Raw genomic sequence first — 57671 nt, 5'->3', positions numbered from 1 at the left:
AAGGCTTCCGCTTCAATGACGCCGTCCTGCGCCACCTCGTGGTCCGCCGCGAAGAGGCCGAGACCGAGCAGTCCCTGATCATGAAGAACAAGGACGAGAAGCCGGAGAAGACCGACCGTCCGGAGCGCGGCGAACGCCGTCGTCGTGACGACGAGGGCGAGAGCGAGGGCGAGGGCGAGGGCGAGAAGGAAAAGCCCGCCGCCGAGACTGCCGACAACTCCGAAGCCGACTGAGGATCACGCACATGTCCAAATTCTTCCGCCGCCGCAAGTTCTGCAAGTTCACCGCCGAGGGCGTCAAGGAGATCGATTACAAGGATCTCAACACCCTGCGCCAGAACGTGACCGAGAACGGCAAGATCGTCCCGAGCCGGATCACCGGCACCAAGGCGAAGTACCAGCGCCAGCTCGCCACCGCCGTCAAGCGCGCGCGCTTCCTGGCCCTGATCCCGTACACCGACAACCACAACATCTGATCCCAGGCCGCCCTCCATGGGCGGCCCGGCCACCGTCCGTTCGGACAGCACCAGTTGCGGCGCGCCTGCGCGCCGCTAACGAATACGGAGATACCCCATGGATCTGATCCTTCTCGAGAAGGTCATCAACCTCGGCAATCTTGGCGACAAGGTCAGCGTCAAGCCGGGCTACGGCCGCAACTTCCTGATGCCGCAGGGCAAGGCCGTGCCGGCCACCGCGGCCAACATGGCCGGGTTCGAGGCGCGCCGCGCCGAGTACGAGGCCAAGGCCGAGGGCCAGCTGGCCGATGCCAACAAGCGCCTGGCCGCGCTCGAGGACGCCAGCGTCACGATCTACGCCAATGCGTCCACCGAGGGCAAGCTGTACGGTTCGGTCGGCCCGCGCGACATCGCCGAGGCGTTGACCAGGGCCGGTACGCCGGTCAACAAGTCCGAGGTGGTGATGGGCGAGGGCGCGTTCCGCACCATCGGCGAGTTCGAGGTCATCGTGCACCTGCACGCGGACGTCGAGACCACCGTCAAGGTGGTGGTCGAGCCCGAAGCCAACTGATACGGCCTCACCGCCGGAGTCACGCGACGGGCGCCCAAGGGCGCCCGTCGTCGTTTCAGGGATGCCTGCGGTCTCGCCTGCTGCGATGCCCACCGGTTATCCACAGGGTTGTCTGCAACGCTTCGGGCGTGGAGGCGACTACGATGTCAGTCCGATACAGAACAGGGGGCCGTGCCTACGGGCCCCGCAGCGGAGTCCCGATACCGATGAGCGCACGAACCGGCTTCCAGCCGAAGGACCGGGACTTCCAGGGTCGCGGCGAAGCCCGGATCGAGCAGTTGCGCGTGCCGCCGCAGTCGGTCGAGGCCGAGCAGGCGGTGCTCGGTGGCCTGATGCTGTCGCCCGAGGCCTACGACCGCGTCGGCGACCAGCTCGTCGAGGACGACTTCTACCGTCGCGACCACCAGCTGATCTTCCGCGCCATCAAGGAGCTCGCCGATCGCAGCCGGCCCTTCGATGCGGTCACGCTGGGCGAGTGGTTCGAATCCCAGGGCCATGCCGAGCTCGTTGCCGGCGGCGCCTACCTGGTCGAGCTCGCCACCACCACGCCGTCCGCCGCCAATATCGTCGCCTATGCCGAAATCGTGCGCGACAAGGCGGTTCTGCGGCAGCTGATCGAGGTCGGCACCGGAATCGTCAACGACGGTTTCCAGCCCGAAGGTCGCGAGAGCGCGGAGCTGCTGGCCAAGGCCGAGCAGGAAGTGTTCGCCATCGCCGAAGCCGGCAGTCGCGGCCGCAGCGACTTCACCGCGGTCAACGCGGCCATGGCCGAGGCCTTCGACGTCCTGCAGACGCGCTATGCCAACGGCGGCGGCATCACCGGCCTGCCGACCGGCTACGTCGAGTTCGACGAGATGACCGCCGGCCTGCAGCCGACCGACCTGCTGATCCTCGCCGCGCGCCCGGCCATGGGCAAGACCACGCTGGCGCTCAACATCGCCGAGTACGCGGCGATGAAGACCAAGAAGCCGGTCGCGGTGTTCTCGATGGAAATGTCGGCCAGCCAGCTTGCGCTGCGCCTGATCTCCTCGGTGGGTCGGGTCAACGCCACCCGCCTGCGCACCGGCCAGCTCGAGGACGAGGACTGGAGCCGCATTTCCAGCGCGATCCGGCTGCTGAAGGAAACCAGGATCTTCATCGACGACACCCCGGCGCTGTCGCCCGACGTGCTGCGCGCCAAGGCGCGACGCTTGAAGCGCGAGCACGGCCTGGGCCTGATCGTGATCGACTACCTGCAGCTGATGGCGGTGCCCGGCAACAAGGAAAACCGCGCCACCGAGATCTCGGAAATCTCGCGCTCGCTCAAGGGGCTGGCCAAGGAGCTCAACGTTCCGGTGCTGGCGCTGTCGCAGCTCAACCGCTCGCTGGAAACACGTACCGACAAGCGCCCGGTGATGGCCGACCTGCGCGAGTCCGGCGCCATCGAGCAGGACGCCGACGTGATCGTGTTCATCTATCGCGACGACTACTACAACAAGGAAAACTCGCCGGACAAGGGCCTGGCCGAAGTGATCATCGGCAAGCAGCGAAACGGCCCGACGGGCTCGGTGAAGCTGAAGTTCTTCGGTGAGTACACGCGCTTCGACAACCTCGCCCACGACTCGGTCGGCAGCTTCGAGTAGCCGCGCGTGAGCGTGCACGCCGTCCAGCGCCCGACACGCATCCTGGTCGACCTCGACCGCATCGCCGGCAACCTGGGCGCCATCCGCGCCCACGTGGGCGTGCCGGTGATGGCCATCGTCAAGGCCAACGCCTACGGCCACGGCCTGGTTCCGGTGGCGCGCCGCCTGCAGGACCAGGGGGTGGAGCAGCTCGGCGTGGCGTTCCCGGAAGAGGGCATCGCGCTGCGACGCGCAGGCATCACCGTGCCGATCCTGGTGCTGGGCGGGATCTTCGGCCCCCAGGTCGCGCAGTACATCGCCAACGACCTGGCGATCACGGTGTCCTCGCTCGACAAGCTGCGCCAGGTCGAGGCCGCAGCCGAGGCGCTTGGGCGTCGCGCCACCGTGCACCTCAAAGTCGATACCGGCATGGAGCGCATCGGGGTGCACGCCTGGAGCGCCGGGCCCTTCATCGAGGCCGCGGTGGCCTCGCGGTGGATCGGACTGGCCGGGATCTATTCGCATCTCGCGAGCTCGGATGAACCCGATTCGCCGATGACCGCGCTGCAGCTCGAGCGCTTCGACGAGGCCTGCGCGCACTTTGCGCGAATCGGCGCGCCGATGCCGCCGCGGCATATCGCCAACTCCGGCGGCATCCTCCATTTTCCGACCGCGCGGCTCGACATGGTGCGCCCCGGCATCCTGCTGTACGGCGTGCTGCCGAGCGCCGGCGCGCGACCGCTCGTTCCGGTCCGGCCGGCGATGTCGCTGGTATCGCGGGTGGTGTACTTCAAGGTGGTCCGCGCCGGACACACGGTGAGCTACGGCGCCACTTGGTCGCCCCCGGGCGACACGCGCGTGGTGACGGTGCCCATCGGCTACGGCGATGGCTTCCCGCGGGCGCTTTCGTCGCGCGGGCGGGCGCTGATCGGCGGCCGGTCCTGTCCGATCGTGGGCCGGGTGTGCATGGACCAGTTCATGGTCGACATCGGCCGGCACAGCGCCTGGAACGAGGACGAAGTGGTTCTGCTCGGGCGCCAGGGCGATGCGGAACTGCGCGTTGAGGGCATGGCCGAAGCTGCCGGAATGATTCCCTACGAAATCCTGGTGGGACTCAACGACCGCATTCCGCGCGTGTATCGCGGCGCCGGCTATACGCAAACTGAATAGGCTTCTGGCCATCACTCTGCCGGGACGCGAACGCGGTTAGCTTGGCCGCGTTCACTTATCCGGGCGCCGAGCGCCCCTTACAGGAGCCTCCCATGCGCACTTCGCCCCGAATCCTGCTTGTCAGCCTTGCCACCAGCGCAGTCATGCTCACCAGCTGCGCGACCTACACCGGCCAGACCAGCGATCCGAACGATCCGAACCGGACCCGCACGGGTGCCCTCGTCGGCGCCGGCATCGGTGCGGTGGCCGGCCTGCTCAGCGGTTCCGACGCAACCGAACGCCGCCAGCGCGCCCTGGTCGGGGCCGGCGTCGGTGGACTGGCCGGCGGCGCCGTCGGCGTCTACCAGGACCGCCAGGAAGCCGAGCTGCGTCGCCAGACGGCGGGCACCGGCATCGTCGTCGACCGCGAGGGCGACGTGATCAAGCTCAACCTTCCCGATGGCGTGACCTTCGACTTCAACAAGACCGAGCTCAAGCCGCAGTTCTACCCGGCGCTCAACAACGTCGCCGCGACGCTTGCCGACTACAACCAGACCATCGTCGAGGTCGCCGGGCATACCGACAACGTCGGCGGTGACGCGGTCAACCAGCGCATCTCCGAGCAGCGTGCGAACTCGGTGGGCAACTACCTGATCGGGCAGGGCCTGCAGCGCGAGCGCTTCGAGATCGTGGGCTTCGGCAAGACCATGCCGATCGCCGACAACTCGACCGAGCAGGGTCGCGCGCAGAACCGCCGCGTCGAGATCCGCGTGGTGCCGCTGCGGGGCTGATCCCCGGATCCAGCACGCAGGAACGCAGGGGCCGCAGCGATGCGGCCCTTTTTTCGGGTTTTTCTCCCGATGCGGGGATTTTGCGGGTGATTGCCTCGGGAGGGCGCGCTGCCCGCCGTGGAGGCAGGGGGGATGCCCCGCCGGACGCGAGCGCGCCCGCTCTTGATCTTCGACCCGAAGCAGAAAAAACCCCACGGCCCGTCCCGTGCACAGGGGGTGTGCGTACAGCCGGCCATGGATGGCCGGCGGCCGGCCTTGGGAGCAGGACGCGGACAGGCCGGGGGAGCACACCCCCTGTGCACGGGACGGGCAGCGCGGACCACAGCGGAGCTCACGCCGCAACAAAGTGCTCCAACTGTCACGTCAGCACCCCGGAGCCGCGAGAAGAACCAGCCACTCCGCCGGGTCGGCCGTGCCTCTCTCCCTCACTCGGGAGAAGAACCTTTTTTTGCGGTCTCCTCCCACGCGGAGTCGCACGCCGCGGCTAGCTGCGGCGAGCGGCACGCTCCAGCCACCACAGCGCGGCTGCGGCCAGCAGCCAGGCCAGGAACCAGGGCCAGCGCGGGCCGGCGGCGGTGGTGGAACTGGCTTCGGCCACCGGGGCTGGCGAGACAGGCGTAGCGGTGCCGGCCAGGCGCAGCGTGGCGTCCCGTCGCGCTCTCGCCGCGAGGCCCGGCAAGGCATCGGACGCGTGCACGTAAAGCATGGGCGCGGCTTCACCCTCGCCCGCGCGATACCAGCCGCTGTCGCGCGGCCAGACCGCGGCGCAGCCGTCGGCAAGGGGATCGGCGCGGGGGTGCAGGCGGCTGCCGTCCCTGGCAACCAGGGCGGAGCCGGGCGCGAAGTCGCAGAGCGTGGCGCGCCGGCCGGCGCGCGCGATGCCTTCGAAGCGCGGCTGCCCGGCGGCGCCGGCGCGGGCAAGCGTGGCCGCTGCCTCGCTCCACAGGCGGGCGTGTCGCAGGCCGTGGCCGGTGAGCACGAGGCGGAAGCTCTGGTCGAGGTTCCAGACCGCGATCCGGCCGCGTCCCGATGGCCGCCAGCGCGCCAGCGACGCGCCGGACGCGTCGTCGAGCAGGGACACCGAGCCGTCGGCGAGGATCGGATACGGCTGGCGAGCGAGCGCAGGGGCTGCGTTGCCGCTGGCGTCGCCCGAGGGCGGAGGCATGGTAACGGCGGCAGTGGCGGTGGGCGCGGTGACCGCATCCAGGAACACGTCGGCATCGAGCGCGGGATCGGCCGGTCCGAGCGTGAAACCGAGCTGGCGCAGGACCTCGCGTGTGGCAGCGTCGGGCGCGACGGTGATGCGCAGCATCAGGCCCAGGCCCTGGTCGACCGCGGCCAGCACGGCGCGGCGCGCGGGTGCTCCCAGGCCGTTCCAGCCGCGCTCGTCGACGATGACGAGGTCGAAGCCCGACAGGCTGTCGGGGTCGAAGGCGAATGGCATGTCGCCCACGGCCACGCCGCCGCCCAGCGCCATGCGGCTGTGCAGGGCCAGGCCGGCATCGCTGGCCCAGCGTCTCAGGTACTTCAGTTCCGGATTGGGTGCGCCGGAGAGCAGCAGCAGGCGTGCACTGTGGCCGGCCCGTGCATCGACCGGAATTTCGGCTTCCACCTCGAGCTCGCCCGCGAGCCGCAGCCTGTAGATGGCCGGGCCGGATGCCCTCACGGGGGCCTGCAAGCGGAAGCGTCCCTCGTCGTCCGCTGTCGCGCGGTCCTGGACGGTGCCGGCGGGGTCGAGCAGTTCCACGCCGCCTGTCGCCACATCCTGCAGGCGGCCGGTGACGCGCAGCACGCCTCCGCTGGCCACGCGCGCCGGCGCATGCAGCGCGACGAGGCCCGAGGGCAGCGGTGGCGGATCGAATGCGAGCGGCAGGCCACGGGTGGACTCGCGATCGCGTGCCTCCAGTCCGCTGCCGAGGACGTGCAACCGGCCCGCCTGGGGATGCCGGCGCAGCGCCGTGGCAAGGTCGGGCATGCGCTGCGCAGCCGCGGCGTTGATCGCCTCGCTGCCTGCCTCGGGCAGGGCGACGAGCAGGGCGCCATCGCGCGCCGCCTGGCGCGCCTGGGCCGGGTCGGTCCCGGCGGTCATGAGCACCAGGCTGGCCTGTTGCATCGAACGCCCGGGCGGCAGCAGCGCCGCATACAGCAGCGCCGCGCAGGCGCACTGCAGCAGCAGGATGGCGGCAAGATGCCCGGCGCCGGGTCGCCCCTGCGGCGGCAGGCGGCGCCAGCGCAGGCTGCGGCGCAGCGAGCCGGCCACGGCCGCCAGCGCCAGCACGAGGGCGATGGTGATGGCGAAGCTCATTCGCCGCCGTCCCCGGGCAGCGCATCCAGATAGGCCTTGCCGGCGGCATCGGGGCCGGTGCGCTGGAGCGGCGCCGCCGTGGGTGGCCGGGTCAGTGGCCAGAGCAGGGCGCGGAGGCGTGCGCGGCAGTCGTCGCAGGCAGGATCGCGCTGCACGGCATCGACTGCGGCCATCACCGCCAGCGGGTCGCTGCTGCGCTCGCCGTTGGCCGCCAGCCAGGCCTGCAGGGCACCCGGGTCGATGCTGCCGTCACCCGGCGGCGCGGCGAGGGCGCGCCAGAGCGCGGCGGGGACGTCTTCCTCCAGCAGGGCAGGCGCCAATGGGGCGCGCCGACTGGCGATGCCCTCGCGATCACCCGAGAGCCGCCGTCCGAAGTCCACGGGTGGCAGCCCGGTGCCGGTGCGCGCGAGATGGATGCGGTCGGCCTGCTGGATCTCCTTGACCAGGACCAGGGCGCGGTTCGCAGCCGGCAGCGCGTCGCGCGGGCGTGCCTGGCGCAGGGCGAGTTCGGACTGCCACATCTCGCCCAGTGCGCGGCGCAGCAGGGCGCGCGTCTTCGGGGCGAGCAGGGTCGCCGCTTCGGGGATGTCGTGCACATGGCCGAATTCCTCGAGCACGTCGCCGGCCTCGCCGAATCCGGTGCGGCCCGGCTCGCCGGGTGGAGGCGCAGCGCCGGGCGCATGCCCGTGGCCATGTCCCTCGCCGTCCCCGGTCGCCTTGCCGGCGGGTCCGCTGTCGTCGTCGCCGTCGTGTCCGCGGGCCCGGTCTTGCGCGGCGGACACCATCTCGCGCCATGCGTCGGCTTCGTCCTCGGCATCGCTGGTCGGCAGCAGGATGGGCGGAGGCGGCAGGTCGTCGGCATCGATCCTGGCGGCGGAAGGCAGCGTCGGCGCGCCCTCGCTCTCCTCGCCGAGGAACTGTCCGTAGCGCAGCCGCAGCAGGCGCTGGTCCACCGCGATCGCATCCGAGCGCGCGCCGAAGGCCTCGTCCTCCAGCTGCGGCCGCGCGGCGATCAGGGCCTCGGCATCGATGATGATCCGGCGCTGGCTGGCGAAGTAGGCGGGCAGCACCTTCTGCAGCACGCCGTCCATGCCGCTGTCCTCGCCGGCCTGCGGCGGCGGCCAGCGGAGGATGTGACTGGCACTGCGCGCGGACTGCGCGCGCCCGGGGCGATTGTCATGCACAACGAAGTACACGATCAGGTCATCGCCTTCGGCGAGGCCGAGCGCGTCGAGGTCGAGCTGATGCGAGAACCGTCGGCGGTGCCGGTCTCCGCGCCCGCCGAGCTGCCGGACTTCGTCGCGGAACCGGATGTCCTCGCCGCTGCCCTCGGTCATGGTGAGGTGCATCGCGGCGCTGGCGGCGAGGCCGTGGTCATCCTCGGCTTCGAAGTCCAGCGTCCAGCGCCGCTGCCCTGGCGTGCGCAGGCTGAGGGTCCGTGCCGGCGCGGTGACCCGGATCGATGGCGGGAGGTCGCGGATGACGTCGATGCGATGCAGCGCATCGTCCCGCCAGGGCAGGCTGGCGCTGGCGACGATGCGATACAGGCCGGGCTGCCCGGCGACCGCGTCCGCCCGCCAGTGCCCGCCATCGCGTTCGAGCGCGATCCGCCGGCCGTCGATGAATTCCAGCGCCACCGCATCGGGCGGTGTGTTGAAGCGCAGCGTCCATGCGAGCGTCGCGCCCTCGGGGACCTTCGCATCCAGGACCGCTTCCTCCCGGCCTGGCAGCCGGGTATAGGCCGGCGGGGTGATGCCGAGGCGGTATTCCAGCAGTTCGATCGCGACCGGGGTGGTCGCCGCGGCGGCGCGGGTGTCGCTCCCGTCCGGCGAAGCGTCGGCGGGCGATGCGGCCGGCCAGGGCAGGATGGCTGCGATCAGCAGGGCGGCGGCCGCGGCGCTGGCCAGGATGGGGGCCAGCGGCCAGGGTGTGCGGACGCCGGCGACCGCGGCGGAAGGCAGTCGCTGCAGGATGCGATCGCGCTGCAGCCGCGCCAGCGGCGGCAGGCTGGCGCCATCGTCGGCGAGCAGGGCGCTGCTGTCCTCGAGCTGCGGCTGGCTGGCGTCGAGATGGCGCTGCAGCCAGCTGCGGTCGAGCGCCCGGCTGGACCACCAGGCCCCCGCCAGGGCGAGCAGCAGGGCGGCAACCGCGCTGGCCGCGATCAGCGCCGGGCGCCCATGGCCGAGCCGCCAGGCCAGGGCGGCCGCGACGGCCACCCAGGGCAGGGCAGGCGCCAGCGTGGCCGCGAACCGGCGACGCCGCGCGACACGCAGCAGCTGCGCGAAGGCGTCCCTGCTCATGCCCCGCGCTCCCGCCGCGGCCCTGCCGCCAGCCAGCGTTCGAGCAGGAACAGCAGGGCGATGGCCAGCGCCAGCCAGGGCGAAAGATCGCGCAGTGCCTGCGGCCAGGGACCGACATCCGCCAGCAGCGGCGCATGTTCGGCGGCGAGCACGCGCGATGGCGCGGGTGGCGGCTGGATGGCGACGCGCAGCCGCTGCGGGAAATCGGCGTCCAGCAGGGCCGGCAGTGCCCCGGGGGCGAGCGGTCGCGTCCACTGCAGGGCGCGGCCGCGGCCGAGCCTGGCCGCCCGCAGCAGTGGCTGGCCGTGTTCGTCTTCCCAGATCGATGCGGCGTCTTCCAGCCCGGGCAGCAGCGCGTCGTGGGCGAGCAGCGCGGTGCCGCCGGCTTCGATCCAGGCGATCGCCTCAGGCGGCGGATTCCCGGGCGCCAGCCAGGCGCGCAGGTCCAGGCCGGTCGAGGTGCTGCCGTCGCCATGGCCGATGTCATGGCCGCCGTCGGTGCGGCCTTCGCCGGCGGCGTCCCCGTCACCGTCGGCTTCGTCCTCGCCAGCCTGCCCGTGAGTTGCCCGCCACGCGGCTGCCACGGCATGCAGGTAGCGCGCCCCGGCGTCGCTCCCGGCGTCTTCGATGAAGAGCCGCGGCGCCGGCGATGCGGGGTCGCCTGTCTCCAGGGCGCCAGGCGACGCCGCCGCGGCCGCGGGAAGCACGCGCCACTCCACCGGACGCGACAGCCGCGGACGGTCGGCATCGACGCCCTCGAGCACGGATGGAACCAGCACGACCAGCGGAACGCCGGTCGGCATGTGCATGTCGAGTTCGCGCAGCAGGCTGATGGTCGTCCGGACGTCGCCTGGTGGTGGAGCGTCGTCCAGTGATGGGAACCCCGGCGCAAGCCATCGACGCTGGATGTCCACCGGGCCGGCCCCGTGGTCGCCGCCGTGATCGCCGCGCGCATCCGCTGCAGCGGCTTCTGCGGAGGAGTGCACGGCAGCGCGGAGCGCGTCGGCGGCCACCGCTGGCGCGGCGACGATCCACGGCGCTCCGTCGCCCGCAAGCGGCACCACCGGCCGCGCCAACAGCAGGGCCAGCAGGACGACGAGCAGCAGCCGCAGCATGAGCAGCAGCCGCTCTTCGAAGCGCAGCCGCTGGCGCGGGCGCAGTCGCGCGGTGAGCCAGCGCAGCGCCGCGAAGTCCACCGGGCGCTGCTCTTCCCGGCGTGCCAGGTGCAGCAGCAGCGGCACGGCGAGCGCGACCAGTGCGGCAAGGCCGGCCGGCAGCAGCAGGGTCGGAATCACGCTGTCCCGCCTCCGGCGCCCGCGCCGCCGTCGAACAGGCGCCGCAGCGGCAGATCGAGCGGTTCGTCGAGCACGTACTCCACCTGGCGGATGCCGGCGGCCGCCAGGCGCGCGGTCTGCTCGCGGCGTGCGGCGCCGAACCGCCGCAGGAAGTCCGCGCGCATGGCGCCGCCGTCGCCGCGGAGCTCTTCGCCCGCTTCCACGTCGCGAAAGAGGTGCCCGCGTTCGAAGGGGAAGTCGCGCTCCTCCACGGTCAGCAGGCGGATCGCCAGGACCTCGCGCTGTGCCGCCGCCAGGCGTCCGGCCAAGGCCAGCGCGTCGGCATCGAAGCCGTCGGTCAGCAGCAGCACCAGGTCCCGGGGGGCGATGCGCCCGTGCAGCGGCGCGAGCGTGCTCGTGCCCGGCCAGCCGCCGGCGGCGTGCAGGCGATCGAGTGCGAGCAGGCAGCGGTCGCGGTGTCGCGCTCCCGCCGCGGCCGCCTGCATCGCCAGGCCATCGGCATTCAAGATGGCGAGTCCGAAGCGGTCGCCCTGGCGCAGCGCGATGTCCATGGTCGCGGCGGCCAGTGCGCGGGCGGCATCGAGCCTTGACCAGTCGGGACGCGCCCGATCGGCCTGGGCCATCGACGCGCTGGCGTCGACGAGGATCCAGATCGCCAGAGGGCTGTCGCGCTCGGCCTCGCGCACGAACCAGCGGTCCGAGCGCGCATAGAGCTTCCAGTCGATCTGGCGCGGTTCGTCGCCGGGTTCATAGCCACGGTAGCGGGCGAACTCGACCCCGGCGCCGCGGCTGTTGCTGGCGTGCAGGCCGAAGCCGCGGTCGCCCCGGGCCCGTCGCGGGGTGATCGCGATCTGCCGCAGCCGTGCGCGGACATCGGCCGGCAGGAAACCGGGCGTGGACATCGCGCTTCCGCTCAGGCAGCCGGTGCGGGCACGGCCTGCAGCAGGGCCGCGACCACGTCGTCAGCGTCCTTCTGCTCGGCTTCGGCGGCGAAAGACAGCAGCAGGCGGTGGCGCATCACCGGTGCGGCCAGTGCGCGCACGTCCTCGCGCGTGGCAGCGTAGCGCCCCTGCAGGAGCGCCCGCGCCTTGGCCGCCAGCACCAGCGACTGGCCGGCGCGCGGGCCCGCGCCCCAGCGCACCCAGTCGCGCACCGCCTGAGGCGCATCCGGGCCCGGCCGGCTGGCGCGCACCAGGCGCGTGATCCAGGCCAGCAGGTCGTCGCCCAGGTGCACTTCGCGCACCAGCGCCTGCAGTGCCAGCACCTCGTCGCCGTCCATCACCTTCGGGACGGGGGCGCGGGCGCTGCCGGTGGTCTGCAGCAGGATCTCGCGCTCCTCGGCCTCGTCCGGATACTCCACGCGCACGTGCAGCAGGAACCGGTCCAACTGCGCCTCGGGCAGCGGATAGGTGCCGGCCTGTTCAAGCGGGTTCTGGGTGGCGAGCACGAAGAAGGGCGAGGGCAGGGCATGCGTCGTGCCGGCGTAGCTGACGGTGCGCTCCTGCATCGCTTCCAGCAGGGCGGCCTGGGTGCGGGGCGGAGTGCGGTTGAGCTCGTCGGCCAGCAGCAGGTGGGTGAACACCGGGCCGCGCTGGAACTTGAAGCTGCGCCGGCCGGTGCCATGCTCCTCTTCCAGGATCTCGGTGCCGAGGATGTCGCTGGGCATCAGGTCCGGGGTGAACTGGACGCGGCGGAAGCCGAGGTCGAGGGCCTCGCCAAGCGAGCGCACGAGCAGGGTCTTGCCGAGGCCGGGCACGCCTTCAAGCAGGCAGTGGCCGCCGGCGAGCAGGGCGACCAGCATCTGCTCGACTACTGCGTCCTGGCCGACCACGGCCTGGGCGATGGCGGCGCGCAGGGCGTCGAGGCGGGCCAGCTGTTCGCGGATCCCGGATTCGTCGGGCGTGGGGTTCATTGGCAAAATCACTTCCGGTTCTTCGTCTGGACTGTGGGAGCAGCGACAGCGGCGGTCGTGCGGCCACGGCAATGACATGGGGGAAACAGGATCTGGCGGACCGGCTCGCAGCTGTCGCTGCTCCTGCAGTGGGGCGTCGCGGTGGGCGTCACGCGCTCAGGGCGTAGACCACGATGTTCACCGCGAACTTCGTGTTGTCTTCGGCCAGGAAGCGCTTGTTGCGCCAGTCGTAGTCCCATTCGCAGCCGTAGTCCTTGTTGCTGTAGAGCACGCCCAGGCGGCCGTCGACCTCGATGCCCTTGAGGTAGTCGTGCACGAGGTCGTCGCCCCAGCCGTTGAGCTCGTAGCTGGTCGCGGGCGGGCCGTCGGGGAAGCGGAAGAAGCTCGAATACAGCGGATGGCTGTCCGGCAGCTTGCGCAGGGCGTCGCCGCCGAAGATGTCGGCCATCTGCCGTTCGAAGGACTTCGCGAACAGGCCGTCGATGTCGTGGTTGCAGTCGTCGACGAAGACGAAGCCGCCGTTGCGCACGTAGCGCTCGAAATTGCGCCGTTCCGCCGGATTGAACTCCACCAGCTTGTGCCCGGCGAGGTAGCAGAACGGTGCCAGCAGCATCTTCGGATCGGCCAGCGCGACCACGTGCTCCTTCGGGTCCACGCGCAGGCTGGTGTAGTCGACCAGCGCGGTGGCCAGGTTGGCCGGCATGCGCTGGTCGACGTCCCAGTTGCCGGAGTCGTACTTCAGGCGGGTGAACCAGAAGTCATGGCCGGCGTTGGCGCGCGCGGTCGCCGGCAGCACGGAGGCCGCGAGCGCGGCGGCGAGCAGGCGCAGGGCGCCGCGGCGGTCCACGTCGCCTCGGCCCCCGCCCTCAGACCGCGTCCGAGAGCGAGGTGAAGGTGAAGTCGCGCAGGCGCATCGGCGGGATCATCATGCTGAAGCGCGATTCGTCGCCGCTGACCCGCACCGGCTTGCCGAGCTCGTCGATGTTGTTGAGCATGATCACCGGCGACTCGTTGAAGCGGAAGTTCTTCAGCGGGTACTTGATCTCGCCGTCTTCGATGTAGAAGGTGCCGTCGCGGGTCAGGCCGGTGAGCAGCACGGTCTGCGGATCGACCATGCGGATGTACCAGGTGCGCGTGACCAGGATGCCGCGCTCGGTGCCGCGCACCAGGTCGGACGTGGACGCATCGCCGCCGGACATGACCAGGTTGCCCGGGCGCGCGACTTCCTGCCGGCCTTGCTGCTTCGCCCAGTAGCGCGAGTACAGCAGGTTGGCCACCTTGCCCTGGTCGATGACCGGCATGCGCGTGCGCGGCAGGCCTTCGCCGTCCCAGGGCAGGACCGGTGCGTCCTGGTCCCAGGGATCGGCGTGGATGCTGACGCGCGGGTCGAAGACCTGCTCACCCAGCTTGTTGCCGCCGCCCTTCTTCGACAGGAAGCTGCGGCCTTCATCGGCCTGGCGGGCGTCGAAGAAGTTCATCATGAACGAGATCAGGCCGGCCGCCGCGTGCGGCTCCAGGACCACGGTGTACTTGCCCGGCTCCAGTGCGCGCGCGTTGGCCGAGGCGCTGGCCTTGCGGATCGCGGTGCGCACGTCGCGGCCGGCATCGAACGGGCCGATGGCGGTGACGTTGCGGCCGACCCAACCCGAACCGGTACCGTCTTCGGTGCGCACGGTGCAGGTGTAGTCGGCGCTGGTGGAGGTCTGGTAGCCGAAGTTGCCGTTGCTGTTGGCGAACGCGGTGAAGCCGCGGCTGTCTTCGAGGAAGCCTGCGGCGATGAGCTTGTCGGCGCGGCTGGGGACGATGGAGTCTGCGGCGACCTGCGCGCGGTACTCGGGTGTGATCGCCGCGGTGGCGTCGTCCCAGGTGGCGCTGGACCGGTAGTCCTGCTTGCCGATGGCCGGCATGAACTCCGGGTTCTCCGGCGCCAGGCGGGCGAGGTCCTCGGCGCGGCGCACCACGCGCTCCAGCGCGGCGTCGTCGAACTCGTTGATGCTGGCGGTGCCGACGCGCTTGCCGAACGCGACCTGCACGGCCAGCTCGGTGTTGTCGACGATGCCGCTGGTGGAGACGTTGTTGAGCGCGAAGCGGATGTTGCCGGCGGTGGAGCCGCTGAGCGTGGCCGTGCACTCGTCGGCGGTCGACAGCGCGACGACCTTGTCGAGGATGGCCTTGGCCTGGACTTCGGTGAGCATGGGCATGTTATGGGTTCCTGTGTCCGGTCAGCCGAGGTTGCGGGCGGTATTGATGACGTTGATGCCGTTGAAGCGCGCGGTACTCGAGCCGTGCGAGACCGCCGACACCTGGGAAGGTTGCCCCTTGCCGTCGAAGAACGAGCCGCCGAGGCGGTAGTCGGACTCGTCGCAGACCGCGACGCAGGCGTTCCAGAACTCAGGGGTGCGGATCTGGTAGGCCACGTCCTCGACCATGCCGGTGATGGCGCCGTCCTTGATCGCGTAGAACAGCTGGCCGCCGAACTGGGCGTTGTAGCGCTGCTGGTCGATCGAGAACGAACCATCGCCGACGATGTAGATGCCGTCCTCGACGTCCTTGATCATGTCCGCGACCGAGAGCGTCTGCTTGCCCGGCGCCAGCGAGACGTTGGCCATGCGCTGGAACTGCACGGTCGACCAGGAGTCGGCATAGCAGCAGCCGTCGGACTCGGTCTTGCCGACGATATGGGCCTGGTCGCGGATGGTCTGGTAGTCGACCAGGATGCCGTCGCGGATCAGGTCCCAGCGCTTGCACTTCACGCCTTCGTCGTCGTAGGCCACGGCGCCGAGACTGCCGGGCTGGGTCTTGTCGGCGAAGATCGTGACCTCGTCGCTGCCGTAGCGGAAGCCGGCCTCTCGCTTGTCGATGGTGGCGAAGCTGGTGCCGGCGTAATTGGCCTCGTAGCCGAGCACGCGGTCGAGCTCCAGCGGATGGCCGACCGATTCGTGGATGGTGAGCCAGGTGTGGGAGGGATCGAGCACCAGGTCGTAGCGGCCGGGCTTCACGGTCGGCGCGGACAATTTCTCGCGCGCCTGCTTCGCCGCGGCCACGGCATCTTCGACCATGTCGTAGGAATGGCCGTAGTTGACCACGCCGTTTGGCGAGACGTACTTCTGCGAGGCGTCGCCGTCGAAGTACTCGAAGCCCAGGCCCATCGGCGAGGACAGTCCCGAGCGCGAGCGGAACTTGCCGCTGGACTTGTCGATCGCGGTGACGTTCATCGGCGCCCAGATGCGGTGCACGTCCTGGTCGATGTAGGAGCCGTCGGTGGAGGCGAAGTACTTTTGCTCGTTGACCGCGAACAGGGTGGAGTTGACGAAGTCGGCCCCGGCGTTCGTGGCCGCGGCGTTGACCGACAGCAGCAGCTCGACCTTGTCCTTGACCGGCACGTCCATGGCATTGCGGCGGATGGGCGTGCGCCAGGAGACTTCCCCGTAGCCGGGCGCGGCGGCGAACTGCACCGGCGCGGTCTGGATCTTCGCATTGGCGTGGGCGATCGCCGCGGCCTGGCGCGCGGCGGCGGCGACGCCGTCGGCGCTCAGGTCGTTGGTGGCCGCGAAGCCCCAGGCGCCGCCGGCGATCACGCGCACGCCGACGCCGGTGGATTCGGTGTTGACCACGTTCTGCACCTTGTCCTCGCGGGTGACCACGAACTGGCGCAGGTAGCGGCCGATGCGGACGTCGGCGTAGGTCGCGCCGGATTCGCGCGCCGCCGACAGCGCGGCATCGGCGAGCGCCTTCTTGCGCACGACGTCGATGGAGGTGGCGAGGTCCTCCGCGGCGATTGCCCGGGTGAACAGCGAAGGCACCATCAGGCCGCCCAGGCCGATGCTGCTGAAAGTCAGGAAATCACGTCTGTCCAAGGCTGGCTCCCCGGTGTGTGCGCATGGATTGGAATTTCCGGAAGACGCGCACGCATGCGCAGCCGCCGGACCCTCTGATTCTTGCGGTGTCCGCAGCGGGGGGTCAATGAACTAATGGCATGGTCGCCGCGCTCAACCGAGGTTGCGCGCGGTGTTGATGATGTTCACGCCATCGAAGCGCGTCGTGCTGGAGCCATGCGACACCGCCGACACCTGTGACGGCTGTCCCTTTCCGTCGAAGAACGAGCCGCCATGCCTGAAGTCGCGGGCGTCGCAGATCGCGCTGCAGGCGTTCCAGAACTCGGGCGTGCGGATCTGGTAGGCGACGTCCTCGACCATGCCGGTGATCGCCCCGTCCTTGATCGCGTAGTACAGCTGGCCGCCGAACTGGGCGTTGTAGCGCTGCTGGTCGATCGAGTACGAGCCGCGGCCGTGGATGTAGATGCCGTTCTCCACGTCCTTGACCATGTCCGCCACCGACAGCCCGTCGCGCCCGGCCTCGAGCGATACGTTGGGCATGCGCTGGAACTGCACGCTTGCCCAGGAGTCGGCGTAGCAGCAGCCGTCGGATTCGTCCTTGCCCAGGATGTGCGCCTGGTCGCGGGTGGCCTGGTAGTCGACCAGGACGCCATCGCGCACCAGGTCCCAGCGCTTGGCGGGCACGCCCTCATCGTCGTAGCCGACGGCGCCGAGCGTGCCGGGGGTGGTGCGTTCGGCGATGAAGTTCACCCGCTCGCTGCCGAAGCGGAAGCCCGCGTCGCGCTTGTCGACGGTGGCGAAGCTGGTCCCGGCATAGTTGGCTTCGTAGCCGAGCACGCGGTCCAGCTCCAGCGGATGGCCGACCGACTCGTGGATGGTCAGGAACAGGTTGGAGGGATCCAGCACCAGGTCGTAGCGGCCCGGCGTGACCGAGGGCGCGCGCAGCTTCTCGCGCGCCTGGCCGGCGGCGGCGACTGCATCCTCGCGCATGTCGTAGGAGTCGCGGTACTGGACCACGCCGCCGGGCAGCTGCAGTTTGCCCGAGGCGTCGCCGTCGAGGTACTCGTAGCCCATGCCGACCGGTGCGCCGAGCCCCTGGCGGGTGCGGAAGCGCCCGCTGGCCTTGTCCACGGCGGTGACCGTGAACGGCGCCCAGATCCGGTGGATGTCCTGGTCGACGTAGCTGCCGTCGGTGGAAGCAAAGTACTTCTGCTCGTTGACCAGGAACAGGTTGGATTCGACGAAGTCGGCGCCTGCCGCCATGGCTGCTGCGTTGACGCCCAGCAGCAGCTCGATCTTCTCCTGCACCGGCACCTCCATGCCGTTGCGCCGCAGCGGCGTGCGCCAGCTGCGTTCGCCCAGGGCGGGCGCGGGAGCCAGTTGGACGGGACTGTCCTGGATGCCGGCGTTGGCGCGCGCGATCGCTGTCGCCTGCCGGGTGGCCCGGGCCACGGCATCGGGAAGCAGCGCGTTGGTCGCGGCGAAGCCCCAGGCCCCGTCGGCAAGCACGCGGATGCCGACGCCGGTGGATTCGCTGTTGACGACGTTCTGCACCCGCGACTCGCGCGTGGACAGCGACTGCCTGAGATAGCGGCCGATGCGCACGTCGCAATAGCTCGCACCGGCGTCGCGCGCGGCCTGCAGCGCGACGTCGGCCAAGGCGCGCTTGAGCGCGGGATCGAGCATGGAAGCGAGTTCAGCCGCGGCGATGGCGCGCCAGCCGGGCAGGGTGAGCGCGAGGGTGGTGGTTCCTGCAGCAAGGACAAGGAAGTCGCGGCGTTGCATCGGTCTCTCCGGAGAGCTTTGCGACGCAGCTTGACGCAAGACGGCACGGGTCGCCACGCCGGAAGGTCACGTGCCGCAGGCGCCCCGTTACATTCCGTTACCAACCGTTACCGGGCGCTGCCCGTGCGCGGGGCGCGGCTGAATAGAGTGGGGCATCGCAGGAGATCCGGAGTCGCACCATGTTCCAGAACGCGCTGACCAGCCACGTCCCCGACCGCGCCGCGAGCGCCGGTAACTGGGTGGACGACCGGCGCCAGCACGCCGCGCCGGCGCTGGAATCGCTCCTGTTGCGCTGGCCGCCGCGCGTGCACCGCCTGGAGCCGCGCCAGGCGCTGTTCCACGCGGGGCAGCCGCGCGCCTCCCTGTTCTACGTCCGCTCGGGCTGCTTCAAGACCAGCGTGCTGAGCGAGGACGGGCGCGAGAAGATCACCGGCTTCCGCATGCGTGGCGACCTGCTTGGGCTCGACGCCGTCGACATGCCCGCGCACGCCTGCGACGCGGTCGCGCTGGATGCCGCCGAGGTCTGGGAGCTGCCCTGCACGAACCTGCAGGACATGCTGCCGGAGATCCAGGTCCGGGTGACCGCGATGCTTGCCGGCGAGATCCGCCGCGACTGGCGCTGGATGCTGGCCCTGGGCACGCTTGGTGCCGACCAGCGCGTGGTGGCCTTCCTGCTCGACCTGTCGGCGCGCTTCGCGACCATGGGTCTGGACCGGGAACTGTTGCTGCTGCGCATGACCCGCGCCGAACTCGGCAACTTTCTGGCGCTGACCCTGGAGACCGTGACCCGGGCGCTGTCGCGCATGCAGGCGCGGGGGATGATCGAGGTCAACGGCCGCCGCATCCGCATCGTCGACGAAGCCGGGCTGCGCGCGGTGCTCGCAGGCCACGGCGAACGTTGCCACTGACGGCCGGCAGCCTGACCGGCTCGACCTCGGGGGATCAGATGCCCCGGGCGAGCTCCCTGCGCACCGCTTCGACCAGGTCCTCGCGCCGCCAGGGCTTGCGCAGCAGCGGAAGTCCCGACGTGCCCTCGGCGTCGGCCACGTGTTTTTCGTCGCCCGATGTCAGAAGCACCGGCAGGCCCGGATGCAGTTCTCGTGCGCTGCGTGCCAGCGTCTTGCCGTCCATGCCGGGGCCCAGCATGACGTCGGTGAACAGGAGCGCGAATCCGCTGTCGCCGGCAATGCGTTCCAGCGCCTGTCCGGCGTCGGGCACCGCCTCCACGGCGTAACCCGCGGCGCCGAGGAAGGCGACGCTGATCGCGCGCACCGCAGGGTCGTCCTCGACCACCAGTACGCGCTCACCGCGGCCGGCCGCATCGACGGGCCCGGCATCGGCATCGTCGACGGCCTTCGGCGCAGCGTCCGCAGCGACCGGCAGGTACAGGCGTACCTCGGTGCCTTTGCCGGGGCTGCTGTCGATCTCGAGGTCGCCGCCGCTCTGGCGCGCGAAGCCGTAGACCATGCTCAGGCCGAGGCCGTTGCCGTGTTCGCCCTGCCTGGTGGTGAAGAAAGGCTCCATCGCCCTGGCCAGGATGTCGGGCGACATGCCGCGGCCGTTGTCGCGCACCGACACCCGAAGATAGTTGCCTGCTACAAGGCCGGCGCGGGCACTGGCGACCCGCTCCCCTTCGGCGGCGACCACGATCCTGCCGCCGTGGAGCAGGGCGTCGCGGGCGTTGAGCACGAGGTTGAGCAGGGCGGCCTCGAGCTGGCCGGCATCGACGTAGGCGGTGGACAGGCCGTCGGCAACCTCCAGGCGCAGGCGCACGGAATCGCCAAGCGTGCGCTGCAGCACCCGCTCCACGTCATGCAGCAGTGCCGCGACGTCGACGTCGCGTGGAAGCAGCCGCTGTCGCCGTGCGAAGGCGAGCAGCTTGGCCGTGAGCGCGGCACCCCGGCCCACCGAACGCAGGGCGCTGGCGAGCAGCTCGCGTCCCTGCCCGGAGTCCACTTCGGTTTCCAGCAGCTGCAGGCTGCCCGACATCACCGTCAGCAGGTTGTTGAAGTCATGCGCGATGCCGCCGGTGAGCTGGCCGATCGCGTACAGGCGATGCGCGTGCGCAAGCTCCTCCTCGGTCCGCCGCTGGCGCACGAAGGCCGACAGCGTGCCGGCGGCGGACTGCAGCAGGTGGCGGGCGTCGTGGTCGAACCGGCGCGGCTCGCCGGTGGTGGCCAGCAGCGCACCGAAGACCTGGTGGCGCTCCAGCACCGGGACCATCACCGCGCTGCCCGAGCGCGGCAACGGCAGCGGGAACAGCGCCGCCGCCGACGGGTCGGCGGCGATGTCATCGATGGTCCAGGCATCCCGGTGCTGGCCCGCGAACGGCCGCGGCGGCGTGGCGCCGACCTGCCACGCGGGCCCGGTCGCCGCGCGCACTTCGGCCCGCCGGGTTTCGTGCACGGTGGCGATGATCGCAACCGATTCCACGCCCAGGGTTTCGGCAAGCAGGGGAGGCAGCGTCTCCAGCAGGTCCGATTCGGCGCTCGCCTCCAGCGCCAGCTGGCCGATGCGGGCGGCGATCGCGTCATAGCGTGCGCGCGCCAGCGCCTGCCGCACGCGCTGGGTGCCGGAGATGTCGCGCACCGACGCCAGATAGCGCGGGCCCTCGGCCGACTGCAGCGGGCTGAGCGCGATCTCGATGGGAAACTCGCTGCCGTCACTGCGCAGGCCCAGCAGCGCCTGTCCGCTCGCGCCCATTGGACGCACGTGCGGCTGCGCGATGTAGCGGTCGCGGTAGGCGCGGTGGCGGCTGCGCGCCCCGGCCGGCACCAGGTCTTCGATCTCGCGGCCTTCCAGGCTGCCGCGCGGGTGGCCGAACAGGACTTCGGTGTGCGCGTTGGCATGGACGATCCGGCCATCCGCATCGATCACCACCAGCGCATCGGGTACCGCTTCGAACAGGCCGGGGATGCCGAGCGGCGGAAGCCTGTCGCCGGTCATGCCGGCTGCACGTCGGTTGCCAGCAGATAGCCCATGCCGCGCACCGAGCGGATCAGCTCGGGAGCCGCCGGCTCGAGCTCGATCCTGCGTCGCAGGCGGGCGATTCCGACGTCGATGGCGCGGTCGAAGGGACCGGCCTCCCGCCCGTGCAGGGCGTTCATGAGCTCGTCGCGGCTGCGGACTTCATTCGGTCGCTCGAGCAGCACGCGCAGGAGGTCGAACTCGCCGGTGGTCAGCGGGATCTCCGTGCCGCCGGCCTCGTGCAGCCTGCGGGCGCCGAGGTCGATGACCAGGTGCGCGAAGGCCAGGCGGCGCGGTGGCGCCGGTGCCGTCGGCGGCTCCACGGGTGCTGTCCGGCGCAGCACCGAGCGGATACGCGCCAAGAGCTCGCGGAAGTCGAAGGGCTTGGCGACGTAGTCGTCGGCGCCGAGCTCCAGTCCGACCACCCGTTCGACCGCTTCGCCACGGCCGCTGACCACGATCACCGGGCCCTGCCAGTGCGTGCGCAGGTGCTGCAGCAGCGACAGGCCGTCGGCGTCCGGCAGGCCGAGGTCGAGCAGGACGACGTCGGGGTCGTATCCGGCAAGCGCCTCGTGCATCGCCGCCCCGCTGTGTGCGGCACGGACCTGGAAACCGTGTCCGCACAGATAGCGTTCGATCAACGCGACGATTTCGATGTCGTCGTCGACCACCAGCACGCTGGGACCGGATGCAGCGGCGGCGGAGGCGGTGGCGTTGCTGTTCATTGCGGTGCAGCGTAGGGGCGGGAGCGCGGCCGACAGCATCGCACAGCGGGCCGCGCTGCGACCTTCGCTGCGTCTACGGCGGAAGGCTGTCGAGCAGTCGTCGACCGGCGTCTGTCAGCAGGACCAGGCTGCGCGCGCCGTCCGCGTGCACGCGGACCCAGCCCGGCCCCGCGACCCCGCCGATCGTGCCCGCGTCCATCCACGCCAGCGTGCGCATCAACACGCTCATGCGCAGGCCCAGGCGCTTGCACAGGCGCGCGGTCGACATGCCGTCAGGCTGCGACGCCAGCTCGACCAGCAGCGAATGGAGCAGGGCGGCGTCGACCGGCAACGCGGCTCAGCCGGAAAGCGTGGCGGGAATGTCGCGCTGGCGGGGCGCGGACGGGTCCGGCAGGTGCGCGGTCACGACCACCGGTACCGACTTCGAGGTCGGCGTGCGCGACTCGTCGGCGAAGCTCGAACGCGGCACCAGCGGGTTGGTCTCCGGGTAGTAGGCCGCCAGGCAGCCCCGCGGAATGTCGTACTCCACCAGCAGGAAGTGCTTCACCTGACGCCGCACGCCGTCTTCGCCCAGGCTTTCCAGGTCGACCCGGTCGCCGGCCTTCATGTCGAGCGCGCGGATGTCGAGCGGGTTGATGAACAGCGCGCGGCGCTCGCCGAACACGCCGCGATAGCGGTCGTCCAGCCCGTAGACGGTGGTGTTGTACTGGTCGTGCGAGCGGATGGTGGTCAGGGTGAACACCGGCTGCGTGCCGCGCGTGCCGCGGGCGCGGTGGACAGGGGTGTCGACGGGCACGGCGGCGGCAATGAAGCGGGCCTTTCCAGCATCGGTCGCCCAGATGCGGTCACGGGCGCCGTTGGACAGGCGGAAGCCTCCGGGTACGCGCACGCGCGCGTTGAAATCGCTGAAGTCGTCGAACACCCGCGCGATGAGGTCACGGATGCGGTCGTAGTCCTCGACCAGCCGGGCCCACTCGATGTTCGACCGTGCCCCCAGGGTGGCCTGCGCCAGCCGCGCCACGATCACCGGCTCAGAGAGCAGGGTGTCCGAGGCCGGCGCATGTATGCCGGCGGACAGGTGCACCATGCTCATCGAATCCTCGACGGTCACGCCCTGCGGACCCGAGGCCTGGATGTCGATTTCGGTGCGCCCGAGGCAGGGCAGGATCAGTGCGTCGCGGCCATGGACCAGGTGGCTGCGGTTGAGCTTGGTGGTGACGTTGACGGTGAGCGCGCAGTTGCGCAGGCCGCGCGCGGTGGCCTCGCTGTCCGGCGTGGCGACGGCGAAGTTGCCGCCCATGCCGAAGAACACCTTCGCGCGGCCGTCGATCATCGCCTCGATCGCGCCAACGGTGTCGTAGCCCTCCTCGCGCGGCGGCTGGAAGCCGAAGATATCCTGCAGCCGGTCGAGGAAGGTGGCCGGCGGCCGCTCCCAGATCATCATCGTGCGGTCGCCCTGCACGTTGCTGTGCCCGCGCACGGGACAGAGGCCGGCGCCGGGACGGCCGATGTTGCCGCGCAGCAGCATCAGGTTGGCGATCATGTGGATGGTCGCCACCGAGTGCTTGTGCTGGGTGATGCCCATGCCCCAGCACGCGATGACGCGCTGCGACTTCAGGTAGATGTCGCCGGCGCGGCGCAGCTCGGCTTCGTCCAGGCCTGACTCGGTGACGATCGTGTCCCAGGGTTCAGCCAGCACGTCGGCGGCGAACGCATCGAAATCCACGGTGTGGGCGGCGATGAATGCCTGGTCAAGCAGCGGCGCTTCACCCTTGGCGATCGCCTCCGCATTGCGCTCGAGCACGTGCTTGACCATGCCCTTGACCGCCGCCAGGTCGCCGCCGATCTTCAGCTGGAAATAGTCGGACGCGATCTTCGTCGATCCGCCGCGTGCCATTTCAAGCGTGTCCTTGGGATCGGCGAAGCGCTCCAGGCCGCGCTCGCGCAGCGGGTTGAAGGCGACGATCCTGCAGCCGCGCTTCGCGGCCTCGCGCAGCTCGCCGAGCATGCGCGGATGGTTGGTGCCGGGGTTCTGGCCGAACACCAGGATGCAGTCGGCCTGTTCGAAATCGTCCAGGGACACCGTGCCCTTGCCGACGCCGATCTGCTTGTTCAGCGCGGTGCCGGATGATTCGTGGCACATGTTCGAACAGTCGGGGAAGTTGTTGGTGCCGAACTCGCGCACGAACAGCTGGTAAAGGAACGCGGCCTCGTTCGAGGTCCGCCCCGAGGTGTAGAAGATCGCCTCGTCGGGCGAGGGCAGGGCGTTGAGGTGCTTGGCGATGAGTGCGAAGGCCTCGTCCCAGGTCGTGGGCACGTAGTGGTTGCTGGCCGCGTCGTAGCGCATCGGCGCGGTCAGCCGGCCCTGGCCCTCGAGCCAGTGATCGCTGTACCCGGCCAGCTGCGCGACGCTGTAGCGCGCGAACAGCTCGGGGCCGGCGCGATGCCGCGTGGCTTCGGCAGCGACGGCCTTGGCGCCGTTCTCGCAGAATTCGAAGGTGGAGGCGTGGTCGCGGTCGGGCCAGGCGCAGCCTGGACAGTCGAAGCCATCGGGCTGGTTGGTGCGCAGCAGGGTGCGCGCTCCGCCAACGCCCACGTCTTCCCTCACGAGTTGGCGCGCAACGCTCTTCAGCGCGTCCCAGCCGCCGGCGGGGCCGTCATATTTCCGGATCGGACCGTCGCTGCTCATGCAGCATCGTTTCCACCGGCGCGTGCGCCGTCGTGGATTGCATCCGTGCCGGCATCGGTATCGCCAGCCGGAGGCTCCGGAAGCAGGCGCCGGCCATGGGCGTATACCGCGTGCCCATCGTCGCGGGCGAACCCGACGAGGGTGAGGTTCGCCTGCTCCGCAAGCGAGATCGCGAGCGCCGTCGGCGCCGAGATCGCCGCCATCAGCGCGATGCCGACGCTGGCCGCCTTCATCGCCATTTCGTAGCTGGCGCGGCTGGTGACCAAGAGAAAGCCATCCGCCGGCGCGTGCCCCGACGCGTGCATCGCGCCGATCAGCTTGTCGAGCGCGTTGTGGCGGCCCACATCCTCGCGCGCCAGCAGCAGCGCACCATCGAGCGACGCCCAGCCCGCGGCATGGACGGCGCCGGTGAGCGCGTTGACCGCCTGTGCCGCGCGCAGCTCGGCCAGGGCACGGCGCAGCGCCGGCGTCGAAACCCGCAGCTCGGTCGGTACGGGTGGCGGATAGCGCAGCGCGGCCTCCAGCAGCTCGCTGCCGCAGACCCCGCAGCCGCTGCGTCCGCTCATGCTGCGCCGGCGCAGGGCCAGCGCCTCGGCGCGCGCGACCGGGATGCGCAGGCGGATCTCGATGCCTTCGATGAATTCCTCGATGCGGTCGATCGAGACTTCGGGCGCGGCCTGGACGATGCCTTCGCTGAGTGCGAACCCGATGGCGAATTCGGCAAGGTCGGCGGGCGTGGCCATCATCACTGCGAAGGGCTCGTCGTTGTAGACGAAGGCCACGGGGACCTCCTCGGCGACGTGGTCGTCGAGCAGCCGCATGCCGCCATTGCGCCAGCGCTCGACGGGGCGCAGGACGCTGCCGGCAGCTGGAGCGGCAGCTGCTGCGGGCTTGGCGGGTTCGGCGGTGATGCGGGACATGCGCCTAGGATGCCGCAACTAGCGCTGGCGGACAGCGATTCCGCTCGCCAGACGGCAGAAAACCCGCATTTCTGCGGGTTTCCTGGTGTTGCATTGGTGGAGGTGGGCGGAATCGAACCGCCGTCCGAAGGCACTCCATCCCCGGTCCTACATGCTTAGCTCGCCGTTGGATCTCGTTCCCCGACAGCACGGCGTGCGAAGCGCACCGGGGAACCAGCCTGTGAGTTCAACCGCGGCAGACAGGCGGCCGCCGCGGCTGGATTCCCGTAATGATGACCCTACATCCACGAGTACGGGCACAAGTGGGTTCGGGGCTTACGCCTTAAGCGGCGAGAGCGTAGTTGTCGTCGTTGGCAACTAAAAGTTGCTGCTGGATTAACGAGGAAAGCGGCCCCCTCGGCATGCACCAGGCGATTTCGCGACCCCCGTCGAAGCCAGTGCACCCCCGTGTTCCGGGAAACCTGGCGCCTGCCGGTGGCAGTGAACGCGCGTGACGGGGCCAGTATAGGCGCGTCGGGCGCTGGGGCAAGGGTTCGCGGCCGGCATCGGCACCGTCCGTTCAGCAGACGCAGGCCGCTGAACGGCAGCCGGCCGGCAGGCGTTATGCCGGCAGGCGTTATGCTCGTCGCCCATGGCCAAGGCAGACGACACGCCCCCGGGCGAACCACTATCGGTACGCCAGGGCTACATGCTTGCCGTGCTGGTGCTGGTGGCCGCGCTGACCCTGGTCGCGATCTACGCGACCGGCGCCGGCGCCCGGGAGCGCGCGATGTCCGAAGCGCGGCTCTCCGCCGAGGCCGACCAGGTCGTGGCGCGCCTTCGCCAGCAGCTGCTGACCTATGAGCTGGTCACCCGCGGCGGTGTGTCCCTGCTGGCCGCGATCCAGCGCCCGAACCAACGCCAATGGCGCAACTACACCGACGGCCTCGACCTGTCGCAGCGGTTCCCGGCGATGCTGGGGCTTTGCTACGCCGCGTCCATGTCCCCGGCGGAGCTGCAGGATTTCCAGCTCGAACAGCGCGCGGCATCGCGCCAGTTGTTTCGCGTGGATCCGCCGGGCGCGCGCGCCGAGTACGGTCCCGTCGTCCTGCTTGAACCGCAGACCATGGCCAGCGCCGATGTCGTCGGCTTCGACATGCTGACCGAGCCGGTGCAGGCGGTCGCGATGGAAGCCGCGCGGAGCAGTGCGGCGGCGCGGATCACGGCGCCACTGCCGATGATGCAGGAGGGTGCCGGGCCGGGCCTCGTGATCTACGCGCCGGTCTACCGCTCGGGCATCGTGCCCGCGAACCCGGCGGCACGGCCGGCCGCGCTGTCGGGCTGGGTCTGCGCACCCTTCAGCATCGATCCGTTCGTCGCGTCCGCGCTGCCGGCCGGTAGCGGTGGGCTGTCGGTGCGTATCGTCGACATCGGCGAGGACGACGCCGAAGCCGACGACCTGCCGCTGTTCCCGCTCGACTCCGCGGCGTTCCCCGACGCCGACGCCGATGGCGTGCGGCACAGCCTGGTCGAGCAGGTGTATGGCCGTCGCTGGCGCCTGGAATTCCACCAGGCGCGGACGGGCGGCAGCGGTGGCCTGCTCGGCCCGGCGGGGACGATCGCCCTGGGGGTGCTGGCCTCGCTGCTGCTGTTCGCGCTGGCCATGATCCTTGCGCGCACCCAGTCGCGGGCCCAGGACATCGCGGCGCGGATGAGCGATTCCTACCGGCGCAGCGAACTCCGCTTCCGCAGCGCGATCCGGTTCTCGGCCATCGGCAAGGCCCTGCTCGACCGCGACGGCCGGATCATCGACGCCAACCTGGCCCTGGCCGACGTCGTGCGCACGTCGCCGGAGGAGCTGATGGGGCGCATGTTCGGCAGTCTGTTCACGGGCGGCGACAACGCCGCCGAGGCGCGCGCGCGCGCGGCGTCGGGCAGCGTGTACCGGGTGACCCGCGAACTCCACCGCGATGACGGCGACATCCGCCATGTGCACCTGACCTATGCCCAGGTGCCGGGTGAGCACGGGCAGGACGTGGCCAGCCTGGTCCAGGTGGAGGACATCACCGACCGCCTGCGTGCCGAGGCGCGGGTGCTGGCGCTGAACCGCACCCTGGAGACCCGGGTCGCGCTGCGCACTCGCGAACTCACCCGCGCCAATGAAGAGCTGGAGTCCTTCGCCTACACCATCTCCCACGATCTGCGGGCGCCGTTGCGCGCGATCGACGGCTTCAGCCGCATGGTCGCCGAGCGCCATGCCGACGCCTTCGACGATGTCGGTCGCGGCTACGTGGCGCGGGTGCGCGCGGCGACGCTGCGCATGGGCGAGCTGATCGATGCCCTGCTGAAGATGAGCCGGGTCTCGCGCAGCGAACTCAAGCGCGAGCCGCTGGACCTGTCGGCGATGGCCCGCGACATTCTTTCCGAGCTTGCGCAGGGTGACCCGGGGCGCGAGGTGGAGGTGGTGATCGAACCGGGCATGGTGGCGTCCGGGGACAGCGTCCTGGTGCGCAACCTGTTGGGCAACCTGCTTGGCAACGCCTGGAAATTCACCCGGGAAACCCCTGCGGCGCGGATCATGTTCCAGCGCGTCGGGCAGGGCGGCGAGGAGTGGTTCGAGGTCTCGGACAACGGCATCGGCTTCGACCAGGCCTATGCCGGCAAGCTGTTCCGGCCATTCCAGCGCCTGCACGCCGCCGACGAGTTCGGCGGCGAAGGCATCGGCCTGGCCTCGGTGAAGCGCATCATCGAGCGCCATGGCGGCACGATCAGTGGCGAAGGCGTCGTCGGCAAGGGCGCGCGCTTCCGTTTCACCCTGCCGGACGAGCCGGCCAGCGGCTGATCAGGCGTTCGGGTTGTGGTGGCGCATCGCGCGCTGCTTGTCGCGCTGCCAGTCACGGTCCTTGGCGGCATCGCGCTTGTCGTGCGACTGCTTGCCCTTCGCCAGCGCGAGTTCGATCTTCACCTTGTTGGCCTTCCAGTACAGCGCGGTGGGCACGATGGTGAAGCCGTCGCGCTGCACCAGGCCGACCAACTTGTCGATCTCGTGCCGGTGCAGCAGCAGCTTTCGGGTGCGGCGCTCGTCGGCGACGACGTGGCTCGAGGCCTGGATCAGCGGCGTGACCTGGGCACCGAACAGGAACAGTTCGCCGCCGCGGACCACGGCGTAGCTCTCGCCGATGTTGGCGCGGCCCGCGCGGATCGACTTGAGCTCCCAGCCCTGCAGGGCGAGTCCGGCTTCATAGCGGTCCCCCAGGTGGTATTCGTGGCGCGCGCGCTTGTTCAGCGCGATCGTGCCACCGGCCTTGGCCTTTCCCTTATCCTTTGCGCTCTTGCCCATCCCGCCATTGTCCCACGGCACCGGGCGCGATAGGAACGGATGCACGCAGCCCATGCCCACGATCACACGGTCCGCACTGGTGCAACACTCGGCGACCAGGATGTTCTCGCTGGTCAACGACGTTGCCGCCTACCCGCGGCGCTTTGCCTGGTGCAGCGGGGCGCGGGTGCTGGAAGCCGATGACAGCCGCATGCTGGCCCGGCTCGAGCTGGGCATCGGTGGCATCAGCACCTGGTTCACCACCGAGAACATGCTGGTCCCGCCGCAGCGCATCGACATGGAGCTGCGCGACGGCCCGTTCCGCAGGCTGGCCGGGCGCTGGGAGTTCCACGCACTGGACGAATCCGCCTGCAAGGTCACCCTCCAGCTCGACTTCGAGCCGCGCAGCCGGCTGCTGCTGCCGGCGATGAAGCTCGGGCTGCAGGGCCTGGCCGACCGCATGGTCGATGATTTCGTGCGCGTCGCCGACCGCGGCAGCTGAGCGGTGCGCGTGGAAGTGGTCCTGGCGCTGCCGCAGGCCTGCCGCGCGGTGGTGCTGGAACTGGCGGCGCCGGCCACGGTTGCCGATGCGGTCGCGGCCAGCGGCCTGCCGCAGGAAGGCATCGATGCCTATGCGGTGTACGGGGTGCGCGTGGCCGGCAGCGCCGCGCTGCGCGACGGAGACCGCGTCGAACTGCTGCGTCCGCTGCTGGTGGACCCCAAGGATGCGCGCCGCCGCCGCGCGGCCAGGGCCGCCAAAGGCTGAGCGCGCGACAGGGTAATCAGCGGCGCTTGGATTCGCTTCGCGGCAGGTTCGGGCCGAACTGGCGGCGCACGTTGCCGATCAGCTCCTTGTCGCGGTCGGGGAAGTAGTCGCCCTCCCAGCGCTGCAGGGTGTCGCCCTCGAAGAACAGCACCAGGTTGTGCACTTCGGTCTTGCCGGTGCGCCCGACGCGTTCGGTCGAGGTGTAATCCCAGCGTTCGTGGTGGAACGGATCCTGGATCGAGGGCGTGCCAAGCAGCGCCGACACCTGCTGGCGATTCATTCCCGCCTGCAGCTGGGCGACGTTGGCCGGCTGGACCAGGCTGCCCTGGTAGACGGGTTGCTTGTAGACGAAGCTGCAGCCGGCACAGAGGCAGGCGGCAAGGACGGGGACGATCAGGTTGCGCATCGGTGGCCAGGTCGGGGCGGACATGGGGCGATGATACACTCGCCGCGCCGCCGCGACCGGACCACGGCAGCTGGCGCTGCAATCGCCAATGAACGGGAATCGCATGGAAACCAACGAGCTGCGCAAGGCCGGACTGAAGGTCACGCATCCGCGCATGCGCATCCTGCAGCTGCTCGAGCAGGAGACCTCGCACCACCACATGTCAGCCGAAGACATCTACCGCCAGCTGCTGGACGGCGGCGACGAGATCGGCCTGGCCACCGTCTACCGCGTGCTCACCCAGTTCGAAGCGGCGGGCTTGGTGCTCAAGCACAACTTCGAAGGCGGTACCGCGGTCTACGAGATCGACCGCGGTGGCCACCACGACCACATGGTCGATGTCGACACCGGCAAGATCATCGAGTTCGAGAGTCCGGAGATCGAGGCCCTGCAGCACGAGGTGGCCGACAAGCACGGCTACCTCCTGGAAGAGCACTCTCTGGTGCTCTACGTGCGCAAGAAGCGCTGACCAACCGGGCGGTCGGCCGCTGCCCGCCGCTCAGCCGGCGCCGGGTTCCCCAGCCTCGCGCAGCAGGCGCCTGGCCGCCGCCCGCGCCTCGCGGCTGACCTCGATCCCGCCCAGCATCCGCGCCAGCTCTTCCTGGCGGCCGGCGTCGTCGAGCAGACGCACGGCGCTCTGGGTCATGCCCTCGCTTTCAGCCTTGCTGACCCGGTAATGGGCGTGGCCCTGGGCCGCGACCTGGGGCAGGTGGGTGACGCAGAGCACCTGGCGACGGTTGCCGAGGTCGCGCAGCTTGCGCCCCACGATCCCCGCCACGTTGCCGCCGATGCCCGAGTCCACCTCGTCGAAGACCATGGTCTGGACCGCGTCCAGGCCGAGAGCCGCGACCTCGATGGCCAGCGAAATGCGCGACAGCTCGCCGCCCGATGCCACCTTGCGCAGCGGCCGTGGCGGCTGTCCGGCGTTGGCGGTGACCAGGAATTCGACGCGCTCGGCGCCCTGTGCATCCGGCGCGTCGTCACCCGTGGGTTCCAGTGCCACCTCGAAGCGCCCGCCGCCCATGCCGAGCTCGCCGATCAGAGCGGTGGTCGCCTTGCCCAGTGCGGTCGCGGCCCTGGCGCGGGCCTTGCCGAGGCGCGCGGCGGCGCTGCGCCATGCGCCTGCGGCCGTCCCGATCTCGCCTTCCAGGCCCGCCAGGCGCTTCGCCGAGCCCGCAAGCGACTCCAGCTCCGCGGCCAGCGCGTCGCGATGCGCGGCCAGTTCTTCCGGCGGCACGCGGTGCTTGCGTGAGAGCTCGTGGAGGCGCGACAGGCGGTGCTCCTGGGTCTGCAGGTGGTCCGGGTCGATATCGAGGTCGGCGCGGACCCGGTCCAGCAGCACCGCCGCCTCGTCGAGCTGGATCGCGGCACCATCGAGCATGGCGTCCACTTCGCCCAGGCGCGATTCATGGGCCTGCATCCGCGCGAGCGCGCCGCGCAGCTGCTGGACCACGGCCGGCAGCGACCCGTCGCCGCCCAGGCGCTCAAGCGCGGCATCGCAGGCCTCGACCAGTTCGGTGGCATGCGCCTGGCGCCGGTGCGCGGCCACCAGTTCTTCGATGGCATCGGGTTCGAGCACCTCGCGCTCGAGCTCGGCGTGCTGGTGCTCAAGGAAGTCGATGCGGTCGGAGACGTCGCCGGCGGCGCTGAGCCGTGCGCGCTCCTGCAGCAATGACGACCACGCGTGCGCCGCCGTGGCCACCGCGGCCAGCTCGGCCTCGTGGCGCCCGAAGGCATCGAGCAGGACCAGCTGGCTGCCTCGCGACAGCAGCGCCTGGTGTTCGTGCTGGCCGTGGATCTCGACCAGCAGCGCCGCCAGCGCCCCCAGCTGCGACAGGGTGGCGGGGCGGCCGTTGACCCACGCCCGCGAGCCGCCGTCGGCGCGGAGGGTGCGCCGCAGCTGGCAGGCCTTGCCGTCGTCGAACTCCTGTTCGCGCAGCCAGTCCAGCGCCAGGGGCGAATCGCCGAGGTCGAACTCGGCGTCGAGTTCGGCGCGGCGTGCGCCGTGGCGGACCATGCCGGCGTCGGCGCGCAGCCCGGACAGGAAGCCGAGGGCATCGACGATGAGCGACTTGCCCGCGCCGGTCTCGCCCGACACGACGGTCAGCCCCGGCCCGAACTCGAGTTCGGTGGCGGAGACAACGGCGAAATCCTTGATCGACAGTCGCTTGAGCATGGTGCGCGGATTGTGCCGTGGAGATGCACGGCCTGTCATCGCCGGATCGTGCCGATTCGAGCCGGCGGCTTGCGACACGTGCGCATCGGACGTATACCCGCGGCATGTCCCGACGCCGTTCCGATCCCCTCGACCCGCGCGCGCGCCAGCTGCTGCGCACCCTGATCGCGCGCCATATCCGCGACGGCGAGCCGGTCGGTTCGCAGACCCTGGTCCGCCACGCCGGCCTCGACGTGAGCGCGGCCACGGTGCGCAACATCCTGTCCGACCTGGAGGAAGTGGGCCTGCTGTCGGCGCCGCACACCTCGGCCGGGCGCGTGCCCACGGCCCGCGGCTACCGCGTGTTCGTCGACTCGCTGCTCCAGCTCAGCCCGCTGGAGGAGGAGGAGTTCATGCGCATGCGCGGCAGCCTGGCGGCCAGTGCCGGGACCCAGACGCTGCTGGGCAGCGCCTCGGAGCTGGTCTCGGCGATGACCCGTTTCGTCGGCGTGGTCAGCGTGCCCGGGCGCGAGCAGTTCGCCTTCCGCCAGATCGACTTCGTGCCGCTGGACGGACAGCGGGTGATGGCGATCGTGGTGTTCGCCGACCACGAGGTCCAGAACCGGATCGTCCATACCCGGCGCGCCTATGACGCCGCCGAACTGGAGCGGGTGGCCAATTACCTCAATGCCCACTTCGCCGGCCAGCCGCTGGCGCGGATCCGCGCGGCGCTGGTCGAAGGGCTCCGCAGCGCCCGCAGCGAGATGGAGGGCCTGCTTCGCGCCACCACCGACCTGGCCGAACAGGTCCTGGTACCCGGGAGCGAAGACATGGTGGTTGCCGGGCAGGCGCGCCTGCTGGGGCTCCAGGACCTTGCCGACCTTGACCGCCTGCGCGGCCTGTTCGATGCGTTCACGGAGAAACGCGAGATCCTCCAGCTGCTCGAACGCACGGTGAAGGCCCAGGGCGTGCGCGTGTTCTTCGGCGAGGAAACCGGGATCGCGCCGCTGGCCGGGATGTCGCTGGTGACCGCGCCCTACGGCGCCGGCGGTCGCGTCCTGGGAGTGCTGGGGGTGATCGGCCCCACGCGGATGGCGTACGAAAGGGTGATCCCGGTGGTCCAGGCGACCGCCGAGGTCCTCGGCGCCGCCTTGAATCCCGACGCGGCATCCCCACTCAGTGCGGACCGAGACACTCCGGACCCATGACAGCGATGACCACCGAACAGACGCCCGACCACGCCGCCGAGGCGCCCGCAGACGAGCTTCCCCTGGAAGACGTGATCGAAACCCTCCGCGCCGAGCTGGAGCAGGTGCGCGCGCAGTCGCTGATCGACCGCGCCGACCTTGAAAACCAGCGCCGTCGGCTGGAGCGCGATGTCCAGAACGCCTGCCGGTTCGCCAACAAGCAGATCCTGGGCGACCTGCTGCCGGTATTCGACAGCCTGGACGCGGCGCTGGCTGCTGCCGGGAGCAACGGCCCGCTGCGCGAAGGCATTGAGCTGACCCTGCGCGAGCTGCGCCGGGTCACCGGCAACCAGGGTTTGTACGAAATCGCGCCGGCTGCCAACGACGTATTCAATCCCGACCTGCACCAGGCGATGAGCGTGGTCGAGGCCCCAGGCGTCGACGCCGGCGCCGTGGCCCAGCTGTTCCAGAAGGGCTACCGCCTCAACGAGCAGCTGCTGCGCCCGGCCCTGGTCGCGGTGTCGAACGACGATTGAGCATCGATTGAACCCATGCCGGTCGATTCCGGCGGCCGCTGGCGCTTGAAGGCGTGGTGGCCAATCCCCAGATAGCAGTCATCGGCGGCATCGCCGCCCCCCCGAATCCAGACATAGAGGCATATTCCCATGGCAAAGATCATCGGCATCGATCTCGGCACGACCAACTCCTGCGTGGCGATCATGGACGGCGGCAAGGCCCGCGTCATCGAGAACAGCGAAGGCGACCGCACGACCCCGTCCGTCGTCGCCTACACCAAGGACGGCGAAGTGCTGGTCGGCGCGTCCGCCAAGCGCCAGGCCGTCACCAACCCGAAGAACACCTTCTATGCGGTCAAGCGCCTGATCGGCCGCAAGTTCACCGACGCCGAGGTCAAGAAGGACCTCGGCCTGGTCCCGTACGCGATCGTCGAGCACGACAACGGCGACGCCTGGGTGCAGACCAGCGACGGCAAGAAGCTGTCGGCGCAGGAAGTCTCCGCGCGCATCCTCGAGAAGATGAAGAAGACCGCCGAGGACTACCTGGGCGAGAAGGTGACCGAAGCCGTGATCACGGTGCCGGCGTACTTCAACGACTCGCAGCGCCAGGCGACCAAGGACGCCGGCCGCATCGCCGGCCTCGACGTCAAGCGCATCATCAACGAGCCGACTGCGGCCGCGCTGGCCTATGGCCTGGACAAGGACGGCGGCGACCGCAAGATCGCCGTGTACGACCTCGGCGGCGGCACCTTCGACATGTCGATCATCGAGATCGCCGAAGTCGACGGCGAGAAGCAGTTCGAGGTGCTGGCCACCAACGGCGACACCTTCCTCGGCGGCGAGGACTTCGACAAGCGCGTTATCGACTACCTGGTCGAGGAATTCAACAAGGACCAGGGCATCGACCTGCGCAAGGACCCGCTGGCCCTGCAGCGCCTGAAGGACGCCGCCGAACGCGCGAAGATCGAGCTCTCCACCGCGCAGCAGACCGAGGTCAACCTGCCGTACGTGACTGCGGACGCCTCCGGTCCGAAGCACCTGAACATCAAGCTGACCCGGGCCAAGCTCGAGGCGCTGGTGGAAGACCTGGTCAAGAAGACGATCGAACCCTGCCGCACGGCGCTCAACGACGCCGGCCTGCGCGCCAGCGACATCAACGACGTGATCCTGGTAGGCGGCCAGACCCGCATGCCCAAGGTGCAGGCGGCGGTGGCCGAGTTCTTCGGCAAGGAGCCGCGCAAGGACGTGAACCCCGACGAGGCGGTCGCCATCGGCGCCGCGGTCCAGGGCGGCGTGCTGGCCGGCGACGTCAAGGACGTGCTGCTGCTCGACGTGACCCCGCTGAGCCTCGGCATCGAGACCCTGGGCGGCGTGTTCACCAAGATCATCGAGAAGAACACCACCATCCCGACCAAGGCTTCGCAGACGTTTTCGACTGCCGAAGACAACCAGTCCGCGGTGACGGTGCACGTGCTGCAGGGCGAGCGCGAGCAGGCCCGCTACAACAAGTCGCTGGCCAAGTTCGACCTTTCCGGCATCGATTCCGCGCCGCGCGGCATGCCGCAGGTTGAAGTGTCGTTCGACATCGACGCCAACGGCATCGTCCACGTCACCGCCAAGGACAAGAAGACCGGCAAGGAGCAGAAGGTCGAGATCAAGGCCGGCTCCGGCCTGTCCGACGACGAGATCCAGCGGATGGTCGCCGACGCCGAGGCGCACCGCGAGGACGACAAGAAGTTCCACGAGCTGGTCGGCGCCCGCAACCAGGCCGATGCCCTGGTGCACGGCACCCGCAGCGCGATCAAGGACAACGGCGACAAGGTCCCGGGCGATGTGATCGGTCGCGTCGAGTCCGCCATCGCCGAGGTCGAGACCGCGATGAAGGGAGACGACAAGGGCCAGATCGAGGCCAAGACCAAGGCGCTGGAAGAGGTGTCCCAGGCGCTGTTCGCCGCGGTCGGTGCAGCCGGACAGGGTGGCGACGCCCAGGGCGACGCGGGCCGGGATCCGGCCGGCCAGGCGGCGGACGACGTCGTCGACGCCGAGTTCACCGAGGTCAAGGACGACGACAGCAAGGCCTGACGGCCCCTGGAGTCGTGGAAGCGGCCCCGGCCGCGATGGCCACGCCCATGGCGGGGACCGGATGAACTCCGGTTCCCGCCGCGTATCCGGACCCCGTACTTCGGGTCCACCAGGCACCACGGACCTTGATCGATGAGCAAGCGCGATTACTACGAAGTCCTCGGCGTCGGCCGCAATGCCACCGAGGACGAGCTGAAGAAGGCCTATCGCCGCAGCGCGATGAAGCACCACCCTGACCGCAACCCCGGCGACCACGCCGCCGAGGCTGCGTTCAAGGAGTGCAAGGAGGCCTACGAGGTGCTGTCCGACGGCGGCAAGCGCCGCATGTACGACCAGCACGGCCACGCCGCGTTCGAACATGGCATGGGTGGCGGCAACGCCGGCCCCGGCTTCGGCGGCGGTCCGGACGTGGGCGACATCTTCGGCGACATCTTCGGAAACATCTTCGGCGGTGGAGGCCCGCGCGGTCCGCGCCGCGGTGCCGACATCGGCTATGTGATGGAGCTCGACCTGGAAGAGGCCGTCGCCGGCGTGGAGCGCCGCATCGACCTGCCCACCCTGGTCGAATGCGAGCCCTGCAGGGGCAGCGGTTCCGAAGACGGGACGCTCGAGACCTGCGACACCTGCCACGGCAACGGCCAAGTGCGCTTCCAGCGCGGCATCTTCTCGATGCAGCAGCCGTGCCCGTCCTGCCATGGCCGCGGCAAGACCTTCAAGAGTCCCTGTCCGTCCTGCCGCGGCAATGGCCGCGTGGAAGAGGAAAAGGTGCTGTCGGTGAAGGTGCCGGCCGGCGTCGACAGTGGTGACCGCATCCGCCTTTCCGGCGAAGGCGAGGCCGGGCCCGCGGGCACCCAGCCGGGCGATCTGTATGTCGAAGTGCGCGTGCGTCCGCACGACATCTTCGAGCGCGACGGCGACGACCTGCACTGCGAAGTGCCGATCCGCCTCTCGCAGGCGGCGCTCGGGGACACGGTGCGCGTGCCGACGCTCGGCGGCGAAGCCGAGATCCGCATCCCCGCCGAGACCCAGACCGGCAGGGTCTTCCGCCTGCGCGACAAGGGCGTGAAGTCGGTGCGCAGCCGCGCCACGGGCGACCTGTACTGCAAGGTGGTGGTGGAAACCCCGGTCAACCTGACCCCCGCGCAGCGCGAGCTGCTGGACCAGTTCGAGGCCACGTTCTCCGGCGAGGGCGCGCGCCGCCATTCGCCGCGGTCGAGCACCTTCGTCGATGGGGTCAAGGGCTTCTGGGAGCGGATGACGTCCTGACGCGGTGGCGACGCGGCGGGGCCGCTGTCCTGCTTGTCGCGGCCCCCGGGCGTCGCTAGGCTAGCCGCATGGGCGATCCGGTCAGATTGTTGATCCACGGCGGCAGCGGCCGCATGGGGCGCGCGCTGCTGCGTCTCTGCGCCGAGGGCGTGCCCGAAGGCTGCAGCGTGGTCGCGGCGGTGTCGCGGCGCCCGCCGCAGCGCGTGGTCGACGGCGTGCCGCAGTTCTCCGCCAGTGAGCTGTCCGGCGTTCCCGCCTTCGACGTCGCGATCGACTTCAGCCTGCCCGAGGGCTTCGAACCGCTGCTGGCCCTGTGCCGGCAGCGTGGCGCAGCGCTGGTTTCGGGTACCACCGGGCTCTCGGCTGCCCAGCGGCAGGCGATGGCGGTGGCCGCAGCGGACATTCCGCTGCTGTGGGCGGCCAACTTCAGCTTCGGCGTCGCCGTGCTCGAGGAGCTGGTGGAGCGCTCGGCAGCGGCCCTGGCCGGTTGGGACTGCGACATCGTAGAGAGCCACCACGTGCACAAGCAGGACGCGCCCTCGGGCACCGCGCTGGCCCTTGGCGCCGTGGCGGAGCGGGGCGGGGCCGAACCGCGCTACGCCAGCCTCCGCGCCGGCGACGTGGTCGGCGAGCACCTGGTCCAGTTCACCGGCATGGGCGAGCGTATCGAGCTGGTCCACCGTGCCACCAGTCGCGACGTGTTCGCGCGCGGGGCGCTGCTGGCCGCGAGCCGCCTGCACGGCCGCGAGGCAGGGGCCTGGCGGCTGCGCGACCTGCTCTAGACGTTCCGGGTTCATCTTCCGCGCTGGCGCGGCAGGCCGCGCGCCGGTAACATTCCCGCTCGCCTGAACCACTTGCCTCCGGGCCGGCCAATGCCGGGCCGGTGGCGTCCTGCAACCCCACGTAGGCGACCGCCAGTGACCCCACCCGCAATCCTCGCGCTCGAAGACGGCACGGTCTTCGAAGGCGTTTCCGTCGGCGCGCCCGGCCTTTCCGTTGGCGAGGTCGTGTTCAACACGGCGATGACCGGCTACCAGGAAGTCCTGACCGACCCCTCGTACGCGCGCCAGATCGTCACCCTGACCTATCCGCACATCGGCAACACCGGCTGCACCGCCCAGGACGACGAATCCGGCCAGGTCTGGTCGGCAGGCCTGGTCGTGCGCGACGTTCCGCGCCGCCCCAGCAGCTGGCGCAGCCGCGCCGCGCTTCCCGAGTGGCTGGCCGACCGCGGCGTGGTCGCGATCGCCGGGATCGACACCCGCCGCCTGACCCGCCTGCTGCGCGCGCGCGGCTCGCAGAACGGCGCGGTGATGGCCGGCGAGATCGATATCGACCGTGCCATCGAGGCCGCGCGCAAGTTCCCCGGCCTCAAGGGCATGGACCTGGCCAGCGTGGTCAGCACCGAAAGCCGCTATGAGTGGAGCGAGGGCGACCTCGAGCTCGATGCCGGGACCTTCCGCAAGGTGGCACCGCGCTTCCGCGTCGTGGCCTGGGACTACGGCGTGAAGCGAAACATCCTGCGCATGCTCGCCGACCGCGGCTGCGACGTGACCGTGGTTCCGGCGCGCACCACCGCGGCCGAGGCGCTCGCGCTCAAGCCCGACGGCGTGTTCCTGTCCAACGGCCCCGGTGACCCCGAGCCCTGCGACTACGCGATTGCCGCGATCCGCGAGGTGCTGGCCGCCGGCGTGCCCACCTTCGGCATCTGCCTGGGCCACCAGCTGCTTGCGCTGGCGGTCGGCGCCAGGACGCTGAAGATGGCCAACGGCCACCACGGCGCCAACCACCCGGTGCAGGACCTCGAGTCGGGCAGGGTGATGATCACCTCGCAGAACCACGGCTTCGCGGTCGACGAAGCGACGCTGCCGGCCAACGTCCGCGTCACCCACCGCTCGCTGTTCGACGGCAGCAACCAGGGCATCGCGCTCACCGATGCGCCGGCCTTCAGCTTCCAGGGACACCCCGAGGCCGCTCCCGGCCCGCAGGACGTGACCCCGCTCTTCGACCGATTCGTCGCGCTGATGGAGGCGCACTGATGCCCAGGCGCACCGACCTCAAGACCATCCTCATCATCGGCGCCGGCCCGATCGTCATCGGCCAGGCCTGCGAGTTCGACTACTCCGGCGCCCAGGCCTGCAAGGCCCTGCGCGAGGAGGGCTACCGCGTGGTGCTGGTGAACTCCAACCCGGCCACGATCATGACCGACCCGGAGATGGCCGATGCGGTCTACATCGAGCCGATCACCTGGCAGATGGTCGAGAAAATCATCGCCAAGGAGCGCCCGGACGCGCTGCTGCCGACCATGGGCGGCCAGACCGCGCTCAACTGCGCGCTGGATCTTGCCGACCACGGCGTGCTCGAGAAGTACGGCGTCGAGCTGATCGGCGCGAAGCGCGAGGCCATCATGATGGCCGAGGACCGCGAGCTGTTCCGCGTGGCCATGGGCGAGATCGGCCTGGAGTGCCCGAAGGCCGCGGTCGCGAAGACCTTCGAGCAGGCAGTCGAGATCCAGGCGACCGTCGGCTATCCGACCATCATCCGCCCCAGCTTCACGCTGGGCGGCAGCGGCGGCGGCATCGCATACAACAGGGAAGAGTTCGAGGACATCGTCAAGCGCGGCCTCGAGCTGTCGCCGACCAACGAGGTGCTGGTCGAGGAGTCCGTGCTCGGCTGGAAGGAGTTCGAGATGGAAGTGGTCCGCGACACCGCGGACAACTGCATCATCGTCTGCTCGATCGAGAACCTCGACGCGATGGGCGTGCACACCGGTGACTCGATCACGGTCGCCCCGGCGCAGACCCTCACCGACCGCGAGTACCAGCGCCTGCGCCAGGCCTCGATCGACGTGCTGCGCAAGATCGGCGTCGACACCGGCGGCTCCAACGTCCAGTTCGGCATCAACGCCGAGACCGGGCGCGTGGTGGTGATCGAGATGAACCCGCGCGTGTCGCGCTCCTCGGCGCTGGCGTCCAAGGCCACCGGTTTCCCGATCGCCAAGGTCGCGGCCAAGCTTGCGGTCGGCTACACGCTTGACGAGCTGAAGAACGAGATCACCGGCGGCCTGACCCCGGCCTCGTTCGAGCCGTCGATCGACTACGTGGTCACCAAGATCCCGCGCTTCGCGTTCGAGAAATTCCCGCAGGCGGATTCGCGCCTGACGACGCAGATGAAGTCGGTGGGCGAGGTCATGGCCATGGGCCGCACCTTCCAGGAGTCGCTGCAGAAGGCGCTGCGCGGACTCGAGACCGGCAAGGCCGGACTGGACCCGACCGGCCTGGACCTGGACAGCGAAGAAGGCAAGGCCGCGCTGCGGCGCGAGCTGCGCGAGCCCGGCCCCGATCGCCTGTTCCACGTCGCCGACGCCTTCCGCGCCGGCATGAGCGTGGACGAGGTGTTCACCCTGTCCTGGATCGACCCCTGGTTCCTCGACCAGATCGAAGACATCGTTGCCACCGAGCGCCAGGTCGCGGAAGCCGGCGTTGACGGATTGAGCGCATCGCGTCTTCGCGGCATCAAGCGCATGGGCTTCTCCGACGCCCGCGTGTCGCAGCTCGTCGGCGTCGAAGAGAAGGCCGTGCGCGCGCTGCGCCGTGCCTTCGGCATCAAGCCGGTCTACAAGCGCGTGGACTCCTGCGCCGCCGAGTTCGCCACCACCACCGCCTACCTCTACTCGACCTACGAGGAAGAGTGCGAGGCCGAGCCCACCGACCGCGACAAGATCATCGTGCTCGGCGGCGGTCCCAACCGCATCGGCCAAGGCATCGAGTTCGACTATTGCTGCGTGCACGCCGCGCTTGCACTGCGCGAGGACGGGTACGAGACCATCATGGTCAACTGCAACCCGGAAACGGTCTCGACCGACTTCGACACCTCCGACCGCCTGTACTTCGAGCCGGTGACGCTGGAAGACGTGCTCGAGATCGTCGAGCTGGAGAAGCCCAAGGGCGTGATCGTGCAGTACGGCGGGCAGACGCCGCTGAAGCTTGCGCGCGCGCTCGAGGCCAACGGCGTGCCGATCATCGGCACCTCGCCGGATTCCATCGACCTGGCCGAAGACCGCGAGCGCTTCCAGCACCTGGTCGAAAAGCTCGGCCTGAAGCAGCCACCCAACCGGACCGCGCGCAGCGCCGAGCAGGCCCTGGTGCTGGCACGCGAGATCGGCTATCCGCTGGTCGTGCGTCCGAGCTACGTGCTCGGCGGCCGGGCGATGGAAGTGGTGCACGCCGAAGCCGACCTCGAGCGCTACATGCGCGAGGCGGTCAAGGTGTCCAATGATTCGCCCGTGCTTCTCGACCGCTTCCTCGACAACGCGGTGGAGGTCGACATCGACCTGATCGCCGATACCGATGGCCAGGTGCTGATCGGCGGGGTGATGGAGCACATCGAGGAAGCGGGCGTGCACTCCGGCGATTCGTCGTGTTCCTTGCCGCCGTATTCGCTGTCGGCCGATACCAGGGCCCGCCTGCGCGAGCAGGTCACGGCGATGGCGCGCGCGCTGGGCGTGGTCGGGCTGATGAACACCCAGTTCGCGGTCCAGTCCGACGAGGACGGCAATGACACGATCTTCCTGCTCGAGGTCAATCCGCGCGCTTCGCGCACGGTGCCGTTCGTCTCCAAGGCCACCGGGGTGCCGCTGGCAAAGATCGCCGCGCGCTGCATGGCCGGCCGCACCCTGGCCGACCAGGGCGTGACCGAAGAGGTCGTGCCCGGCTACTACTCGGTCAAGGAAGCGATCTTCCCCTTCGCCAAGTTCCAGGGCGTGGATCCGATCCTGGGCCCGGAAATGCGCTCGACCGGTGAGGTGATGGGCGTGGGCCAGAGTTTCGGCGCCGCATTCGCGCGCGCGCAGGAAGCGGCCGGCATCAAGGCGCCCGCGCCGGGCAAGGCCTTTGTCTCCGTGCGCGACCCGGACAAGCGGCGGCTGTTGCCCGTGGCCCACGAACTCGTGGAACGCGGCTTCAGCCTGGTCGCGACCTCGGGCACGGCCGCCTGGCTGAGCGAGCACGGGGTCGCCTGCGAGCAGGTCAACAAGGTCGCCGAAGGTCGGCCGCACATTGTCGACCTGATCAAGAACGGCGACATCGCCTACATCGTCAACACCACCGAAGGGCGCCAGGCGATCGCGGATTCGTTCTCGATCCGCCGCGAGGCGCTGCAGCAGCGGGTGACCTATTCGACCACCATTGCCGGTGCGAAGGCCTTGCTGCATTCTCTTGAATATCGTGGCAGCGGCCCGGTGTGGGCCCTGCACGAACTGCATGAGGAATTGAAGCGGACATGAGACCACCGATCACGTCGCAGGGAGCGCAGCGGCTGCGCGCGGAGCTGGACGAACTGAAGAGCGTCCAGCGGCCTGCCGTCATCAATTCGATCGCCGAGGCGCGTGCCCACGGCGACCTGAAGGAAAACGCCGAGTACCACGCCGCGCGCGAGCAGCAGGGCTTCATCGAGGGCCGCATCAAGCAGCTCGAGAGCGAGCTCTCGCACGCACAGGTGATCGACGTGTCGACGCTCAAGGTCGGCGACAAGGTCGTGTTCGGCGCCAACGTGCTGCTGGCCGACGAAGAGACCGGTGCGGAAAAGCGCTACCAGATCGTTGGCGACCTCGAGGCCGACATCAAGCTGGGCCTGATCGCGATCTCGTCACCGGTGGCGCGCGCGCTGATCGGCAAGCACGCCGGCGAGGTGGTGACCATCGAGGCGCCCGGCGGCATCAGCGAGTACGAGATCGTCGAGGTCAGCTACGGCTGATCCGGCGATGCCGGCTTCCAGCAGCATCACCCTTCTGCTCCCGGCCGCCGCGCGACTCGGGCGGCAGCGCCTGTCCGCGGCGAGCATGAAGCTGCTCGGCCGCGGCAATCGCGGACCCGATGGCGCGCCCGGGCGTCGTGCCCAGCTGCTCCGGCATTTCCCGCTGCACGGCGAGGGCTGGCCGATCGCGGCGCTGTCGCGGCAGGCCGAGCTTGGCGATGCCGCCGGCTCCGCCTGGCTGCGCGCCGACCCGGTCTGGCTGCGCCCGGACATCAACGGCGTACGCCTGCTTGCGCACGGCGAAGCATTGGCGCTGACGCGCGAGGACTGCGACCAGCTGCTGCCGGCGCTGCGCCCGCTGTTCGGCGACGCCGGTTTCGAACTCGATGCGCCGGATCCGGCGCGCTGGTATCTGCGCCTGCCGAAGGACGCGAAGGTGCCGGAGTTCTCGGATCCCGGCGACGCGCTGGGCGAGGACATCTTCGACCACCTCGACATCAGCCCTGAAGGCCGGCGCTGGCGCAGTCTGGAAAGCGAAGCCCAGGTCACGCTGCACAACCATCCGCTCAATGCGCGGCGGGTGGCGCGCGGCCAGGCGCCCGTGAATGCGCTGTGGTTCTGGGGCGGCGGTCGCTTGCCGGCGGCAAGCGGGAGGGATGGCGCGACCGGCTTCAGCGACGACGACACCGCGCGCGCGCTGGCCGCCGCCAGCGGACGCGGCCAGCCGCTGCCTGCGCGGTTCACCGGCGAGCCCGGGGTCTACGACATCGAGGGCACCCGCGACCTGCAGTGGATCGAACGCGAGTGGTTGCTGCCCGCGCTGGAGGCGCTGCGCGCGGGCCGGATCGGCACGCTGTGCCTGGACGATGGCGATGGCTGGCGCCTCGCGGTGAAGCGCGGACACCTGCTGCGCGTCTGGCGCCGCGCCGCGTCGTGGCCGGGCCGGTGACGACGGTTCGCAGCATCCGGCGCCGGCTGCCGGCGGACGCCATGCCCGGCGATGCCGGGCGCGAGGCCGCTGCATGGCCGGCGGAGATCCCGCCGCTGCTGCGCCGCATCTACGCCGCGCGCGGCGCCCTGGACATCGATTCAGCGCGCCCGCGACTGGCCGACCTGCTGCCGCCCGATGGCCTGCTCGACCTCGAGCGCGCCACCGCGCTGCTGTCGTCGGCAATCAGCGAGGGCCGCCGCATTCTCGTGGTCGGCGATTTCGATGCCGATGGTGCCACCGCCTGTGCCGTCGCCGTGCGCGGCCTGCGCATGCTCGGTGCGCGCGGAGTGCTGCACGCTGTGCCCAACCGGGTGACCCACGGCTATGGCCTGTCGCCGTCGCTGGTGGCCGAGCTGGCGCCTCTGCAGCCGGACCTGCTGGTCACCGTCGACCACGGCATCGCCTGCCACGCGGGCATCGACGCCGCCAAGGCGCTCGGGTGGCAGGTGCTGGTGACCGACCACCACCTGCCGGGCGAGCAGCTGCCGGCGGCGGACGCGATCGTCAATCCGAACCGCAGCGGCGACGGCTTCGCCGGCAAGTCGCTGGCCGGCGTCGGCGTCATTTTCTACGTGCTGCTGGCGCTGCGCGCGCGGATGCGCGCGGAAGGCCGCCTGCAGGGCAAGGGGCCGGATCTCTCGAGCCTGCTGGACCTGGTCGCCGTCGGCACCGTCGCCGACCTCGTGCCCCTGGACGCCAACAACCGCGCGCTGGTTGCCGCGGGCCTGCGGCGACTGCGTGCGGGCCGCGGCTGCGCCGGCCTGGCGGCGCTGGTCGAAGTCGCAGGTCGTACGGCATCGCGCCTGGGCGCCGGCGACATCGGCTACGCGCTCGGCCCGCGCCTCAACGCCGCCGGGCGGCTGGAAGACATGTCGCTGGGGATCGAGTGCCTGCTCTGCGACGATCCGGCGCGCGCGCGTGAACTTGCGCAGCGCCTGGACGCGATCAACCGCGAACGCAGGACCGTGCAGCAGGGCATGCTGGACGAGGCCGAGCGCGCCCTGTCCGTGCAGGCCCTGGACGGGATCGGGCAGGGCGTCGGCGTCGGCGCCGCCATCTGCGCCTACGACGCCGGCTGGCATCCCGGCGTGGTCGGCCTGGTCGCATCCAGGCTGAAGGAACGCCTGCACCGGCCCGTGGTCGCCTTCGCGCCGGCGGAGCCGGGCGCAAGCGCACTGCGAGGGTCGGCGCGCTCGATCCCCGGCTTCCACGTGCGTGATGCGCTGGCCGCCGTCGACGCGCGCCACCCCGGCCTGATCGAGCGTTTCGGCGGGCATGCGATGGCGGCCGGGCTCAGCCTGGACGCGCGCAACCTGGGCGCGTTCAAAGCGGCCTTCCTTGCCCATGCCGAAGCCACCCTCGACGCCGCCACCCTCGAGGCGACCATCGACAGCGACGGGGCGCTGGCGCCCGCCGAGTTCGACCGTGCCCACGCCGAGGCGCTGCGCGACGGCGGACCCTGGGGCCAGGGCTTCCCCGAGCCCCTGTTCGACGGTGAATTCGAAGTGCTCGAGTGGCGCGTGGTCGGCGAACGCCACCTCAAGCTGGGCCTGCGCTGCGAAGGTGCGCGGACGCCGCTTGCGGCGATCCATTTCGGTGGCTGGCGCAACGAGCCGCCGCCGTCGCGCCTGCACCTTGCCTACCGGCTTGCGCCCGACGACTACCGCGGCGGCGACGCGATCCAGCTGATCGTGGAACACGCCACCGCCGCCGGGGATCAGCCCGCGGCCGTGCCCGCCGTCGCGGCCGCCGCCGGGCGGTAGAGCCGCAGCGCGCGCAGCAGCGCCACCGCGCCGATGAGCACCGCGACGTAGCCGCCTGCGATCGAAACGAATGCTGCGGGATGCCGGGCCGGCCAGCCGCCGGCGGCATAGACGATTTCCAGCAGCGAAAGGATTCCGTAGGCCAGCGCCAGCGCGATCAACACGCGCGCCACCCGCACGGCCGCGGGTCCGGCGTCGTCGGGGAAGCCTGCGCGCATCAGCACGCCCATACAGAGCAGCGTGCCGGCCACGCCGCCGGCATGCCCGGGATCGAGCCACGGCACGAAGCCGCTGGCAAGCCCCAGGCCCCCGGCCCCGGTGAGGCCGAGCAACCAGGTCCGCCACGCGCCCGGGTCGCGCGCCTCAAGCCTGCGCACGAACGCCGCGGCCAGCAGCGCGGCAGCCACGCCCACCACCAGCCCGCCGAGCACGTCGGCAAGGAAATGCCGGCCCAGGTACATCCGGGAGATGCCCATCAGCAGCGGCCAGGCGACCACCAGTCCCCAGGCCCATGCCCGCCGGGCGCGCATCAGCAGCGCCATGGCGAGCACGAAGGCGGTGGCGGCACTGGTGTGCCCGCTGACGAAACCGAAGCTGGCGTCGGGCCGGGCGCGGGCCGCGGCGATGGCCGCCGGCGAAGGCAGCGCCCAGAAGCCGTCCGCGGCGCCGTCGCCCACCAGGTGCCTTCCGGCCTCGCCTTCGTCGAGGATCCGCGCGTCCACCTCGCTGGGCCGCGGCAGCCCGAAGCCGTGCTTGGCGGCGTCGGTCGCCACCACCACGAGCATCAGCGCCAGCAGCACCCCGAGTCCCGGACGCAGGCGCGCGCCGAACAGCAAGGCGAGGGTGGCCGGCACGTAGATCCAGTTATCGCCGAGCCTGCTGATCGCGTGCATGCACCAGGCGAACCAGGGCGCGCTCAGTCCCTGCAGCCAGAGGATCGGGTCGGCTTCGAACATTCGGGTTTTCCGGGACGGCCCGACGGCGGGCGCCGGAAGCTTACGCTGCCGCGCGTGCAGCGGCGGCTACCCCGGGTACGAGTCCAGCCTGGAGTCGCTGGCAGATGGTCGCGGTTCGAGCGCCGTTTCGCGCCGGGGCTTCAGGCCGAACAGGGGGCGTAGCCAGCGCACGCGCCGAATGAGGCATTCGTGCAGCAGCAGGCAGCCGGCGACCGTTCCCGCGATCACGACCACCGGCTCCAGCCAGGAATGCGGCGCCAGCGCCGGGGCCACCAAGGCCAGCGGCACGATCAGGCTCTGGTGGAGGATGTACCAGGGGTACACCGCTTCGCTGGCGTACGGCAGCCAGCGGAACGGCCGGTCCAGGAGCGCCCGTGCCCAGCCGAAGATCGCCAGCAGCGCCGTCCACGAATACAGCGCCCGCGCCATGCGTTCGACCATGGCCCAGTCCACGTGCAGCGCCCACGCCGGGATGTCGCCGGGCTGCAGGCTGCGCCCCGCCGCGCGCAGCCCCAGCTCGATCGTGATCGCGCCGAGGGCCAGTGCCAGCATCCGGCCGCGCGCCGCCTGCACCCGCTCCCGGAATTGCGGCTCGCATGCCACCAGCCAGCCGACCAGGAAGAAGGCGAAGTACTTCGCGTGGGCGTACCAGTCGCCCGCCAGGGCATGGGTTTCGGGAAACCGGGGCATCAGCCACCACAGGCAGGCGAAGAGCCACGCGGCCGGGACCAGCACGCAGCAGGCGGCGCTGCGACTGCAGACCCATGCGCCGAGGCGGCCGGCGCCCGCCGTGCCCGCGACGCGGGCCAGGACCAGCACCAGCGCCGTGTAGGTCCAGGCGTAGGCCAGGTACCACAGGTGGTTCCAGGTCACGCCGTGCTGCGCGCCGCTCCAGCCGCCGCCGGGCCACGGCCGCAGCTGCAGGTAGCGCATGAGGAAGGGGCCGAAGCCCGGCGCGATCGTGCCGTTCGACAATGCTTCGCAGTAGGCCTGGACCGGCACGATGGCGAGCATGCCGAACGCCAGCGGCAGCAGCAGCCGCCAACTCCGCGAGCCCATCAGCGGCCGGGCCGGGCGGGCGGCCATCGCCAGGCCCAGGGCCATGCCCGAGATCATGAACAGCAGCGGCATCCGCCAGCGGTTCACCGCGATCATGGGCCACTGCAGCCAGTGCGCCTGCTGCCCGGCCTTGACGTGGTAACCCCAGTCGGCAACGTAGACCATGCCCACGTGGTAGGCGATCAGCAGGCCGAAGGCGATCACCCTGAGGGCATCGATGTCGTGGCGTCGCGTCATGTTCCGGGCACCTTTCGGAGAGGGGCGATTCCACCCCGGAAACGAGAAGGCGACCAGCCGGAAGTGCCGCAACGACACGCCCCGGGGACGAAATGACCGGTGGCGGGGATGAACCGTGGCCGGCTGCAGGGGAGCGACAATTACAATCGCGGAATGCATGACGACAGGGGACGCGCCGCCGCGCGCGAACGGGATTTCTGGAACAGGCACCTGGCGTGGAGGCGTCCGCTCGAGATTGCCGCGTGGGTGCTGGTGTTCGGCTTCGGCGCCATCGCCAACACGGCCGTCGCGCTGATCGATGCCGATCGCCACGGTCGGGTGCTCGAGGCCTGGCAGCCGGCGGTCTGGGAAGCCAGCAGCGCGATCGCGTCGCTGCTCCTCCTGCCGCTCCTGCTGTGGCTGTGCGAGCGCTGGCCGCTGCACGTCGATACCTGGATGCGGCGCCTGCCCGGCTACCTGGCGGCGAGCCTCATCTGGTCGCTGCTGCACGTGGCCGGGATGGTGCTGATGCGCATGCTCGCCCATGCGGCCATGGGCGACCGGTACGGCTTCGACTGGGCCGTGGAAATGCCGTACGAGTACCTGAAGGACGTCCGCACCTTCGCCTCCATCGTGTTCGTCGCGCACGGGTACAGCTGGCTGTGGCGACGGCTGCAGGGCGAGGTGCGCATGCTCGCCGAGCCCGACCCTGGCGTCCCCGGGCCCGCAGCGGGGCGGCCCGAGCGCTTCCTGGTCCGCAAGCTGGGTCGCGATTTCCTGGTGGCCGCCGCCGATGTCGAGTGGCTGCAGGCCGCGGGCAACTACGTGAACCTGCACGTGGCCGGGCGCGACTACCCGCTGCGCAGCACGATGGCCGACATCGAGGCGAAGCTGGATCCGGCCCGCTTCGCGCGCATCCACCGGAGCTACATCGTGAGGCTCGACCTGGTCGCCTCCATCGAGCCACTCGACACCGGCGACGCCCGCTTGCACCTGGCCGATGGCACGGTGCTGCCTTGCAGCCGCCGCCATCGCGAAGCGCTCCGCGCGCGGCTTGCCCCAGCGGCACGATCCTGAGCGCCAGCAGGGAGCACGCCGGAATTGCTAGAATCCGCCTCTTTCCATGCGGATCCACAGCACATGATGGAGCTCAATCCCGTCCGCCAGCGCATCGCCGACCTCAAGGGTCGGCTGGATGCGCTGAGGGGGTTTCTTTGACTACGACACCAAGCGCGAGCGGCTCGAGGAAGTAGAGCGCGAGCTCGAGAATCCCGATATCTGGAACGACCCCGAGCGAGCGCAGGCCCTGGGGCGCGAACGTTCGCTGCTCGACAAGACCGTCAACGGCATCCGCGACCTGACCGAGGGCCTGGTGGGCGCCGCCGAACTGCTTGACATGGCCGATGCCGAAAGCGACGAGGAGACCGCGCAGGCGGTCGAGGCCGACGTCGAAAGTCTCAGCGGCCAGGTGGAGAAGCTGGAGTTCCAGCGCATGTTCTCCGGGCAGATGGATTCGGCCAACGCCTTCCTCGACATCCAGGCCGGCGCCGGCGGCACCGAGGCCCAGGACTGGGCCGAGATCCTGCTGCGCATGTACCTGCGCTGGGCGGAGAACCGCGGCTGGAAGGCCGAGATCATGGAGGCCAGCGGCGGCGACGTCGCCGGCATCAAGTCGGCCACGGTGCGCATCGAGGGCGAGTACGCCTATGGCTGGCTGAAGACCGAGATCGGCGTCCATCGGCTGGTGCGGAAGTCGCCCTTCGACTCCGACAACCGCCGCCATACCAGCTTCACCTCGGTGTTCGTGTCGCCGGAAGTCGACGACGACATCGACATCCAGATCAATCCCGCCGACCTGCGGACCGACGTCTACCGCTCGTCCGGCGCCGGTGGCCAGCACGTCAACAAGACCGAGTCGGCGGTGCGCATCACCCACATCCCGACCAATACCGTGGTCGCCTGCCAGAACGGGCGCAGCCAGCACCAGAACCGCGATACCGCGATGAAGATGCTGGCCGCCAAGCTCTACGAACTCGAAGTGCAGAAGCGCAACGTCGAGAAGGATGCGCTGGAAGCCACCAAGTCCGACATCGGCTGGGGCAGCCAGATCCGCAACTACGTGCTCGACCAGAGCCGGATCAAGGACCTGCGCACCGGCATCGAGCGTTCGGATACGCAGAACGTGCTGGACGGCGACCTGGATGAATTCATCGAGGCCAGCCTGAAATCCGGGCTGGAGGCGGGTTCAAAGCGGCTGGATGCGATTTGATCGCACAGGCCATCGCGCAGCCATGGCTGCTCCCACAGGAGCGCCGCCACGCCAGGTGCACCTCCCTTGACGGGCCGTTTGCCTTTGCGGGAGCGGCTACAGCCGCGAATGTTCCACCCGATGCACACTGATCGTCACCTTCGTTCCTGAAGCCCAATGCCAGAGACCACCATGACCACCCCCGCACAGCCGCCGCCGCCCGCTGACGAAAACAGCCTCATCGCCGAGCGTCGCGGCAAGCTGGCCACGCTGCGCGGGCAGGGCGTCGCGTTCCCGAACGACTTCCGGCGCACCGACCACGCCGGCGACCTCCAGGATGAGTACGCCGATGCCGAGGCATGGAGCGCCGAGGCGCTGCAGGAAACCGGCCGGCGCGTGGCCGTGGCCGGGCGCATGCTCGCCAAGCGGGTCATGGGCAAGGCCGCGTTCGTGCAGCTGCAGGACGTCAGCGGTGGCATCCAGCTGTTCCTGCAGGCCAACACGCTGGGCGAGACCTACGACGCGTTCAAGTCCTGGGACGTGGGTGACATCATCGCCGCCGAAGGCGGGCTCACGCGTACCCGCACGGGCGAGCTTTCGGTCAAGGTCGATTCACTGCGCCTGCTGACCAAGTCGCTGCGCCCGCTCCCGGACAAGTGGCACGGCCTGGCCGATGTCGAGCAGCGCTACCGCCAGCGCTACGTCGACCTGATCGTGAATCCCGACGCGCGCGATGTGTTCGTGGTGCGTTCGAAGGTGATCGCCGCGATGCGCCGCTGGCTCGATGCGCGCCGCTTCCTGGAAGTGGAGACGCCGATGATGCATTACATCGCCGGCGGTGCCACGGCGCGCCCGTTCACCACCCACCACAACGCCCTCGACCTCGAGCTCTACCTGCGCGTGGCGCCGGAGCTCTACCTGAAGCGGCTGGTGGTGGGCGGCTTCGAGCGCGTCTACGAGATCAACCGCAACTTCCGTAACGAGGGCGTCAGCACCCGGCACAACCCCGAGTTCACGATGCTCGAGCTGTATGAAGCCTATGCCAGCTACATCGAGGTCATGGATCTGACCGAAGGCATGATCCGCGACGTGGCGCAGGAGTCGACCGGCGCCACGCGCTTCGACTGGGACGGCCACGACATCGACCTGGCGCCGGCGTTCCGCCGCTGGAAGATGCAGGATGCGGTGCGCGAACTGAATCCGGACATCAGCGCCGCCGACTGCCGCGACCGCGACGCGCTCGCCGCCCATTGCCAGCGCCTGAAGGTGTCGGTCAAGCCGTCCTGGGGCTGGGGCAAGCTGCTCCTGGAGATCTTCGAGGCGACGGTCGAGGACGGGCTGGTGCAGCCGACCTTCATCACCCACTACCCGGTGGAGGTCTCGCCGCTGGCGCGCGAGTCCGACTCGGAGCCAGGCATCACCGACCGCTTCGAGCTGTTCATCGGCGGCAAGGAGCTGGCCAACGGCTTCTCCGAGCTCAACGACCCCGAGGACCAGGCCGCGCGCTTCCGCGCCCAGGTCGAAGCCAAGGCCGGCGGAGATGACGAGGCCATGCACTACGACGCCGACTACATCCGCGCGCTCGAAGTGGGCATGCCGCCCACCGGCGGGCTGGGCGTCGGCATCGATCGCCTGGTGATGCTGCTCACCGGCTCGTCGTCGATCCGGGACGTGCTGCTGTTCCCCTACATGCGCCCCAGCGGCACGGCGCCCGGGTGACCAGGAAGGGCAGCAAGTGCCCGATTTCCGCCGGTTCTGTCGTACTCTCGGATGTTGGCCCCCCAGAACGGGGGGCCGGGGCGGGCACGGGTCGTGCGTGCCCTGACTACCGGTGGCACCCGTGTGCCATGCCGGGACCGATCGCGCTGGGGGCAGGAATCACGTGAACATCGTCATCGTCGACGACCAGACTTCGGCCCGCACGATGCTGCGGCACATCCTCGAGGACATCAGTCCCGAGCTCGAGGTGCTGGACTTCAGCGACCCGCAGGAAGCGCTGCGCTGGTGCGAGGACAATCGCCCGGACCTGCTGCTGCTCGACTACCGCATGCCGGTGATGGACGGTCTGGAGTTCGCCCGACGCTTCCGCCGCCCGATGCTGCACCGCGACGTGCCGATCGTGCTGGTGACCGTGGTCGGCGACGAGCCGATCCGGCAGGCGGCACTCGATGCCGGCGTGATCGACTTCCTGGTCAAGCCGGTGCGCCCACGCGAGCTGCGCGCGCGCTGCCGCAACCTGCTGCAACTCCGCCAGCAGGCGGAGTCGGTCAAGCAGCGCGCGCTTTCACTCGAGCAGCGGCTGCTCTCAAGCATGCACGAGGTCGAGGAGCGCGAGCGCGAGACCCTGACCCGCCTGGCACGTGCGATCGCCTACCGCGACTCCGGCACCAGCGCCAACCTCGCGCGCCTGGCGGCGGTGGCTGGCATCGTCGCCGAAGGCCTGGGCCTGGGCGAAGACGAAGTCCGGACCATCGAGCTGGCCGCGCCCCTGCACGACATCGGCAAGATCGCGATCCCCGACGCCGTACTGCTGAAACCGGGCCCGCTCACCGAAGACGAACTCGCGGTGATGCGCAGGCACCCGGAGATCGGCCACGATCTGTTGCAGGGAAGCCAGAACCGCTTCGTGCAGATGGGGGCCAGCATCGCGCTGCGCCACCAGGAGCGTTATGACGGCAGCGGTTACCCCGACGCGCTGGTCGGCGAAGCCATCCCGCTGGAGGCGCGCGTGGTGGCGGTGGCCGACGTCTTCGACGCCCTGCTGTCCCAGCGCCCGTACAAGCGCGCCTGGAGCATGGACGAGACCTTCGACTACATCACGTCCGAAAGCGGGCGACTGTTCGACCCGCGCTGTGTCGATGCGCTGGTGGCCAACCGCCGACGCGTGGAAGAAACCTGCGCCCGCTATGCCGCCGAGGCTGCATCGGCCGAGGCCGGGACCAGGGAGGCCTGAGCGTGACGATCGCTGCCCTGCAATGGACCAGGCAGCGCCTGACCGGCCGCCCCGATACCGAGCACGGCCAGGCGCTGGTACGCATGGCGATGCTGGTGCTGGTGGCGGCCTACCTGCAGGTAGTGGTCAGCGGCCGGCCCGGGGTGGCGGACGCGCTGAGGCTGTCGTGGCAGCTGCTGACCGTGGAGTTCGGGATCGGCTTCGTGATCCTCGGGTGGCTGCTGGCGCGGCCGGGCGTGTCGTATCCGCGCCGGGTGTTGGGCATGATCGCCGACTACAGTTTGATGGGCGTCGGGCTTTACCTCCTGGGCGACCTGCTGGCGTGGATGTACGTGGTGATCATGTGGGTCACGGTCGGCAACGGCCTGCGCTATGGCCCGCGCTGGCTGTATCTCGCGATCGGGTTTGCCACGGTGTCCTTCGGCGCAGCCCTCATGACCACGCCGTATTGGCAGCAGAACCTGCTGCTGGGCAGCGGGCTGCTGGCAGGGCTGGCCGCGGTGCCGCTGTATCTCAGCTCGCTGCTGCGCAAGCTGGTTCAGGCCACCGAGGCTGCGGAAGCTGCCAACCGCGCCAAGAGCCGTTTCCTCGCAAACATCAGCCATGAGTTGCGCACGCCGCTCAACGGCATCCTCGGAATGTCGGAACTGTTGTCGGCCACGTCGCTCAATGCCGAGCAGCGCGACAGCGCCGAGGTCATCCGCACCTCGGCGCGCTCGCTGCAGATGCTGGTGGACGAGGTTCTTGACCTGTCGAGCCTGGAAGCCGGCAAGTTCAGACGTACCGATGCCGACTTCTCGCTGACCGAGCTGATCCGCGGCATCCAGCTGATGCTCGAGCCCGGAGCCCAGGCCAAGGGACTGCTGTTCGAGACCCGGGTCGCCGCAGGCATTCCGGCACAGATGCACGGCGACAGCAATCATTTGCGCCATGTGCTGGTGAACCTGGTTTCCAACGCGATCAAGTTCACCGATCACGGGCAGGTGTCGCTCGCGGTCGAGCGGTTGCCGCGCGATGACGGCGCGACATGGCTGCGCTTCTCGGTCCGGGACACGGGCATCGGCATCGCGGAAGGCGCGCAGGGGAGGATCTTCGAAGCTTTCGAACAGGTCGACAATGGCCTGGGTCGCCGTTTCGGAGGTTCCGGCCTGGGTACGACCATCGCCAAGGCGCTGGTCGAACAGTTGGGCGGCAGCATTGGCGTGGAAAGCGCGGCCGGCGAGGGTTCGCACTTCTGGGTGGAGTTGCCGTTTGCTGTCGCGGCACAGTTGTCGGCTGCCGAAGGCAGCAATGTCATCGCCTTCGGCGACCCCTTCGTGCGCCATCGCGCCCGCGTGCGTCCGCTGCGCGTGCTGGTGGCGGACGACCAGGGCGCCAACCTCATGGTGATGCGCCGCCTTCTGGAAAAGGCCGGCCATCGTGTACAGGTGGTCGACGATGGCGAAGACGTGCTGTCCGCGCTTGAGGCGCAGGCCTTCGACGTCGTGATCATCGACCTGCACATGCCGGGCCAGAGCGGCGTGGAAGTGCTCAAGCAGGCGCGCTTCATGGAAGCCGGCCGCAAGCGCACGCCGTTCATTGTGCTCACCGCCGATGCCACGCCGGAGGCGCGGGCCGAGTGCGAACGCGCCGGGGCCTACGCGTTCATGACCAAGCCGGTGGTCGTGGACCGGCTGCTCGAGCGCCTGGCCACCATCGCCGAGGGCGCCGCGCCATCGGTCGCCGCCCAGGACGCCCAGCCCGCGGCTGCAGGGCAGGCCGACGGCAGCGTGATCTCCAAGCACATCCTCGACGAACTGCGCGAGATGGGCCTGGGCGAGGAGTTCGTGCACCGCTTCCTGGGCGAGTGCGCCAAGGACGCACGCAAGTGCGTGGCCGAACTCGAGGTTGCCGGCGCGGACGCGCAGTGGGAGGCGTTCCGCGATGCCTGCCACGCCCTGAAAGGCGCGGCGGGCAACATGGGCGCGGTCCGCCTGTCCGACAGCGCCTCGCAGGGCATGGGCATGCACAGCGATGAGCTTGCGCGCGAGTGGCCGGGCATGGTGCGCCTGCTCCGGCAGCAGCTGGAACAGGCGCTGGCCGCGCTGCGCGCACGCGGCGACCTGGTGCACGGCGACACCGCCTCGGGCCCGGACAGCGCCTGAACGTAGCGGGCGCGGTCAGTTGCCGTGGATGCGTGCCCCGGCGTCCCGCGACTCGGGCCGCTGCAGCTGTGCCCGCACCAGTCGCTCCATCATCCGCAGCTGGCGGTCGCCGAGCTGCAAGGCGGTATCCACCCAGATGCGGGTGACTTCCATAAGGTCTTCGTGGGAAACCGGGTCGATGGCATCACGCACGCGGTGCAGGGCCAGCCTGGCCGCGGCGATGCGGCGGTTCTGGCGAATGACCTCGTTGACACCACGCACGCCCTCGCCGGGCTCGACCAGCACGTCGACGATGCCCATTTCATGCAGTCGTTCGCTGCTGTACATCACGCCGTCCAGCATCATCGCCTCGGCGCGCCTGGGGCCGATGCGCTGCGAGAGCAGGGAATAGGCGCCCATGCCCGGGAACAGCCCGAACAGAACCTCCGGGAAGCCCATTTGCACGCCCCGTTCGGCAACGATGGTCTGGCAGGCGAGGGCGAGCTCGAAGCCGCCGCCCAGCGCATCGCCCTCGACCAGCGCGATGGTGTGCGCGTTGGGGTGCAGGCGGGTGTGCAGGAGATGGATGCTGTCGACGCATTCGGTGGCATAGCGCAACAGGCCGTCACGGTCACGCTCGCGGATCAGCCTTGCGAACAGGTCGAGATCGCCGCCCAGATTGAACACATGCGCATCGGAACCAATGACGATGTGCGACAGCGGCGGCGCGGGTCCGGTCGCCGCGTCGGCCGTGGCCTGGCATCCCTCGATGGCCTCGCGCGCGAACAGGCGCAGCTCGCGCAGCAGCCGGGGCGAGAAACAGGGGCGGTACGAGGCATCGCGGAAGGCCTCGGCGGGGTGCATATGGCACCAGTGCGAAGCGTTTGACGGATCGTGGGAGATGCGGATCGTGGCCAGGTCGGTGGCGGTATTGCGGTGCAGCATTTCGACGTTCATGTGGAGGTCCCCCTGACATGCAGGACGCCTCCGGCCGGGCCCGCCGGCGGAGTCCTGGAAAGATGATGAATGCCCGTTTGCAGGCATCTATGCGCTGTTTCCCCCGCTTGGGCAAGCGGGGTGAAGGCGGCAGGGTCCAGGGTGACCGTTGTTGCAGCAGAAGTGTGATCTAGATCACGTTTCAGGCCGGGGATTCGTCGCGGAGCTCCCGGCGCAGGATTTTCCCGACGTTGGTTTTCGGAAGCTCGTCGCGGAACTCGATGATGCGCGGTTGCTTGTAGCCGGTGAGTTCATTGCGCGCATGCGCCTTCACCTGCTCGGTGGTCAGGGAAGGATCCTTCTTCACGATCACCAGCTTCACCACCTCGCCCGACTTCTCGTCGGGAACGCCAACCGCCGCCACTTCCAGCACCCCGGGCATCATCGCGATCACGTCCTCGATCTCGTTGGGATACACATTGAAGCCCGAGACCAGGATCATGTCCTTCTTGCGGTCGACGATGTAGAAGAAGCCGCCTTCGTCCATGCGTGCCATGTCGCCGGTATGCAGCCAGCCATTGGCATCGATCGCCGCCGCCGTGTCTTCCGGACGCTGCCAGTAGCCGCGCATCACCTGCGGCCCCTTGATGCACAGCTCGCCGACTTCGCCGACCGGCAGCATGCGGCCTTCCTCGTCCTTGACGCAGGCGTCGGTGGACGGGATCGGCAGGCCGATGGCGCCGTTGTACTCGACCAGGTCCATCGGATTGATGCAGGCCGCCGGCGAAGTCTCCGTGAGTCCGTAGGCCTCGACCAGGGTGACGCCGGTAGCCTTCTTCCAGCGCTCGGCCACCGAGCGCTGCACGGCCATGCCGCCACCCAGGGTCAGCCGCAGCTGCGAGAAGTCCACGTCCTCGAAGCCGGGGGTGTTGAGCAGGCCGTTGAACAGCGTGTTGACGCCGGTGATCGCGGTGAAGGGCTCGCGCTTGAGCTCCTTGATGAAGCCCGGCATGTCCCTCGGGTTGGTGATCAGGATGTTCTTGGCGCCGAACTTGGTGAACACGAGTCCGTTCGCCGTCAGCGCGAAGATGTGGTACAGCGGCAGCGCGGTGACGATGACTTCCTGGCCGGGCTTGGCCTGCTTGCTGACCCAGGCCGAAGCCTGCTGCATGTTCGCCACCAGGTTGCGGTGGGTGAGCATCGCGCCCTTGGCGACGCCCGTCGTGCCGCCGGTGTACTGCAGGAAGGCGATGTCCTCGCGGTCGATTTCGACCTTCGGCGTTTCGTGCCTGGCGCCGGCCTTGAGCGTGTCGCGGAAGCGGACCGCGCCCTGGATGGAATAGTCGGGCACCATCTTCTTCACGTGCTTGACGACGAAGTTGACGATCGCGCCCTTGGGGAAGCCGAGCATGTCGCCCAGGCCGGTGGTGATGACGGTTTCGACCTTGCTGTCGGCGAGCACTTTCTGCACGACGTGGCCGAAGTTGTCGAGCACCAGGATCGCCCGCGCGCCCGAGTCCACCAGCTGGTGGCGGAGCTCGCGCGCGGTATACATCGGGTTGGTGTTGACGACCGCGAGTCCCGCGCGAAGCGCGCCGAAGGTCGCGATCGGGTACTGCAGGCAGTTGGGCATCATGATCGCGATGCGATCGCCCTTC

Annotated in this window: 47 protein-coding genes and 1 other RNA gene (2 of these 48 cut by a window edge); 26 read left to right on the top strand and 22 right to left on the bottom strand. The window is 69.9% G+C overall.

The features are described 5' to 3' along the window. From rpsF to WCE37_RS04145, 6 genes are all read left to right on the top strand, one after another. Positions 1-233: the 3' portion of a 30S ribosomal protein S6 gene (gene rpsF / locus WCE37_RS04170; RefSeq protein WP_343278266.1), read on the top strand. The gene continues 226 nt to the left of window position 1, outside the view; only the last 233 of its 459 coding nucleotides appear in the window; the start codon falls outside the window, past its left edge; it ends in the stop codon at positions 231-233. A gap of 11 nt (positions 234-244) precedes the next feature. Further along, positions 245-475: a 30S ribosomal protein S18 gene (rpsR, locus tag WCE37_RS04165; RefSeq protein ID WP_343254345.1), complete on the top strand. Its 231-nt coding sequence runs from the start codon at positions 245-247 to the stop codon at positions 473-475. A 97-nt stretch (positions 476-572) separates the two neighbouring features. Beyond that, positions 573-1025 (top strand): 50S ribosomal protein L9, encoded by a 453-nt coding sequence (gene rplI / locus WCE37_RS04160; RefSeq protein WP_343278264.1) that lies wholly within the window; start codon positions 573-575, stop codon positions 1023-1025. 206 nt (positions 1026-1231) lie between these two features. Continuing rightward, positions 1232-2647, top strand: coding sequence for a replicative DNA helicase (locus WCE37_RS04155; protein ID WP_343278263.1), 1416 nt, complete (start codon positions 1232-1234; stop codon positions 2645-2647). Positions 2648-2653: 6 nt separating this feature from the next. Next, positions 2654-3796: an alanine racemase gene (alr, locus tag WCE37_RS04150; RefSeq protein WP_343278262.1), complete on the top strand. Its 1143-nt coding sequence runs from the start codon at positions 2654-2656 to the stop codon at positions 3794-3796. Between the two features lie 92 nt (positions 3797-3888). Further along, a complete protein-coding gene (locus tag WCE37_RS04145) occupies positions 3889-4566 on the top strand; it encodes an OmpA family protein (protein WP_343278261.1) in 678 nt (225 codons plus the stop codon). Between the two features lie 484 nt (positions 4567-5050). On the opposite strand, the gene WCE37_RS04140 is transcribed toward WCE37_RS04145, so the two are convergent. From WCE37_RS04140 to WCE37_RS04100, 9 genes are all read right to left on the bottom strand, one after another. Then, positions 5051-6871 carry a carboxypeptidase regulatory-like domain-containing protein gene (locus tag WCE37_RS04140; protein ID WP_343278260.1) on the bottom strand — a complete coding sequence of 607 codons (1821 nt, stop codon included), beginning with the start codon at positions 6869-6871 and terminating at the stop codon, positions 5051-5053. Further along, positions 6868-9171 carry a hypothetical protein gene (locus tag WCE37_RS04135; protein ID WP_343278259.1) on the bottom strand — a complete coding sequence of 768 codons (2304 nt, stop codon included), beginning with the start codon at positions 9169-9171 and terminating at the stop codon, positions 6868-6870. Before WCE37_RS04135 ends, WCE37_RS04140 begins: the two co-directional genes overlap by 4 nt. Further along, on the bottom strand, positions 9168-10466 hold the full coding sequence (locus tag WCE37_RS04130) for a BatA domain-containing protein (RefSeq protein ID WP_343278258.1): 1299 nt from the start codon (positions 10464-10466) through the stop codon (positions 9168-9170). The genes WCE37_RS04135 and WCE37_RS04130 overlap by 4 nt, the downstream gene beginning before the upstream one ends. After that, a complete protein-coding gene (locus tag WCE37_RS04125) occupies positions 10463-11368 on the bottom strand; it encodes a DUF58 domain-containing protein (RefSeq protein ID WP_343278257.1) in 906 nt (301 codons plus the stop codon). Before WCE37_RS04125 ends, WCE37_RS04130 begins: the two co-directional genes overlap by 4 nt. 11 nt (positions 11369-11379) lie before the next feature. After that, positions 11380-12378 carry a MoxR family ATPase gene (locus WCE37_RS04120; RefSeq protein ID WP_343278256.1) on the bottom strand — a complete coding sequence of 333 codons (999 nt, stop codon included), beginning with the start codon at positions 12376-12378 and terminating at the stop codon, positions 11380-11382. Between the two features lie 148 nt (positions 12379-12526). Then, the gene (locus WCE37_RS04115; protein WP_343253878.1) at positions 12527-13225 is read right to left on the bottom strand and encodes a DUF4159 domain-containing protein; all 699 of its coding nucleotides are present in this window, start codon (positions 13223-13225) and stop codon (positions 12527-12529) included. Positions 13226-13244: 19 nt separating this feature from the next. Beyond that, a complete protein-coding gene (locus tag WCE37_RS04110; protein WP_343278255.1) occupies positions 13245-14579 on the bottom strand; it encodes a TldD/PmbA family protein in 1335 nt (444 codons plus the stop codon). A 21-nt stretch (positions 14580-14600) separates the two neighbouring features. Then, positions 14601-16235, bottom strand: a complete 1635-nt coding sequence (locus WCE37_RS04105) for a TldD/PmbA family protein (RefSeq protein WP_343253880.1) — start codon at positions 16233-16235, stop codon at positions 14601-14603. A 132-nt stretch (positions 16236-16367) separates the two neighbouring features. Beyond that, on the bottom strand, positions 16368-17999 hold the full coding sequence (locus WCE37_RS04100) for a TldD/PmbA family protein (RefSeq protein WP_343278254.1): 1632 nt from the start codon (positions 17997-17999) through the stop codon (positions 16368-16370). 179 nt (positions 18000-18178) lie between these two features. Between WCE37_RS04100 and WCE37_RS04095 the strand changes: the two genes are divergently transcribed. Continuing rightward, positions 18179-18907 (top strand): helix-turn-helix domain-containing protein, encoded by a 729-nt coding sequence (locus WCE37_RS04095; protein ID WP_343253882.1) that lies wholly within the window; start codon positions 18179-18181, stop codon positions 18905-18907. A 34-nt stretch (positions 18908-18941) separates the two neighbouring features. Here the strand turns inward: WCE37_RS04095 and WCE37_RS04090 are convergent, their stop codons facing one another. The 6 genes from WCE37_RS04090 to ssrA form a co-directional block, all read right to left on the bottom strand. After that, entirely contained in the window at positions 18942-20945 is a 2004-nt protein-coding gene (locus WCE37_RS04090; RefSeq protein ID WP_343278253.1) for an ATP-binding protein, read from the bottom strand. Continuing rightward, positions 20942-21691 (bottom strand): response regulator, encoded by a 750-nt coding sequence (locus WCE37_RS04085; protein ID WP_343253884.1) that lies wholly within the window; start codon positions 21689-21691, stop codon positions 20942-20944. Before WCE37_RS04085 ends, WCE37_RS04090 begins: the two co-directional genes overlap by 4 nt. A gap of 73 nt (positions 21692-21764) precedes the next feature. Then, positions 21765-22022, bottom strand: coding sequence for a hypothetical protein (locus tag WCE37_RS04080; protein WP_343278252.1), 258 nt, complete (start codon positions 22020-22022; stop codon positions 21765-21767). Between the two features lie 6 nt (positions 22023-22028). After that, positions 22029-24380: an FdhF/YdeP family oxidoreductase gene (locus WCE37_RS04075; protein ID WP_343278251.1), complete on the bottom strand. Its 2352-nt coding sequence runs from the start codon at positions 24378-24380 to the stop codon at positions 22029-22031. Continuing rightward, positions 24377-25300 (bottom strand): formate dehydrogenase accessory sulfurtransferase FdhD, encoded by a 924-nt coding sequence (gene fdhD, locus WCE37_RS04070; RefSeq protein WP_343278250.1) that lies wholly within the window; start codon positions 25298-25300, stop codon positions 24377-24379. The genes WCE37_RS04075 and fdhD overlap by 4 nt, the downstream gene beginning before the upstream one ends. Before the next feature lie 94 nt (positions 25301-25394). After that, positions 25395-25747, bottom strand: a transfer-messenger RNA (tmRNA) gene (gene ssrA / locus WCE37_RS04065). Between the two features lie 184 nt (positions 25748-25931). Between ssrA and WCE37_RS04060 the strand changes: the two genes are divergently transcribed. Continuing rightward, on the top strand, positions 25932-28121 hold the full coding sequence (locus WCE37_RS04060; protein ID WP_343278249.1) for a CHASE domain-containing protein: 2190 nt from the start codon (positions 25932-25934) through the stop codon (positions 28119-28121). On the opposite strand, the gene smpB is transcribed toward WCE37_RS04060, so the two are convergent. Then, positions 28122-28619 (bottom strand): SsrA-binding protein SmpB, encoded by a 498-nt coding sequence (smpB, locus tag WCE37_RS04055; RefSeq protein WP_343253889.1) that lies wholly within the window; start codon positions 28617-28619, stop codon positions 28122-28124. It abuts the gene before it with no gap. Between the two features lie 52 nt (positions 28620-28671). Here smpB and WCE37_RS04050 point away from each other — a divergent pair, with 52 nt between their 5' ends. Further along, positions 28672-29100 carry a type II toxin-antitoxin system RatA family toxin gene (locus WCE37_RS04050; protein ID WP_343253890.1) on the top strand — a complete coding sequence of 143 codons (429 nt, stop codon included), beginning with the start codon at positions 28672-28674 and terminating at the stop codon, positions 29098-29100. A 3-nt stretch (positions 29101-29103) separates the two neighbouring features. Further along, positions 29104-29364 (top strand): RnfH family protein, encoded by a 261-nt coding sequence (locus WCE37_RS04045; RefSeq protein WP_343253891.1) that lies wholly within the window; start codon positions 29104-29106, stop codon positions 29362-29364. 16 nt (positions 29365-29380) lie between these two features. Here the strand turns inward: WCE37_RS04045 and bamE are convergent, their stop codons facing one another. Further along, on the bottom strand, positions 29381-29770 hold the full coding sequence (bamE, locus tag WCE37_RS04040; RefSeq protein ID WP_343254027.1) for an outer membrane protein assembly factor BamE: 390 nt from the start codon (positions 29768-29770) through the stop codon (positions 29381-29383). Positions 29771-29873: 103 nt separating this feature from the next. On the opposite strand from bamE, the gene fur reads away from it, so the two are divergent. Next, positions 29874-30278 carry a ferric iron uptake transcriptional regulator gene (gene fur, locus WCE37_RS04035; RefSeq protein WP_343254028.1) on the top strand — a complete coding sequence of 135 codons (405 nt, stop codon included), beginning with the start codon at positions 29874-29876 and terminating at the stop codon, positions 30276-30278. Positions 30279-30308: 30 nt separating this feature from the next. On the opposite strand, the gene recN is transcribed toward fur, so the two are convergent. Further along, positions 30309-31985, bottom strand: coding sequence for a DNA repair protein RecN (gene recN, locus WCE37_RS04030; RefSeq protein ID WP_343278248.1), 1677 nt, complete (start codon positions 31983-31985; stop codon positions 30309-30311). Positions 31986-32089: 104 nt separating this feature from the next. Between recN and hrcA the strand changes: the two genes are divergently transcribed. From hrcA to recJ, 10 genes are all read left to right on the top strand, one after another. Further along, entirely contained in the window at positions 32090-33172 is a 1083-nt protein-coding gene (hrcA, locus tag WCE37_RS04025; protein WP_343253893.1) for a heat-inducible transcriptional repressor HrcA, read from the top strand. Between the two features lie 5 nt (positions 33173-33177). Continuing rightward, positions 33178-33687: a nucleotide exchange factor GrpE gene (gene grpE, locus WCE37_RS04020; protein WP_343278247.1), complete on the top strand. Its 510-nt coding sequence runs from the start codon at positions 33178-33180 to the stop codon at positions 33685-33687. Between the two features lie 129 nt (positions 33688-33816). After that, the gene (gene dnaK / locus WCE37_RS04015) at positions 33817-35748 is read left to right on the top strand and encodes a molecular chaperone DnaK (RefSeq protein ID WP_343278246.1); all 1932 of its coding nucleotides are present in this window, start codon (positions 33817-33819) and stop codon (positions 35746-35748) included. Positions 35749-35880: 132 nt separating this feature from the next. Next, positions 35881-37014, top strand: coding sequence for a molecular chaperone DnaJ (dnaJ, locus tag WCE37_RS04010; RefSeq protein WP_343278245.1), 1134 nt, complete (start codon positions 35881-35883; stop codon positions 37012-37014). Positions 37015-37082: 68 nt separating this feature from the next. Further along, positions 37083-37796: a dihydrodipicolinate reductase C-terminal domain-containing protein gene (locus WCE37_RS04005; RefSeq protein ID WP_343278244.1), complete on the top strand. Its 714-nt coding sequence runs from the start codon at positions 37083-37085 to the stop codon at positions 37794-37796. Between the two features lie 135 nt (positions 37797-37931). Next, positions 37932-39053, top strand: a complete 1122-nt coding sequence (carA, locus tag WCE37_RS04000) for a glutamine-hydrolyzing carbamoyl-phosphate synthase small subunit (RefSeq protein WP_343278243.1) — start codon at positions 37932-37934, stop codon at positions 39051-39053. Further along, complete coding sequence (gene carB, locus WCE37_RS03995) at positions 39053-42298, top strand: carbamoyl-phosphate synthase large subunit (RefSeq protein ID WP_343278242.1); 3246 nt, start codon at positions 39053-39055, stop codon at positions 42296-42298. The genes carA and carB overlap by 1 nt, the downstream gene beginning before the upstream one ends. An 8-nt stretch (positions 42299-42306) precedes the next feature. Beyond that, positions 42307-42768 carry a transcription elongation factor GreA gene (greA, locus tag WCE37_RS03990; protein ID WP_343278657.1) on the top strand — a complete coding sequence of 154 codons (462 nt, stop codon included), beginning with the start codon at positions 42307-42309 and terminating at the stop codon, positions 42766-42768. A 7-nt stretch (positions 42769-42775) separates the two neighbouring features. After that, positions 42776-43717, top strand: a complete 942-nt coding sequence (locus WCE37_RS03985; RefSeq protein WP_343278241.1) for a phosphoglycerate mutase — start codon at positions 42776-42778, stop codon at positions 43715-43717. A 41-nt stretch (positions 43718-43758) separates the two neighbouring features. Further along, positions 43759-45522, top strand: coding sequence for a single-stranded-DNA-specific exonuclease RecJ (gene recJ, locus WCE37_RS03980; RefSeq protein ID WP_343278656.1), 1764 nt, complete (start codon positions 43759-43761; stop codon positions 45520-45522). On the opposite strand, the gene WCE37_RS03975 is transcribed toward recJ, so the two are convergent. Beyond that, a complete protein-coding gene (locus WCE37_RS03975) occupies positions 45477-46478 on the bottom strand; it encodes a phosphatase PAP2 family protein (RefSeq protein WP_343278240.1) in 1002 nt (333 codons plus the stop codon). The two genes, recJ and WCE37_RS03975, sit on opposite strands and share 46 nt — an antisense overlap. A 66-nt stretch (positions 46479-46544) precedes the next feature. Then, positions 46545-47774 carry an acyltransferase gene (locus WCE37_RS03970; protein WP_343278239.1) on the bottom strand — a complete coding sequence of 410 codons (1230 nt, stop codon included), beginning with the start codon at positions 47772-47774 and terminating at the stop codon, positions 46545-46547. A gap of 153 nt (positions 47775-47927) precedes the next feature. Between WCE37_RS03970 and WCE37_RS03965 the strand changes: the two genes are divergently transcribed. From WCE37_RS03965 to WCE37_RS03945, 5 genes are all read left to right on the top strand, one after another. Further along, entirely contained in the window at positions 47928-48830 is a 903-nt protein-coding gene (locus WCE37_RS03965; protein WP_343278238.1) for a LytTR family DNA-binding domain-containing protein, read from the top strand. Between the two features lie 63 nt (positions 48831-48893). Beyond that, positions 48894-50022, top strand: a protein-coding gene (gene prfB / locus WCE37_RS03960) for a peptide chain release factor 2 (RefSeq protein ID WP_343278237.1) whose coding sequence is annotated in 2 segments (ribosomal slippage) — positions 48894-48968 and positions 48970-50022 — 1128 coding nt in all. Because the reading frame shifts where the segments join, the coding sequence is not laid out codon by codon here. A 171-nt stretch (positions 50023-50193) separates the two neighbouring features. Then, positions 50194-51720, top strand: a complete 1527-nt coding sequence (lysS, locus tag WCE37_RS03955; protein ID WP_343278236.1) for a lysine--tRNA ligase — start codon at positions 50194-50196, stop codon at positions 51718-51720. 112 nt (positions 51721-51832) lie between these two features. Further along, positions 51833-52954: a two-component system response regulator gene (locus WCE37_RS03950; RefSeq protein ID WP_343278235.1), complete on the top strand. Its 1122-nt coding sequence runs from the start codon at positions 51833-51835 to the stop codon at positions 52952-52954. Positions 52955-52956: 2 nt separating this feature from the next. Further along, the gene (locus tag WCE37_RS03945) at positions 52957-55098 is read left to right on the top strand and encodes an ATP-binding protein (RefSeq protein WP_343278234.1); all 2142 of its coding nucleotides are present in this window, start codon (positions 52957-52959) and stop codon (positions 55096-55098) included. 15 nt (positions 55099-55113) lie between these two features. Here the strand turns inward: WCE37_RS03945 and WCE37_RS03940 are convergent, their stop codons facing one another. Then, positions 55114-56034, bottom strand: a complete 921-nt coding sequence (locus tag WCE37_RS03940) for a crotonase/enoyl-CoA hydratase family protein (protein ID WP_343278233.1) — start codon at positions 56032-56034, stop codon at positions 55114-55116. Between the two features lie 181 nt (positions 56035-56215). Beyond that, on the bottom strand, positions 56216-57671 hold the 3' portion of the coding sequence (locus WCE37_RS03935) for a long-chain fatty acid--CoA ligase (protein WP_343278232.1). 224 nt of this gene lie beyond the right edge of the window; 1456 of the gene's 1680 nt are visible here — the last part of the coding sequence; its start codon lies off the right edge, out of view — the gene reads right to left on this strand; the stop codon is at positions 56216-56218.

The sequence above is a fragment of the Luteimonas sp. MJ250 genome (assembly GCF_039548455.1).
In the GTDB taxonomy this organism is placed as follows: Bacteria; Pseudomonadota; Gammaproteobacteria; order Xanthomonadales; family Xanthomonadaceae; genus Luteimonas.
Note: the sequence above shows the minus strand (reverse complement) of the source record. Positions and strands in the feature narration are given on the sequence as shown.

Coding starts and splice junctions, on each gene's coding strand:
- WCE37_RS03940 (WP_343278233.1), bottom strand. CDS start 56,034: ATGAACGTCGAAATGCTGCACCGCAATACCGCCACCGACCTGGCCACG.
- grpE (WP_343278247.1), top strand. CDS start 33,178: ATGACCACCGAACAGACGCCCGACCACGCCGCCGAGGCGCCCGCAGAC.
- WCE37_RS04140 (WP_343278260.1), bottom strand. CDS start 6,871: ATGAGCTTCGCCATCACCATCGCCCTCGTGCTGGCGCTGGCGGCCGTG.
- WCE37_RS04155 (WP_343278263.1), top strand. CDS start 1,232: ATGAGCGCACGAACCGGCTTCCAGCCGAAGGACCGGGACTTCCAGGGT.
- rplI (WP_343278264.1), top strand. CDS start 573: ATGGATCTGATCCTTCTCGAGAAGGTCATCAACCTCGGCAATCTTGGC.
- WCE37_RS04100 (WP_343278254.1), bottom strand. CDS start 17,999: ATGCAACGCCGCGACTTCCTTGTCCTTGCTGCAGGAACCACCACCCTC.
- WCE37_RS04145 (WP_343278261.1), top strand. CDS start 3,889: ATGCGCACTTCGCCCCGAATCCTGCTTGTCAGCCTTGCCACCAGCGCA.
- WCE37_RS04120 (WP_343278256.1), bottom strand. CDS start 12,378: ATGAACCCCACGCCCGACGAATCCGGGATCCGCGAACAGCTGGCCCGC.
- WCE37_RS03970 (WP_343278239.1), bottom strand. CDS start 47,774: ATGACGCGACGCCACGACATCGATGCCCTCAGGGTGATCGCCTTCGGC.
- dnaJ (WP_343278245.1), top strand. CDS start 35,881: ATGAGCAAGCGCGATTACTACGAAGTCCTCGGCGTCGGCCGCAATGCC.
- carB (WP_343278242.1), top strand. CDS start 39,053: ATGCCCAGGCGCACCGACCTCAAGACCATCCTCATCATCGGCGCCGGC.
- WCE37_RS03975 (WP_343278240.1), bottom strand. CDS start 46,478: ATGTTCGAAGCCGACCCGATCCTCTGGCTGCAGGGACTGAGCGCGCCC.
- WCE37_RS04110 (WP_343278255.1), bottom strand. CDS start 14,579: ATGCCCATGCTCACCGAAGTCCAGGCCAAGGCCATCCTCGACAAGGTC.
- WCE37_RS04135 (WP_343278259.1), bottom strand. CDS start 9,171: ATGAGCAGGGACGCCTTCGCGCAGCTGCTGCGTGTCGCGCGGCGTCGC.
- WCE37_RS04090 (WP_343278253.1), bottom strand. CDS start 20,945: ATGACCGGCGACAGGCTTCCGCCGCTCGGCATCCCCGGCCTGTTCGAA.
- recN (WP_343278248.1), bottom strand. CDS start 31,985: ATGCTCAAGCGACTGTCGATCAAGGATTTCGCCGTTGTCTCCGCCACC.
- WCE37_RS03965 (WP_343278238.1), top strand. CDS start 47,928: ATGCATGACGACAGGGGACGCGCCGCCGCGCGCGAACGGGATTTCTGG.
- fdhD (WP_343278250.1), bottom strand. CDS start 25,300: ATGTCCCGCATCACCGCCGAACCCGCCAAGCCCGCAGCAGCTGCCGCT.
- dnaK (WP_343278246.1), top strand. CDS start 33,817: ATGGCAAAGATCATCGGCATCGATCTCGGCACGACCAACTCCTGCGTG.
- WCE37_RS04085 (WP_343253884.1), bottom strand. CDS start 21,691: ATGAACAGCAACGCCACCGCCTCCGCCGCCGCTGCATCCGGTCCCAGC.
- WCE37_RS04075 (WP_343278251.1), bottom strand. CDS start 24,380: ATGAGCAGCGACGGTCCGATCCGGAAATATGACGGCCCCGCCGGCGGC.
- bamE (WP_343254027.1), bottom strand. CDS start 29,770: ATGCGCAACCTGATCGTCCCCGTCCTTGCCGCCTGCCTCTGTGCCGGC.
- hrcA (WP_343253893.1), top strand. CDS start 32,090: ATGTCCCGACGCCGTTCCGATCCCCTCGACCCGCGCGCGCGCCAGCTG.
- WCE37_RS04095 (WP_343253882.1), top strand. CDS start 18,179: ATGTTCCAGAACGCGCTGACCAGCCACGTCCCCGACCGCGCCGCGAGC.
- rpsR (WP_343254345.1), top strand. CDS start 245: ATGTCCAAATTCTTCCGCCGCCGCAAGTTCTGCAAGTTCACCGCCGAG.
- fur (WP_343254028.1), top strand. CDS start 29,874: ATGGAAACCAACGAGCTGCGCAAGGCCGGACTGAAGGTCACGCATCCG.
- recJ (WP_343278656.1), top strand. CDS start 43,759: ATGCCCGGCGATGCCGGGCGCGAGGCCGCTGCATGGCCGGCGGAGATC.
- WCE37_RS04005 (WP_343278244.1), top strand. CDS start 37,083: ATGGGCGATCCGGTCAGATTGTTGATCCACGGCGGCAGCGGCCGCATG.
- WCE37_RS04060 (WP_343278249.1), top strand. CDS start 25,932: ATGGCCAAGGCAGACGACACGCCCCCGGGCGAACCACTATCGGTACGC.
- smpB (WP_343253889.1), bottom strand. CDS start 28,619: ATGGGCAAGAGCGCAAAGGATAAGGGAAAGGCCAAGGCCGGTGGCACG.
- lysS (WP_343278236.1), top strand. CDS start 50,194: ATGACCACCCCCGCACAGCCGCCGCCGCCCGCTGACGAAAACAGCCTC.
- WCE37_RS04050 (WP_343253890.1), top strand. CDS start 28,672: ATGCCCACGATCACACGGTCCGCACTGGTGCAACACTCGGCGACCAGG.
- WCE37_RS03985 (WP_343278241.1), top strand. CDS start 42,776: ATGCCGGCTTCCAGCAGCATCACCCTTCTGCTCCCGGCCGCCGCGCGA.
- WCE37_RS04125 (WP_343278257.1), bottom strand. CDS start 11,368: ATGTCCACGCCCGGTTTCCTGCCGGCCGATGTCCGCGCACGGCTGCGG.